This window comes from Serratia sp. CY81684 (genome assembly GCF_052166595.1).
Lineage (GTDB): Bacteria > Pseudomonadota > Gammaproteobacteria > Enterobacterales > Enterobacteriaceae > Serratia > Serratia nematodiphila.
Window position 1 is genome coordinate 1 of record NZ_JBJNOO010000007.1, and the last position, 55,273, is coordinate 55,273.

59 protein-coding genes (1 of these 59 cut by a window edge) are annotated in these 55,273 nt (G+C 60.6%); 17 read left to right on the plus strand and 42 right to left on the minus strand.

Annotated features, from left to right (window positions below; translation table 11 throughout):
• From ACJ8QF_RS21695 to fkpA, 9 genes are all read right to left on the minus strand, one after another.
• Positions 1 to 164: GTP-binding protein (locus ACJ8QF_RS21695; protein WP_023158627.1), on the minus strand; the 164-nt coding region annotated here is incomplete at its 3' end.
• A gap of 70 nt (positions 165 to 234) precedes the next feature.
• Complete coding sequence (gene fusA, locus ACJ8QF_RS21700) at positions 235 to 2,349, minus strand: elongation factor G (protein WP_004930429.1); 2,115 nt, start codon at positions 2,347 to 2,349, stop codon at positions 235 to 237.
• Between the two features lie 93 nt (positions 2,350 to 2,442).
• Positions 2,443 to 2,913 (minus strand): 30S ribosomal protein S7, encoded by a 471-nt coding sequence (rpsG, locus tag ACJ8QF_RS21705; protein WP_004956203.1) that lies wholly within the window; start codon positions 2,911 to 2,913, stop codon positions 2,443 to 2,445.
• 96 nt (positions 2,914 to 3,009) lie between these two features.
• The gene (gene rpsL / locus ACJ8QF_RS21710; RefSeq protein WP_004930426.1) at positions 3,010 to 3,384 is read right to left on the minus strand and encodes a 30S ribosomal protein S12; all 375 of its coding nucleotides are present in this window, start codon (positions 3,382 to 3,384) and stop codon (positions 3,010 to 3,012) included.
• A 143-nt stretch (positions 3,385 to 3,527) separates the two neighbouring features.
• Positions 3,528 to 3,815 carry a sulfurtransferase complex subunit TusB gene (gene tusB / locus ACJ8QF_RS21715; RefSeq protein ID WP_004930424.1) on the minus strand — a complete coding sequence of 96 codons (288 nt, stop codon included), beginning with the start codon at positions 3,813 to 3,815 and terminating at the stop codon, positions 3,528 to 3,530.
• 9 nt (positions 3,816 to 3,824) lie between these two features.
• Positions 3,825 to 4,184 (minus strand): sulfurtransferase complex subunit TusC, encoded by a 360-nt coding sequence (tusC, locus tag ACJ8QF_RS21720; protein WP_004930422.1) that lies wholly within the window; start codon positions 4,182 to 4,184, stop codon positions 3,825 to 3,827.
• Positions 4,185 to 4,191: 7 nt separating this feature from the next.
• Entirely contained in the window at positions 4,192 to 4,581 is a 390-nt protein-coding gene (gene tusD / locus ACJ8QF_RS21725; RefSeq protein ID WP_015379269.1) for a sulfurtransferase complex subunit TusD, read from the minus strand.
• On the minus strand, positions 4,581 to 5,303 hold the full coding sequence (locus ACJ8QF_RS21730; RefSeq protein WP_004930418.1) for a helix-turn-helix transcriptional regulator: 723 nt from the start codon (positions 5,301 to 5,303) through the stop codon (positions 4,581 to 4,583). The genes tusD and ACJ8QF_RS21730 overlap by 1 nt, the downstream gene beginning before the upstream one ends.
• Before the next feature lie 372 nt (positions 5,304 to 5,675).
• Positions 5,676 to 6,515 (minus strand): FKBP-type peptidyl-prolyl cis-trans isomerase, encoded by an 840-nt coding sequence (fkpA, locus tag ACJ8QF_RS21735; protein WP_015379270.1) that lies wholly within the window; start codon positions 6,513 to 6,515, stop codon positions 5,676 to 5,678.
• A gap of 356 nt (positions 6,516 to 6,871) precedes the next feature.
• Here fkpA and ACJ8QF_RS21740 point away from each other — a divergent pair, with 356 nt between their 5' ends.
• Positions 6,872 to 7,099: a SlyX family protein gene (locus tag ACJ8QF_RS21740; protein ID WP_004930414.1), complete on the plus strand. Its 228-nt coding sequence runs from the start codon at positions 6,872 to 6,874 to the stop codon at positions 7,097 to 7,099.
• Between the two features lie 15 nt (positions 7,100 to 7,114).
• Here the strand turns inward: ACJ8QF_RS21740 and ACJ8QF_RS21745 are convergent, their stop codons facing one another.
• The 7 genes from ACJ8QF_RS21745 to kefG form a co-directional block, all read right to left on the minus strand.
• Positions 7,115 to 8,287, minus strand: coding sequence for a MalY/PatB family protein (locus tag ACJ8QF_RS21745; RefSeq protein ID WP_442537852.1), 1,173 nt, complete (start codon positions 8,285 to 8,287; stop codon positions 7,115 to 7,117).
• A 1-nt stretch (position 8,288) separates the two neighbouring features.
• Positions 8,289 to 9,728 carry a Na+/H+ antiporter NhaC gene (gene nhaC / locus ACJ8QF_RS21750; RefSeq protein WP_154871798.1) on the minus strand — a complete coding sequence of 480 codons (1,440 nt, stop codon included), beginning with the start codon at positions 9,726 to 9,728 and terminating at the stop codon, positions 8,289 to 8,291.
• A gap of 122 nt (positions 9,729 to 9,850) precedes the next feature.
• Entirely contained in the window at positions 9,851 to 10,879 is a 1,029-nt protein-coding gene (locus ACJ8QF_RS21755; protein WP_154871799.1) for a LacI family DNA-binding transcriptional regulator, read from the minus strand.
• A 92-nt stretch (positions 10,880 to 10,971) separates the two neighbouring features.
• Positions 10,972 to 11,559, minus strand: coding sequence for a peptidylprolyl isomerase (gene slyD / locus ACJ8QF_RS21760; RefSeq protein WP_004930407.1), 588 nt, complete (start codon positions 11,557 to 11,559; stop codon positions 10,972 to 10,974).
• 112 nt (positions 11,560 to 11,671) lie between these two features.
• Positions 11,672 to 11,875 carry a YheV family putative zinc ribbon protein gene (locus ACJ8QF_RS21765; RefSeq protein ID WP_015379274.1) on the minus strand — a complete coding sequence of 68 codons (204 nt, stop codon included), beginning with the start codon at positions 11,873 to 11,875 and terminating at the stop codon, positions 11,672 to 11,674.
• Positions 11,876 to 11,889: 14 nt separating this feature from the next.
• Positions 11,890 to 13,698 carry a glutathione-regulated potassium-efflux system protein KefB gene (kefB, locus tag ACJ8QF_RS21770; RefSeq protein WP_015379275.1) on the minus strand — a complete coding sequence of 603 codons (1,809 nt, stop codon included), beginning with the start codon at positions 13,696 to 13,698 and terminating at the stop codon, positions 11,890 to 11,892.
• A 2-nt stretch (positions 13,699 to 13,700) separates the two neighbouring features.
• Entirely contained in the window at positions 13,701 to 14,252 is a 552-nt protein-coding gene (gene kefG, locus ACJ8QF_RS21775; RefSeq protein WP_004930395.1) for a glutathione-regulated potassium-efflux system ancillary protein KefG, read from the minus strand.
• 129 nt (positions 14,253 to 14,381) lie between these two features.
• On the opposite strand from kefG, the gene ACJ8QF_RS21780 reads away from it, so the two are divergent.
• Complete coding sequence (locus ACJ8QF_RS21780; protein WP_351007114.1) at positions 14,382 to 16,295, plus strand: ABC transporter ATP-binding protein; 1,914 nt, start codon at positions 14,382 to 14,384, stop codon at positions 16,293 to 16,295.
• 3 nt (positions 16,296 to 16,298) lie between these two features.
• Here ACJ8QF_RS21780 and tauD read toward each other — a convergent pair whose 3' ends face one another.
• The 6 genes from tauD to ACJ8QF_RS21810 form a co-directional block, all read right to left on the minus strand.
• Entirely contained in the window at positions 16,299 to 17,147 is an 849-nt protein-coding gene (gene tauD, locus ACJ8QF_RS21785) for a taurine dioxygenase (RefSeq protein ID WP_004930389.1), read from the minus strand.
• Positions 17,144 to 17,980 carry a taurine ABC transporter permease TauC gene (tauC, locus tag ACJ8QF_RS21790; RefSeq protein WP_033631937.1) on the minus strand — a complete coding sequence of 279 codons (837 nt, stop codon included), beginning with the start codon at positions 17,978 to 17,980 and terminating at the stop codon, positions 17,144 to 17,146. Before tauC ends, tauD begins: the two co-directional genes overlap by 4 nt.
• On the minus strand, positions 17,977 to 18,744 hold the full coding sequence (gene tauB / locus ACJ8QF_RS21795; RefSeq protein WP_004930385.1) for a taurine ABC transporter ATP-binding subunit: 768 nt from the start codon (positions 18,742 to 18,744) through the stop codon (positions 17,977 to 17,979). The genes tauC and tauB overlap by 4 nt, the downstream gene beginning before the upstream one ends.
• A 9-nt stretch (positions 18,745 to 18,753) precedes the next feature.
• Positions 18,754 to 19,749: a taurine ABC transporter substrate-binding protein gene (gene tauA / locus ACJ8QF_RS21800; RefSeq protein ID WP_004930383.1), complete on the minus strand. Its 996-nt coding sequence runs from the start codon at positions 19,747 to 19,749 to the stop codon at positions 18,754 to 18,756.
• Between the two features lie 114 nt (positions 19,750 to 19,863).
• Positions 19,864 to 20,646 (minus strand): PhzF family phenazine biosynthesis protein, encoded by a 783-nt coding sequence (locus tag ACJ8QF_RS21805; protein ID WP_442537853.1) that lies wholly within the window; start codon positions 20,644 to 20,646, stop codon positions 19,864 to 19,866.
• Between the two features lie 11 nt (positions 20,647 to 20,657).
• Positions 20,658 to 21,260 (minus strand): LysE family translocator, encoded by a 603-nt coding sequence (locus ACJ8QF_RS21810; protein WP_049186459.1) that lies wholly within the window; start codon positions 21,258 to 21,260, stop codon positions 20,658 to 20,660.
• A 118-nt stretch (positions 21,261 to 21,378) separates the two neighbouring features.
• Between ACJ8QF_RS21810 and ACJ8QF_RS21815 the strand changes: the two genes are divergently transcribed.
• From ACJ8QF_RS21815 to ACJ8QF_RS21825, 3 genes are all read left to right on the plus strand, one after another.
• A complete protein-coding gene (locus ACJ8QF_RS21815) occupies positions 21,379 to 22,359 on the plus strand; it encodes a hydrolase (RefSeq protein ID WP_004930377.1) in 981 nt (326 codons plus the stop codon).
• Entirely contained in the window at positions 22,356 to 22,589 is a 234-nt protein-coding gene (locus ACJ8QF_RS21820; protein ID WP_442537854.1) for a YheU family protein, read from the plus strand. Before ACJ8QF_RS21815 ends, ACJ8QF_RS21820 begins: the two co-directional genes overlap by 4 nt.
• A gap of 151 nt (positions 22,590 to 22,740) precedes the next feature.
• Positions 22,741 to 23,610, plus strand: coding sequence for a phosphoribulokinase (locus tag ACJ8QF_RS21825; protein ID WP_004930374.1), 870 nt, complete (start codon positions 22,741 to 22,743; stop codon positions 23,608 to 23,610).
• Between the two features lie 37 nt (positions 23,611 to 23,647).
• Here the strand turns inward: ACJ8QF_RS21825 and ACJ8QF_RS21830 are convergent, their stop codons facing one another.
• Positions 23,648 to 24,055, minus strand: coding sequence for an OsmC family protein (locus ACJ8QF_RS21830; protein WP_004930372.1), 408 nt, complete (start codon positions 24,053 to 24,055; stop codon positions 23,648 to 23,650).
• A 382-nt stretch (positions 24,056 to 24,437) separates the two neighbouring features.
• Here ACJ8QF_RS21830 and crp point away from each other — a divergent pair, with 382 nt between their 5' ends.
• Complete coding sequence (gene crp, locus ACJ8QF_RS21835; RefSeq protein ID WP_004090925.1) at positions 24,438 to 25,070, plus strand: cAMP-activated global transcriptional regulator CRP; 633 nt, start codon at positions 24,438 to 24,440, stop codon at positions 25,068 to 25,070.
• Between the two features lie 50 nt (positions 25,071 to 25,120).
• Complete coding sequence (locus ACJ8QF_RS21840; protein ID WP_044029976.1) at positions 25,121 to 27,199, plus strand: YccS/YhfK family putative transporter; 2,079 nt, start codon at positions 25,121 to 25,123, stop codon at positions 27,197 to 27,199.
• 40 nt (positions 27,200 to 27,239) lie between these two features.
• Here ACJ8QF_RS21840 and argD read toward each other — a convergent pair whose 3' ends face one another.
• The 3 genes from argD to ACJ8QF_RS21855 form a co-directional block, all read right to left on the minus strand.
• A complete protein-coding gene (argD, locus tag ACJ8QF_RS21845) occupies positions 27,240 to 28,457 on the minus strand; it encodes a bifunctional acetylornithine/succinyldiaminopimelate transaminase (RefSeq protein WP_154871804.1) in 1,218 nt (405 codons plus the stop codon).
• Between the two features lie 130 nt (positions 28,458 to 28,587).
• On the minus strand, positions 28,588 to 29,163 hold the full coding sequence (locus tag ACJ8QF_RS21850; protein WP_033631932.1) for an aminodeoxychorismate synthase component II: 576 nt from the start codon (positions 29,161 to 29,163) through the stop codon (positions 28,588 to 28,590).
• 72 nt (positions 29,164 to 29,235) lie between these two features.
• A complete protein-coding gene (locus ACJ8QF_RS21855; RefSeq protein WP_275095234.1) occupies positions 29,236 to 30,762 on the minus strand; it encodes a helicase HerA-like domain-containing protein in 1,527 nt (508 codons plus the stop codon).
• A 210-nt stretch (positions 30,763 to 30,972) separates the two neighbouring features.
• Here ACJ8QF_RS21855 and ACJ8QF_RS21860 point away from each other — a divergent pair, with 210 nt between their 5' ends.
• Complete coding sequence (locus ACJ8QF_RS21860) at positions 30,973 to 31,242, plus strand: hypothetical protein (RefSeq protein ID WP_004930356.1); 270 nt, start codon at positions 30,973 to 30,975, stop codon at positions 31,240 to 31,242.
• Between the two features lie 17 nt (positions 31,243 to 31,259).
• Complete coding sequence (locus ACJ8QF_RS21865) at positions 31,260 to 31,538, plus strand: type II toxin-antitoxin system RelE/ParE family toxin (protein WP_015379287.1); 279 nt, start codon at positions 31,260 to 31,262, stop codon at positions 31,536 to 31,538.
• Here the strand turns inward: ACJ8QF_RS21865 and btsR are convergent, their stop codons facing one another.
• From btsR to ppiA, 3 genes are all read right to left on the minus strand, one after another.
• Positions 31,539 to 32,264 (minus strand): two-component system response regulator BtsR, encoded by a 726-nt coding sequence (gene btsR / locus ACJ8QF_RS21870; protein ID WP_442537855.1) that lies wholly within the window; start codon positions 32,262 to 32,264, stop codon positions 31,539 to 31,541.
• Positions 32,264 to 33,949 (minus strand): sensor histidine kinase, encoded by a 1,686-nt coding sequence (locus ACJ8QF_RS21875; protein ID WP_044029984.1) that lies wholly within the window; start codon positions 33,947 to 33,949, stop codon positions 32,264 to 32,266. The genes btsR and ACJ8QF_RS21875 overlap by 1 nt, the downstream gene beginning before the upstream one ends.
• Positions 33,950 to 34,104: 155 nt before the next feature.
• Positions 34,105 to 34,671, minus strand: coding sequence for a peptidylprolyl isomerase A (gene ppiA, locus ACJ8QF_RS21880; protein ID WP_004930347.1), 567 nt, complete (start codon positions 34,669 to 34,671; stop codon positions 34,105 to 34,107).
• A gap of 353 nt (positions 34,672 to 35,024) precedes the next feature.
• On the opposite strand from ppiA, the gene ACJ8QF_RS21885 reads away from it, so the two are divergent.
• The 4 genes from ACJ8QF_RS21885 to tsgA all read left to right on the plus strand — a co-directional run bounded on the left by ACJ8QF_RS21885 (position 35,025) and on the right by tsgA (position 39,096).
• Positions 35,025 to 35,363 (plus strand): PTS lactose/cellobiose transporter subunit IIA, encoded by a 339-nt coding sequence (locus tag ACJ8QF_RS21885; RefSeq protein WP_004930342.1) that lies wholly within the window; start codon positions 35,025 to 35,027, stop codon positions 35,361 to 35,363.
• Positions 35,360 to 36,667, plus strand: a complete 1,308-nt coding sequence (locus ACJ8QF_RS21890) for a 6-phospho-beta-glucosidase (protein WP_414946457.1) — start codon at positions 35,360 to 35,362, stop codon at positions 36,665 to 36,667. Before ACJ8QF_RS21885 ends, ACJ8QF_RS21890 begins: the two co-directional genes overlap by 4 nt.
• 72 nt (positions 36,668 to 36,739) lie before the next feature.
• Positions 36,740 to 37,720: a LacI family DNA-binding transcriptional regulator gene (locus tag ACJ8QF_RS21895; protein WP_004930339.1), complete on the plus strand. Its 981-nt coding sequence runs from the start codon at positions 36,740 to 36,742 to the stop codon at positions 37,718 to 37,720.
• Positions 37,721 to 37,911: 191 nt separating this feature from the next.
• On the plus strand, positions 37,912 to 39,096 hold the full coding sequence (tsgA, locus tag ACJ8QF_RS21900) for an MFS transporter TsgA (protein WP_004930336.1): 1,185 nt from the start codon (positions 37,912 to 37,914) through the stop codon (positions 39,094 to 39,096).
• A 54-nt stretch (positions 39,097 to 39,150) separates the two neighbouring features.
• Here the strand turns inward: tsgA and ACJ8QF_RS21905 are convergent, their stop codons facing one another.
• Positions 39,151 to 40,419, minus strand: coding sequence for a cytosine deaminase (locus ACJ8QF_RS21905; protein WP_442537875.1), 1,269 nt, complete (start codon positions 40,417 to 40,419; stop codon positions 39,151 to 39,153).
• A 303-nt stretch (positions 40,420 to 40,722) separates the two neighbouring features.
• Here ACJ8QF_RS21905 and nirB point away from each other — a divergent pair, with 303 nt between their 5' ends.
• From nirB to cysG, 3 genes are read left to right on the plus strand one after another with little or no spacing between them, the layout of a single operon-like run.
• Complete coding sequence (nirB, locus tag ACJ8QF_RS21910; protein WP_015379292.1) at positions 40,723 to 43,272, plus strand: nitrite reductase large subunit NirB; 2,550 nt, start codon at positions 40,723 to 40,725, stop codon at positions 43,270 to 43,272.
• A complete protein-coding gene (gene nirD, locus ACJ8QF_RS21915; RefSeq protein WP_049186471.1) occupies positions 43,269 to 43,595 on the plus strand; it encodes a nitrite reductase small subunit NirD in 327 nt (108 codons plus the stop codon). Before nirB ends, nirD begins: the two co-directional genes overlap by 4 nt.
• Before the next feature lie 50 nt (positions 43,596 to 43,645).
• A complete protein-coding gene (gene cysG / locus ACJ8QF_RS21920; RefSeq protein WP_442537856.1) occupies positions 43,646 to 45,049 on the plus strand; it encodes a siroheme synthase CysG in 1,404 nt (467 codons plus the stop codon).
• Positions 45,050 to 45,099: 50 nt separating this feature from the next.
• Here the strand turns inward: cysG and trpS are convergent, their stop codons facing one another.
• From trpS to pilM, 12 genes are all read right to left on the minus strand, one after another.
• A complete protein-coding gene (gene trpS, locus ACJ8QF_RS21925; protein ID WP_004930324.1) occupies positions 45,100 to 46,107 on the minus strand; it encodes a tryptophan--tRNA ligase in 1,008 nt (335 codons plus the stop codon).
• A 2-nt stretch (positions 46,108 to 46,109) separates the two neighbouring features.
• Positions 46,110 to 46,808, minus strand: coding sequence for a phosphoglycolate phosphatase (locus tag ACJ8QF_RS21930; RefSeq protein WP_275095237.1), 699 nt, complete (start codon positions 46,806 to 46,808; stop codon positions 46,110 to 46,112).
• On the minus strand, positions 46,801 to 47,478 hold the full coding sequence (rpe, locus tag ACJ8QF_RS21935; RefSeq protein WP_442537857.1) for a ribulose-phosphate 3-epimerase: 678 nt from the start codon (positions 47,476 to 47,478) through the stop codon (positions 46,801 to 46,803). The genes ACJ8QF_RS21930 and rpe overlap by 8 nt, the downstream gene beginning before the upstream one ends.
• A 51-nt stretch (positions 47,479 to 47,529) precedes the next feature.
• The gene (gene dam / locus ACJ8QF_RS21940; protein WP_004930319.1) at positions 47,530 to 48,342 is read right to left on the minus strand and encodes an adenine-specific DNA-methyltransferase; all 813 of its coding nucleotides are present in this window, start codon (positions 48,340 to 48,342) and stop codon (positions 47,530 to 47,532) included.
• Between the two features lie 84 nt (positions 48,343 to 48,426).
• Complete coding sequence (locus ACJ8QF_RS21945; RefSeq protein ID WP_049186475.1) at positions 48,427 to 49,440, minus strand: SPOR domain-containing protein; 1,014 nt, start codon at positions 49,438 to 49,440, stop codon at positions 48,427 to 48,429.
• Between the two features lie 156 nt (positions 49,441 to 49,596).
• Positions 49,597 to 50,697 (minus strand): 3-dehydroquinate synthase, encoded by a 1,101-nt coding sequence (gene aroB, locus ACJ8QF_RS21950; protein WP_442537858.1) that lies wholly within the window; start codon positions 50,695 to 50,697, stop codon positions 49,597 to 49,599.
• Between the two features lie 106 nt (positions 50,698 to 50,803).
• Positions 50,804 to 51,325, minus strand: coding sequence for a shikimate kinase AroK (gene aroK / locus ACJ8QF_RS21955; protein ID WP_004391482.1), 522 nt, complete (start codon positions 51,323 to 51,325; stop codon positions 50,804 to 50,806).
• A 349-nt stretch (positions 51,326 to 51,674) separates the two neighbouring features.
• Entirely contained in the window at positions 51,675 to 52,919 is a 1,245-nt protein-coding gene (gene hofQ / locus ACJ8QF_RS21960) for a DNA uptake porin HofQ (protein ID WP_197753888.1), read from the minus strand.
• The gene (locus ACJ8QF_RS21965) at positions 52,916 to 53,275 is read right to left on the minus strand and encodes a HofP DNA utilization family protein (protein WP_033645613.1); all 360 of its coding nucleotides are present in this window, start codon (positions 53,273 to 53,275) and stop codon (positions 52,916 to 52,918) included. Before ACJ8QF_RS21965 ends, hofQ begins: the two co-directional genes overlap by 4 nt.
• Entirely contained in the window at positions 53,268 to 53,762 is a 495-nt protein-coding gene (locus tag ACJ8QF_RS21970) for a hypothetical protein (protein ID WP_275095241.1), read from the minus strand. The genes ACJ8QF_RS21965 and ACJ8QF_RS21970 overlap by 8 nt, the downstream gene beginning before the upstream one ends.
• Positions 53,755 to 54,294: a PilN domain-containing protein gene (locus ACJ8QF_RS21975; RefSeq protein ID WP_004930306.1), complete on the minus strand. Its 540-nt coding sequence runs from the start codon at positions 54,292 to 54,294 to the stop codon at positions 53,755 to 53,757. Before ACJ8QF_RS21975 ends, ACJ8QF_RS21970 begins: the two co-directional genes overlap by 8 nt.
• Positions 54,294 to 55,127 carry a type IV pilus biogenesis protein PilM gene (gene pilM / locus ACJ8QF_RS21980; RefSeq protein ID WP_442537859.1) on the minus strand — a complete coding sequence of 278 codons (834 nt, stop codon included), beginning with the start codon at positions 55,125 to 55,127 and terminating at the stop codon, positions 54,294 to 54,296. Before pilM ends, ACJ8QF_RS21975 begins: the two co-directional genes overlap by 1 nt.
• Positions 55,128 to 55,248: 121 nt before the next feature.
• Between pilM and mrcA the strand changes: the two genes are divergently transcribed.
• Positions 55,249 to 55,273 carry the 5' portion of a peptidoglycan glycosyltransferase/peptidoglycan DD-transpeptidase MrcA gene (mrcA, locus tag ACJ8QF_RS21985; RefSeq protein ID WP_031300057.1) on the plus strand. 2,534 nt of this gene lie beyond the right edge of the window, so only the first 25 of its 2,559 coding nucleotides appear in the window; the start codon lies at positions 55,249 to 55,251; its stop codon lies beyond the right edge, outside the window.

Here is a 55,273-nt window from a genome sequence, read left to right on the forward strand (position 1 = left end):
TCTGGCGCGTTATCGATCTGGTCGAAAGCACGTGCAGAACCGCCGTAGGTTTTAGCCAGTACGGTAGTGATCGCTGCAGTCAGGGTAGTTTTACCGTGGTCAACGTGGCCGATAGTACCAACGTTAACGTGCGGTTTTGTACGTTCAAATTTTTCTTTAGACACGGCTATATTCCTTACTATAGCGCTCTCCCCTTCTGGAGAGAGCACGGGACTTTGGTTTTAACCCTGCGGCTTATTTGCCACGGGCTTCGATTACGGCCTGAGCGACGTTGTTCGGTGCATCATCATACTTCAGGAATTCCATGGTGTATGATGCGCGACCTTTAGTCAGAGAACGCAGCTGAGTTGCGTAGCCGAACATTTCGGACAACGGTACTTCAGCGTGGATCTTAACGCCAGTCACTTCAGATTCCTGACCGCGCAGCATGCCGCGACGACGGCTCAAGTCACCGATAACGTCACCGGTGTTCTCTTCTGGAGTCTCAACTTCAACCTTCATGATAGGCTCAAGCAGAACTGGTTTCGCTTTCTTAAAGCCTTCTTTAAAGGCGATAGACGCGGCCAGTTTAAACGCCAGTTCAGAGGAGTCAACGTCGTGGTAAGAACCGAAGTGCAGACGAATACCCATGTCTACTACCGGGTAACCAGCCAACGGACCAGACTTCAGCTGCTCCTGGATGCCTTTATCAACGGCAGGGATGTATTCGCCAGGAATTACACCACCTTTGATGTCGTTGATGAACTCGTAACCTTTCGGGTTAGAGCCCGGCTCCAGTGGGTACATGTCGATCACAACGTGACCGTACTGACCGCGACCACCAGACTGCTTGGCGTGCTTACCTTCAACATCGGTAATCTTCGCGCGAATCGCTTCGCGGTAAGCTACCTGAGGTTTGCCCACGTTAGCTTCAACGTTGAATTCACGCTTCATGCGGTCAACGATGATGTCGAGGTGCAGTTCACCCATACCGGCGATGATGGTCTGGTTAGACTCTTCGTCAGTCCATACGCGGAATGACGGGTCTTCTTTAGCCAGACGGCCCAGAGCCAGACCCATTTTTTCTTGGTCAGCTTTGGTTTTTGGTTCAACGGCGATAGAGATTACCGGCTCAGGGAATTCCATACGCTCCAGGATGATTGGAGAGTCTGGATCACACAGGGTGTCCCCGGTGGTCACGTCTTTCAGACCGATCGCAGCGGCGATGTCGCCTGCGCGAACTTCTTTGATCTCTTCACGCTTGTTGGCGTGCATCTGAACGATACGGCCGAAACGCTCGCGCGCAGCCTTAACGGAGTTCAGCACGGTGTCGCCGGAGTTAACAACGCCGGAGTACACGCGGAAGAAGGTCAGGTTACCCACGAACGGGTCGGTAGCGATTTTGAACGCCAGCGCAGAGAACGGCTCGTCATCACTTGCGTGACGCTCAGCCGGAGTATCTTTGCCATCGTCCAGGATACCGTTGATCGCAGGAACGTCAGTTGGTGCCGGCAGGTATTCGATTACCGCATCCAGCATTGCCTGTACGCCTTTGTTCTTGAACGCAGAACCACAGGTAACCAGGATGATTTCGTTGTTCAGCACGCGCTGACGCAGAGCGGATTTGATTTCTTCCTCGGTCAGCTCTTCGCCGCCCAGGTATTTTTCCATCAGCTCTTCGGAAGCTTCCGCAGCGGACTCGATCAGGTTCTGGCGCCATTCTTCAGCCAGATCCATCATGTCAGCCGGCACGTCTTCGTATTCGAAGGTTACGCCTGCGTCTTCTTCGTTCCAGTTGATCGCCTTCATCTTCACCAGGTCGATAACGCCGGTGAATTTGTCTTCTGCGCCGATAGCCAGCTGCAGAGGAACAGGGTTGGCGCCCAGACGAGTTTTGATCTGGCCTACAACTTTCAGGAAGTTAGCGCCCATACGGTCCATTTTGTTAACGAACGCGATACGTGGCACTTTGTATTTGTTAGCCTGACGCCATACGGTTTCAGACTGTGGCTGAACACCACCAACAGCACAGTAAACCATTACCGCGCCATCCAGCACACGCATGGAACGTTCTACTTCGATGGTGAAGTCAACGTGCCCTGGGGTGTCGATGATGTTTACGCGATGCGGTTCGAACTGCTTGGCCATACCAGACCAGAAGGCAGTAGTCGCTGCAGAAGTGATGGTAATACCACGCTCCTGCTCCTGTTCCATCCAGTCCATGGTGGCAGCGCCGTCATGAACTTCACCGATTTTGTGGTTTACACCGGTGTAGAACAGAATACGTTCGGTAGTGGTGGTTTTACCGGCGTCGATGTGAGCACTGATACCGATGTTACGGTAGCGTGCAATGGGTGTTGTACGAGCCATTTGATTCCTCTATTCCTAGGGCGTTCAAGTTCAGTTAACCCAAGCGGGCCGATTTGACGCGCCCGCTTGGTTAGCATGACTACAGCCGGATGATTACCAGCGGTAGTGGGCGAACGCCTTGTTGGCTTCGGCCATACGGTGAACGTCTTCACGCTTCTTAACAGCAGAACCTTTGTTCTCTGCTGCGTCAGACAGCTCGTTCGCCAGGCGCAGAGCCATGGATTTATCACCGCGTTTACGTGCAGCATCAACGATCCAACGCATTGCCAGAGCATTACGACGAACCGGGCGGACTTCAACTGGTACCTGATAAGTAGAACCGCCAACGCGACGCGACTTAACTTCTACAGTCGGGCGAACGTTGTCGAGAGCGACTTCGAAAGCTTCCAGGTGATCTTTACCAGAACGCTGAGCCAGGGTCTCCAGCGCGGTATAGACGATTGCTTCTGCAGTAGATTTTTTACCGTCTACCATCAGGATATTTACAAATTTGGCCAGCAGCTCAGATCCGAACTTAGGATCTGGCAGGATTTTACGTTGGCCGATTACGCGACGACGTGGCATGGAAATACTCCGTTGTTAATTCAGGATTGTCCAAAACTCTACGAGTTTATTTTGACATTAAAGTTAAAACGTTTGGCCTTACTTAACGGAGAACCATTAAGCCTTTGGCTTCTTCACGCCGTACTTGGAACGAGCTTGCTTACGGTCTTTAACACCGGAGCAGTCAAGTGCACCACGGACGGTGTGGTAACGCACACCCGGCAAGTCTTTTACACGACCGCCACGGATCAGGATTACGGAGTGTTCCTGCAGGTTGTGGCCTTCGCCACCGATGTAGGAAGTCACTTCGAAACCGTTGGTCAAACGCACACGGCAAACTTTACGCAGTGCGGAGTTTGGTTTTTTCGGGGTAGTGGTATATACGCGGGTGCATACGCCACGTTTCTGCGGGCAGGCTTCCAGCGCTGGAACGTTGCTTTTAGCAGCCTTCACAGAGCGTGGTTTGCGAACCAGCTGGTTAATTGTTGCCATTAAAAAAGCTCCTGGTTTTTGCTTCGTACTAGCTTCGTAAACATGTGATAAATCCCCTCGTATGCACTACTGGCAAAGTACGAGGACGCAGAATTTTATGGCTGACCAGTATGGGTGTCAAGAAATATACAACATCACTCTCATCACCAGGCCATTTGGCTGCGGTGTTGTTCGGTTAATTCAACGAAGTGATTATAGCCGACGACAGTGATTTTGTGCGAAAAATGACCAACCAATCCCCGAGCTTCCAGGTCGTCCTGCAGCGCATAAAGGGATATGGGGGCGGCGAGCAGCAATTCAAGATGAGCGCTGCCGGCAAGGCCTGCCAGCACGCCGTCCTGCAGCAGCAACAGCGCGTCGCCCTGCGCCGTCAGGCGCAGCAGCGCAGGCAGGTCACATTGGTTTGGCGAATGGCTCAGGGTATACAGCATCAGAGGATCCTAAAACGTCATCACGGCGTCGTAGCCGTCCAGTTCGCGGCGCAGTTCGTCCGGCGCCAGCACCTCGGCGTCCAGCACCCAATCGGTCACCTGGCTCAGTCCGCGTTCCTGCAGTGAAGCCTGGCACAGATAGCACCGCTCCACGTCATACAGCGGCAGCACGCCAAAGGTGGCAATGTAATTGCGCGCCAAAATCTTTTCCGGCTGTTGGCCCGGCAACAGCTGCAATACGCCATCGCCGACAAAAAACACCCCCACATCTTCACTGAGCGCCGACGTGGCGAGCAGCGCATCCAGCCCTTCCCTGCCGCCGGCGCCGCCGTGCGGCCCATGGGTGAAAACAAAAGCGACTCGTTTCATCCTATCCTCAGAACTGCACCAGACGGTCGCAACTTAGCGACGCTTCGGCCAGGGAACCCAACCCGCTCAGGGTAAAACCGGGCTGCAGGTTGGCGCTTGCCAGCCCCTGCTGCGCCGCCTCCTGCTCGTCGGTGACGCCGCGGCGCAACGCGGCGGCCACGCAGACGTTGAGCGCCACGCCGTGTTGCTGAGCCAGCTGCGCCCAACCGCGCACCAGGTCGAACTCATCGCTGGCGGGCGCGGTCAGCTGGTTGGCGTTCAACACCCCTTCGCGGTAGAAAAAGACGCTGGAAAGCCGGTGCCCTTTCGCCAGCAGGGCCTGAGCGAACTGATAGGCGCTGCTGGCCTGCTGCGTGCCGTAAGCCGGACCGGTGACCAACAGACAATAATCGAGCATCAACGGTCGCTTCCCAACAGATCGCCGCTCTTGAACTGGCGAATATACAAATACACGGTGTGTTTGGAGATATTCAGGCGATCCGCCACCTGATTGATCGCATCCTTGATGTCGAAGATGCCTTTCTCATAGAGGTTTAGCACTACCTGGCGGTTCTTGGCGTTATTGGATACCGAGCGATCGGCATTCACCTCTTCGATGGTGAACTCCAGCGTCTGCGCCACCAGATCGTCGACTGAAGAGGCGAAATTCACCGACGACGGCACGTCCTGCGTGGCCGGCGGCATAAAGGTCTGCATAATCTGCGAGAACGGCACATCGAGGTTCATGTTGATGCACAGCAGGCCGATTACCCGCTGTTCGCGATTGCGAATGGCGATGGTCACCGACTTCATCAGCACGCCGCTCTTGGCGCGGGTGAAGTAGGCTTTCGACACGCTGCTGTCGTCGCCGGCCATGTCGTGCAGCATGCGCAGCGCCAGGTCGGTGATCGGCGAACCGATTTTACGCCCGGTATGTTCCCCGTTGGCGATGCGCACCGCCGAACTGTTCAGGTCTTCCAGCGCGTGCAATACGATCTCGCAGTGGCCGCCGATCAACATCGCCAGCCCATCGACCACCGCTTCATAGGATTTCAGGATTTCATGATCCGTTTGAGTAAACGGACGTTCATTCAGCAAATCAAGTTCGCTGGCTTCGCTGGATAAAAGCGAATTCGACATCGAAGATACCACCCTCATAGATCGCCTGTGCCAGGGGGCGCAGCTAAAACCGCTCGGACCGGATCGCTACCGTCGTCGGCACGCCGCAGCGCGGCTGGCTGAGAGCAGCATAAACGGCACGATGACATCCGCGGGCGAGGCGGCCGGGAACAATTTTAGGTACACGCCCTAAGGGGCAGACGCATGACTGATAAGTCAGAATTATTAGTCTAGCAAAGCGGCCGGAGTAAAGTCCTTGCGTTTGCGCGTGGTATTGACGTTAAGCCCGATGCCCGGCAGGCGTCAAGCGTTCAATGGAGAGAGACGCGGCGGCGGTCGAAATGAAAACCGCCGCGGAGGGCATCCGCGGCGGTGGCAAACAGAGCGACGAGATTATTTCGCTTTAGCGTCTGCTTTCGCGTCAGCCGATTTTTCGGCTTTAGCGTCGGCTTTCGGCGCCGCTTTCACGTCCAGCAGCTCAACGTCGAACACCAGCGTGGAGTTAGCCGGGATGCCCGGAACGCCGGTTTTGCCGTAGGCCAATGCCGGCGGGATCACCAGCTTGATTTTGCCGCCTTTCTTGATGTGCTTCAGGCCTTCGGTCCAGCCCGGGATCACGCCATCCAGACGGAACGACAGCGGCTCGCCGCGGGTGTAGGAGTTATCGAACTCAGTACCGTCGGTCAGGGTGCCTTTGTAGTTTACTACCACGGTGTCGCTGTCTTTCGGCGCTTCACCCGCGCCCGGTTTCTCTACCTGGTACAGCAGGCCGGATTCGGTTTTCTTCACGCCTTTTTCTTTCGCGAAGCTGTCGCGGTACTTAGCGCCTTTGGTTTCGTTGTCCTTGGCGTCCTGTTCCATCTTCGCCTGAGCGGAAGCCTTCACGCGCGCTTCGAAGCCCTGCAGGGTCTTCTCGATGTCGGCGTCGTTCAGCTTGCTCTTGTTGGCGAACGCGTCCTGAACGCCGGCGATCAGCTGATCTTTGTCCAGCTTGATGCCCAGCTTCTCTTGCTCTTTCAGAGAGTTGTCCATGTAACGGCCGAGAGAGGCGCCCAGTGCGTAAGCGGCTTGCTCGTCGTCGTTTTTGAACTTGCCGGTGCTCGGTGCTGCCGCCGCGTCCGCTGGTTTAGCGGCTTCTGCCGGTTTGGCGGCATCGGCTGCCATGACCTGGGTCGCATTCAGAGCAAAAGCCATGGTGGTTGCCAGAAGCGTGACTTTAAACAAAGATTTCATCCATTTCTCCAGTGTCTGAAGCAATGCCCCAAACAATCATTAGGTAAGATAACCGGGCTACTATAGCTGCCTGAAACAAAACAAAACAGTCGCACAGGTAACCAATCGAGTCAAAGTGTGACTCCCGCTTTGCCAAGAAGTTTCCCCCTGTGTGCTACTCGCATGATAAATCAGATTTTTCTTGCAGAATATTCGGCGAGGTTAGCAAAAAACGGCGTATCGGGCGTGCAACTTTTCAGCACTTTACACTGCCGATCGCAACGTTGCGCGCCGCCTGGAGAAATAGCGCGAGCAAACCCGGCGTCAGCTGTTACCATAGCGCCGAATCAGGATTTTATCGCGTCAGAGGTAGCCTCATGCACAACGCCGACATTCAACGCCTGCTACAGCGGCTTGAAGAACTGGAGAGCCGCCAGGCCTTCCAAGAGCTCACCATCGAAGAGCTCAACCAGACCGTCATCCAGCATCAAATGGAAATGCTGAAGATGCGCGAACACCTGCGCATGTTGACCGACAAGCTGCGCTCGACCCAAACCTCAATGATCGCCTCGCAATCGGAAGAAACCCCTCCGCCGCACTATTGAGGGCCCGCTGCGCGGTTATTTCAGGCGTGCCAGCCCGTCGACGGCACGCTCGAGATAGCGGCGCGGGCACCCCAGGTTGATGCGGATAAAACCGCTCCCCTGCGGGCCGAAACCGCTGCCCATCGACGGCGCCAGCTTCGCCACCGCCACCAGCGCCTGCTGTAAGTCAGCATCGTTCAAACCCAGTGCACGGCAATCCAGCCAGGCGAGATAAGTCGCTTCAGCCTGGGTCATCGTGCACCAGGGCGCGGCGGCCGCCAGCGCCTGCTCAAACCAGCGCCGATTCTCCGCCAGGTAGTCGAGCAGCTCATCAAGCCAGGCAGCGCCCCGTTGATAGGCCGCGGTCGCCGCCGTCATCGACAGCGCGTTGAATACATCCAGCCCGTGGGCGTTCAGCCGATCGACAAACGCCTGCCGCAGCCGGGCATTGGGGATCAGAAAATTCGAAATGCGCAGCGAAGAGAGTCCGAAGGTTTTGCTGGCGGACGTCGCCGCAATCACTCGCTCGCGATATTCCTCGTCCAGATGCAACACCGATGTAAACGTCTCGCCGGGCAGCAGCAGATCGGCCCAAATTTCATCGGAGATCACCGTGACATCGTGGGCGTGGCAGATCGCCATGAGCCGCTCCAGTTCCTCGCGGCACCAGCAACGGCCGGTCGGATTGTGCGGATTGCACAGCAACAACAGCGGCGGTTTGCGCTGCGCCAGGCAGGCGGCCAGCTGGTCGAAATCGATCCGGTATCCCTGCGGGGTTTCCAGCAGCGGATTTTCAATCACCTCTCTGCCGTTCATGGTGACTATCTTGGCGAACGAGCCATAGTACGGCCCCTGCACCACCACGCCGTCCCCCGGCTTGCTGAGCAGTTGGATCAGCATCGCCACCCCCGGCACCACCCCTTCAATCGACGTGAACCACTCGCGCCGCAGCGGCAAGTCGTGCCGCTTGGCAAACCAGTCGATCGCCGCCTGGTAGTAGGCGTCGTCGCGTTCGCTGTAGCCAAAGACGCCGTGGTCCACCCGCTGATGCAGCGCCTGTTGCACCTCCGGCGGGCATGGAAAGTCGAAATCGGACACCCACATCGGCAACAATTCGCTGCCGTCCAGTTGCAGATAGCGGTCGATGAAGTCCCACTTCACGGAGCCGGTATTGTGGCGATCGATGATGGCGTTGAAATGACTCGTCATGTCAGGCTTCCTTACGCTGCAAGTCGTTCTGAGGTTGGAGTTTGGCGATACCGAAGCCGGTGAAGCCATAAATCAGGGCGAACACCACTGCGACATAACATTGGATCGCCCACGGCAGCAGATCGAGCGTGCTCACTCCCAGCGTGGTCGCCATGTAAATACCGGCGGCCGTCCACGGGATCAGCGGCTCGATGACGGTGCCCGCATCTTCGACGGTGCGCGACAGGTTTTTGTTGTCCAGCCCCATGTGTCGATAGGCCCCTTTGAACAGCTCCGCCGGGATCAGCAGCGCCAGCTTGCCGTCGCTGGTCGCGCCGGTCACCAGGATGGTGGTGGCAACGGTAGCGGCGATCAGCTGGCCGGTGGTGTGCACCACTTTCAGCAGCCGGCTGATGATCACCGTCAACGCGCCGGTAAGCGTCAAGGCGCCGGCGAAGGAAAAGGCGCAGAACACCAGCAGGATCGTACTCATCATCGAGAACATGCCGCCGCGGTTCAGCAGGCGCGGCACATCGGCGACGATCCCTTCAACGTTATGGCCCTGGCTGGCGAACATCGACAGATTGAAACCGTCCATCAACGCATTCAGCCCCTGTTGCAGGCTAAAACCCTGCAGCGCGACGCCGATGGCGATCGCCAGCGCGCAGGCGGCCAGCATGACGGGGATCACCGGCCGTTTGGTCACCGCGCCCCACAGCACCAGCACCGGCGGCAGGATCAACAGCAGATTGAAATGGTACAATCCCTCAAGCGCGCTGACGATTTCGGTCACTTTTTCCGGCGTTGCCACGCTGCCCACCGCGCCGGTGTGGCCGGCGATCAGGTACACCACGGCGGCCAGGATGAAGCTCGGCAGCGTCGTGTACATCAGATGCTGGATATGGCTGTAGAGATCGGTATCCGCGACGATAGCCGCGAAGTTCGTCGAATCGGACAACGGGGAAATTTTGTCGCCGAAGTAGGCGCCGGACACCACCGCCCCGGCCGCGGCGGCCAGCGGCACGTCCAGACCGGCGGCCACGCCCATCAGCGCCACGCCCACGGTGCCGGCCGCCCCCCACGAGGTACCGGTGCACACCGAGATCACGCTGGTGATAAAGAACGCGGCGATCAGAATGTATTGCGGGCTAATCAGCTTCAGCCCCCAATACACCATGTAAGGGATTGTTCCGCTGATCATCCAGGTGCCGATCAGCCCGCCCACGCAGATCAGGATCATGATCACCGGCATTGCCTTAGCCAGCTTGGCCACGATGGCCCCGATGATGTCATCCCAGCGGTAGCCTTGCCACCAGGCCAACGCGGCGGCGATGGCGGCGGAAACCAGCAGCAGCGGTTCAATGCGCAGGCCAAACTGGCCATAGCCGATGATGAGCAGCAACAGCATGGCCACAATCGGCAGCGTCGCCAGCCCAAGGTTGAGCGTTTTCTTATTATCCATATACGGCTCCTGTTGAAGAGGGGGTACTGCAACAGCGTAATGGCTTCGGTAATCGGAGGATGTGAGCGCAGGCCACTGGCCATGTAATCGGTTTCATGAGATGGCGTTATGTGAGCCGCCTCTCATTCGCCGCGCTTGCTTTGCTCAGTCCTCTCACCATCGGCGACGGAGTCTCGCAGGATAAGTTCGGCCGAAAAGCGGTTGTTACGTGGCACGATGTCGCTGCCGCTGTGGATTTGTAGCGCCAGACGCGCGGCACGTCGGGCCATTTTCTCGATGGGGTAATGCACGGTGGTCAACGCGGGGTGGAGATATTTCGCCAGGGCAATGTCGTCAAAACCGACGATCGACAGCGCTTCAGGCAACTGGACTTGCCGTTGGTGGCAGGTGCGCATCATGCCGGCGGCCATCACGTCGTTGAACGTCACTGCGGCGGTGAAGCGTTGGTCGCTGGCCAGAACGCGCTCGGCCGCCAGTTCGCCCCCTCTTTCATTGAAGGGCACGCTGATGATCCAGCTGCCGGGCACCTCAATGCCGCCGGCGGCCATGGCCTGGCGGTAACCCGCTAACCGCTGCGCGCGGTCGTCGATCGGCAGATCCGTTGTCACGCAGGCGATTCTCCGATGCCCCTGACGAATGAGCAGCTTGGTCGCCGTCTGCGCCGCATTGGCGTTGTCGAGCCAGATGCAACGGTTGGCGATGGCGGGCAGGTAACGGTTGATCAGCACCAGCGCGGGCGTGTGGGCGGCGTAGCGCAGCAGCTCCTCCTGCCCCATGCGCGTGACGTGCGCCACGATGGCTTCGCATCCCTGATTGATGAGAAAGTCGAGGCCGCTTTTTTCCAGTTCGGCCTGATGCCCGCCGCTGCACAACATCAAACGCACGCCGGCCTGTCGCGTGATGTCTTCCACGCCCCGCGCCAGGCGTGAAAAAAACGGATCGTCGAGGTTGCCGGTCAGCAACCCCAGCATATTGCCGCTTCTTTTCGCCAGCGCCAGCGCGGCGGCGTTGCGGTGGTAGTTAAACTCGCGCATCGCCTTCTCGACGCGTTCGCGGGTCACCGGTTCAACGTAGGCGGTATTATTGATCACCCGGCTGACGGTGGCCGTGGAAACGCCGGCGCGGCGCGCAACGTCTTTCATGGTGGCCATGGCATGTCCTGTTGTGCCGTTCGGCGCCCGGTGCGCCGCGCATAAAAAAGGGCAGCCGATGGCCGCCCTCTTGTCTCGTGATCGCGTTCTGCTTAGTGGCAGCCGCAACCGCCGTTACCGCAACCGCCTTTACCGTGGTCGTGACCATGGTCGTGATCGTGGCTGTGGCCGTGACCGCCGCAGCAGCCTTCACCGTGTTCGTGGTGATGGTCGTGCTCGCCGTGTACGTGACCGTGCGCCAGTTCTTCTGCGGTCGCTTCGCGGATCGCGACAACTTCCACGTTGAAGTTCAGGTTTTGGCCGGCCAGCATGTGGTTGCCGTCAACCACCACGTGGTCGCCGTCAACTTCGGTGATTTCAACCGGTACCGGGCCCTGATCGGTGTCAGCCAGGAAACGCATGCCGACCTGCAGTTCGTCAACGCCCATGAAGACGTCTTTCGGTACGCGCTGCACCAGGTTTTCGTCGTAGTTGCCGTACGCGTCGTTCGCGCCGACGTGAACGTCAAAACGATCGCCAACGTCGTGGCCTTCGAGCGCTTTTTCCAGACCTGCGATCAGAGAACCATGCCCGTGCAGATAGTCCAGCGGTGCGCTCACCGGAGACTCATCAACCAAAACACCGTCTTCTGTACGTACTTGGTAAGCCAGGCTGACCACCAAGTCTTTTGCTACTTTCATGATATCTCCTACCGTTGGCTACTAGGACGCGCACCGTTATCGGGATGCGCGCCTTTTCCGGACAGATTGTAACGGAAATCTGCCTCGCTGTACCCTCCGGGATAAAAAAACGCTACTTCGGCTGAAAAATGCCGATCACCTGCTCTTGCGGGCGAACGTGTTTTTCCACCTGTTGTTCGGTCTGGCGCTGGTGATGACCGCACTTGACGCACTCCACCACTTCCACCTGATCCTCCCGCCACACCGCCAGCGTATCCATGGCGCTACAGCTTGGGCACACCGCCCCGGCGATAAATCTCTTACGTGTTGCAGACATCGTTATGCTCCCGCTTATTCGTATTCATCCCAGCCGTCAAACTGGCGACTTTCTTTTTGCATTTCGCGATGGAACAGCTCTTCCAGCTCGCGCCGCGCCTCTTTCACGCGGGAAATTTGCGCCACGTCGCCCTGATGCGGCGGCATCAGTTCACGCAGCATGCGCATATCCAGGCGGCGGAAATGCTGCTGGGCGCGGAAGGCCTGATGGGGGTGCATGCCCAACTCCATCAACGCCTTGCGCCCCAGTTCCAGCGCGCTGGAGAAGGTTTCGCGGCTGAACTGTTTCACGCCCGCCTGCAGCAACTCATGCGCCTCCACGCGGCCGCGTGCCCGCGCCAGAATACTCAGATTCGGGAAGTGCTGCTGGCACAGCCGCACGATCTCCATGGTGTCTTCCGGCTCATTGCAGGTAATCACGATCGACTTGGCCTTTTCGGCGCCCGCCGCGCGCAACAGCTCCAACTCGGTGGCGTCGCCGTAATAAACCTGATATCCGTAACGCCGCAGCACCCCGACGGCGCTGACGTCGCGTTCCAGTACGGTAATGCGCATTTTGTTGGCCATCAACAGGCGGCCGATCACCTGGCCGAAACGCCCGAAGCCAACGATGATCACCTGAGGATCGTCGTCCTCTACGTACGGCGTCTCCTCGTCTTCGCCTTTGGCGTTATAGCGGCGCGCCAAAATGCGGTCGATGGCCTGCATGAGTAACGGTGTGGTCATCATCGACAGCGTCACTACCACCAACAGCAAAGAGAGTTGATCCGGCTGCAGCACCTTTTGCGCGCCCGCCGCAGAAAACAGCACGAAGGCAAACTCACCGCCCTGGCTGAGCACGCCGGCAAACTGCAGGCGCACCGAACTACGCAGGCCGAACAGGCGCGACACGCCGTAGAGCACGCCGGATTTCACCGCCACCAACGCCAGTACGCCGATCAACACCTCGGCCAGATGGGTGTAGAGCACGCCGATATTCAACACCATGCCCACCGAGATAAAGAACAGTCCCAGCAGCAGCCCTTTAAACGGCTCGATGGAGATCTCCAGTTCGTGGCGGTATTCGCTCTCCGCCAGCAGCACGCCGGCAATGAAGGTGCCGAGCGCCATCGACAGGCCAAGCGTCTCCATAAACAGCGCCGAGCCGAGCACCAGCAACAGCGCCGCGGCAGTGAAGATCTCGCGCACGCCGGAAGCGGCGATATAGCGGAACAGCGGCCGCAGCAGGAAGCGGCCGCCGATCAGCATGCCGCCGAACGCCGCCACCTTGAGCGCGATCTTCGCCCAGTCGTCGCTGGTGCCGCCGGCGCCGGCCAGAATGGGGATCAACGCCAGCGCCGGGATCACCGCCATATCCTGGAACAGCAGCACCGAGAAACCCAGCTGCCCGCCTTCGTTGCGATTCATGCCCTTTTCGCGCATCAGCTGCAGCGCCATGGCGGTGGAAGACATCGCCAGGCCGATACCGCCTATCACCGCCGCCTGCCAGGCGAAGTGCGTCAGGTACAGCAACGCGCCCAGCACCGCCGCGGTGATCAACACCTGGCCGGCGCCGGCGCCGAAGATCGAGCGCCGCAGCTCCCACAGCTTGCTGGGGTTCAGCTCCAGGCCGATGATGAACATCAGGAACACCACGCCCAACTCGGAGAAGTGCAGGATCTCGTCAACGTCGCGAATGAAGCCCAATCCCCACGGGCCGATGGCGATACCGGCGATCAGATAGCCCAGCACCGCGCCGATCCCCAGACGGCGGGCAATCGGCACCGTCACCACCGCGGCGAACAGGAACAGCAAAATGGCGGTCAGTAAGGTCGATCCTTCCATGATCATCGTCCTCCGTGCGGCAGCGGGTGGCTCAGCCAGTCCCCGTAGGCGTCCGCATGGCTGCGCAGCACCTCCGGCTTTTGCCGCCGCGCCCAATACACCACGAACGGCGTCAACCAATGCATATGGCACATCCCGGCGGTCAGCTCGAACGGCCGCAGGATATCTTCCATCGGATAGTGGTTATAACCGCCGGTACGGTAGGCGCCTTCCGGCTCGCCGGTGGTGATCACCGAGCGCCAGTATTTGCCCGCCAGCGCATTGCCGCCCACGCCGCTGGCGAAGCCGCGCGCCAGCACGCGATCCAGCCACTCCTTCAGCAGCGCCGGGCAGCTGTAGGTATAAAGAGGATGCTGAAACACGATGACCTGGTGCTCACGCAGCAGCTGTTGTTCGTGATGGATATCGATAAAAAAATCAGGATAGTGCGCGTAGAGATCGTGCACGGTGACATGTTCCAACTGCTGCGCCGGTCGAAGCAAAACCCGGTTCGCCACCGAGTCATGAGATTCCGGATGGGCATACAGCAGCAAGACCTTGGGCGGCTGCGACATCATTCCCCTCCAAAGCGTCGTCAGGGTAGCGGTTTTCCGTTACCATGCATCGCAAAGACAAAAACAGCGCGCGGTGCGCGTTCTGTTACCTTAATGATAATTTAACATACTCTGAACATACGGCGCTTTATGATTGTATTCTCCTCGCTACAAATCCGACGCGGCATCCGCGTCCTGCTGGACAACGCCACGGCGACGGTTAATCCAGGTCAGAAGGTCGGCCTGGTGGGCAAAAACGGCTGCGGCAAATCCACGCTGTTGTCGCTGCTGAAGGGCGAGATCGCGGCGGACGGCGGCAGCTTCACCTTCCCCGGCAACTGGGCGCTGGCCTGGGTCAACCAGGAGACGCCGGCGCTGGACGTGCCGGCGATCGAGTATGTTATCGACGGCGACCGCGAGTTTCGCCAGCTTGAAGCCGAGTTGCAGGCGGCCAACGATCGCAACGACGGCCACGCCATCGCCACCCTGCACGGCAAGCTGGACGCCATCGACGCCTGGACCATCCGTTCCCGCGCCGCCAGCCTGCTGCACGGCCTCGGCTTCTCCAACGAACAGCTGCAAAGCCCGGTGCGCGACTTTTCCGGCGGCTGGCGCATGCGCCTCAACCTGGCGCAGGCGCTGGTGTGCCGTTCCGATCTGCTGCTGCTCGACGAACCGACCAACCACCTGGATCTCGATGCGGTGATCTGGCTGGAGCGCTGGCTGAAAAGCTATTCCGGCACGCTGGTGCTGATCTCGCACGACCGCGACTTCCTCGATCCGATCGTCGACAAGATCCTGCATATCGAACAGCAGACGATGAACGAGTACACCGGCAACTACTCGTCGTTCGAACGCCAGCGCGCTACCAAGCTGGCGCAGCAGCAGTCGCTGTATCAGCACCAGCAAGAGAAAGTGGCGCACCTGCAAAGCTATATCGACCGTTTCCGCGCGCAGGCCACCAAGGCCAAACAGGCGCAGAGCCGCATCAAGATGCTGGAGCGCATGGAGCTGATAGCCCCGGCGCACGTCGACAACCCGTTCACCTTCAGCTTCCGCCCGCCGGAAAGCCTGCCGAACCCGCTGCTGCGCATGGAAAAAGTCAGCGCCGGGTATGGCGATAAAGTGATCCTGAAGTCAATCAAGCTGAACCTGGTGCCCGGCTCGCGCATTGGCCTGCTCGGCCGCAACGGCGCCGGGAAATCGACGCTGATCAAACTGCTGGCCGGCACCCTGGAGCCGCTGAGCGGCGAGATCGGCCTGGCGAAAGGCATCAAGCTGGGTTACTTCGCCCAGCATCAGCTGGAATTTTTGCGCGCCGACGAATCGCCGCTGCAGCACCTGAGCCGCATCGCCCCAAGGGTGCTGGAGCAGCAGCTGCGCGACTATCTGGGCGGTTTCGGCTTCCAGGGCGACAAGGTCAGCGAAATGACCGAGCGTTTCTCCGGCGGCGAGAAGGCGCGGCTGGTGCTGGCGCTGATCGTCTGGCAGCGCCCGAACCTGCTGCTGCTCGATGAACCGACCAACCACCTGGATCTCGACATGCGTCAGGCGCTGACCGAGGCGCTGATCGATTTCGAAGGCGCGTTGGTGGTGGTATCGCACGACCGTCACCTGCTGCGCTCCACCACCGACGATCTGTACCTGGTGCACGATGGCCAGGTCGAGCCTTTCGAGGGCGATCTCGACGATTATCAGCAGTGGCTTGTCGACCTGCAGCGCCAGGAAAGCCAGCAGGACGCGCCGGAAAAAGAGAGCGGCGGCAACAGCGCGCAGGCGCGCAAGGATCAAAAACGCCGCGAGGCGGAGTTCCGTACGCAGACCCAACCGCTGCGCAAGCAGATCGCCAAGCTGGAACAGCAGATGGAAAAACTGGGCGCCGAACTGGCGGCGGTGGAGGAACAGTTGGCGGATCCCGCGCTGTACGACATCAGCCGCAAGGCCGAGTTGACCGACTGCCTGCAAAAGCAAAGCCAGGCCAAATCCGCGCTGGAAGAGACGGAAATGACCTGGCTGGATGCGCAGGAACAGCTGGAGCAGTTAACGCAGGCGTTCGAAGCCTAAGCCTCAGGCCTTGTAAAAAGGTTTATCCCCCAGAATGGTCGCGCGGTGCATGATGCGCCGCTGCGGCAGATAATCCGCGTTGGCGTAGTGCTGCGTCACGCGGTTATCCCAGATCGCCACGTCATTTTCCTGCCAGCGCCAGCGCACCTGAAACTCCGGCTTAGTGATGTGAGCGAACAGGAAATTCAGTAAAGCATCGCTCTCCTTCGGCGCCACATCCACGATCCGCGTGGTGAACCCTTCATTGACGAACAGCGCCTGTCGGCCGCTGACCGGGTGAGTGCGCACCACCGGATGCAGCAGCGGCGGGTTTTTCTGCACCGCCAGTTGCCAGCGCTGGTGTTCTTCTTCGCTACCGCGATGCTTGTGCTCCGGGAACGACTTGGTGAAGTCATGCTCTGCGCGCAGCCCCGCGAGCAGCGTTCTGAACGGCGCCGACAGCGCTTCGTAGGCCGCGATGCCGCTGGCCCACAGCGTATCGCCGCCGGTGGCAGGCAGCGTCTTGGCCGCCAGGATCGCGCCCAACGGCGGGTTCTCGATAAAGGTCACGTCGGTGTGCCAGTTGTCGTTGTCCGGCGGATTGTCGTCGTGAGTATCGAGCACGATGATCTCTTCCACGTCGGTGGCGTGTGGATAGACCGGATGGATATGCAGATCGCCGAAGCGCCCGGCCAGATCGCGCTGCTGCAGCGGCGTGATCGGCTGGTTGCGGAAGAACAGCACCTGATGCTTGAGCAACGCATGATAAAGCTGTTCAAACTGGCCGTCGCCCAACGGCCGGGCCAATTCGACGTTTTCCACCAGCGCCCCGATGTAAGGCCCCAGCGGGGTGATATTCAGACGTTCGTTCATTGCTGTACTCCATGCCACGGGGTCAATCGGCGCTGCAGGGCACGCAGCCCCAGCTCCAACCCAAATGCAATCACCGCAATCACGCCGATGCCGGCCAGCACCACGTCGGTCGCCAGAAACTCACCGGCGGATTGCACCATAAATCCCAGGCCGCGCGTGGCGGCGATCAGTTCGGCGGCTACCAGCGTCGACCAGCCGACGCCCAGCCCGATGCGAATGCCGGTCAGGATCTCCGGCAGCGCGCTCGGCAGCACCACGAAACGCAGCACCTGCCAACGCGTGGCGCCCAACGCGCGGGCGGCGCGCACCCGTACCTGCGCCACGCTGCGCACGCCGGCCACAGCGGAGAGCGTCACCGGCGCGAAAATCGCCAGATAAATCAGCAAGATCTTCGAGGTTTCGCCGATGCCGAACCAAATCACCATCAGCGGCAAATACGCCAACGGCGGCACCGGACGATAGATCTCAATCAGCGGATCGAGGATGCCGCGCACCGTGTCGTTCAGCCCCATGGCGATGCCCACCGGAATGCCGACGATCACCGCCGCCAGCAGCGCCACCAAAATGCGCCCCAGGCTGGCCGCCAGATGCTGCCATAGCGTGGCGTCCATAAAGCCTTGCGGGCTGGCGATGGTGATCAACTGGTGCAGCACCTGCTGCGGCGCCGGCAAAAATAGCGGGCTGATCAGCTGCAGCGCCGTCACGCCCCACCAGACGATCAACACCGTCAACAGCGTGGCGCCGCTCAACCAAACGTTGCGCGGCACGCTGAAACGGCGCGCCGCTTTGCCCTGCGGCTGGGCTGCGGCCTTCAGAGTGGAATGCAGGCTCATAGCAAGGCCTCGCGCTGTTGGAAAACTTTGCCCAGCACGTATTCGCGCTGAGCGATAAATTCAGGATCGGACTTGATGGCGCGGCAGGCTTCGCCGTCGGCATAGCGCTGGCCGAAGTTCAGCGACAGCCGCTCCACCACCTGCCCCGGCCCCGGCGACAGCAGTAACAGTTCACTGGCGAGGAACACCGCCTCTTCGATATCGTGGGTGATCAGCAGCACCTGTTTGCCGGTATCTCGCCAGATGGTCAACAACAACTCCTGCATCTGCTCGCGCGTGAACGCGTCCAGCGCACCGAACGGCTCATCCAGCAACAGCAGACGCGGATCGGCGGCCAGGGCGCGGGCAATGCCGACGCGTTGGCGCATGCCGCCGGAAAGCTGCCAGATGAAGTGCTGTTCATAGCCTGCCAGCCCCACGCGCTGCAGCATCTGCTCCGCCACCTGGCGGCGCTGCGCCTTGCCGATGCCGGCCAGCTGCAGGCCGAACTCAACGTTGTCCACCACGTTACGCCACGGCAGTAAGCCCTCATGCTGGAACACCACGCCCCGTTCGGCGCCCGGGCCGTGAACGGGCGTTCCATCCAGCGTGATGCTGCCAGCTGAAGGCTCGATAAACCCGGCGATCAAATTCAGCAGCGTGGTCTTGCCGCAGCCCGATGGGCCGAGCACCACCACCAGTTGCCCGGCGGCGATCTGGAACGACACGTCACGCAGCGCGGGCCGCCCCTGATACTCTGCTGAAAGATGATTGACGTTTAGCATCCTGCTTCCTTACGACTGCGGCGCAGCCTGCACCTGTTTCACAAAACGGTCGGTGACGTAAGCGCTGTAGTCGCTGTCGACCTGCGGGATCTTGCCCTGCTGCTTGAGGAATTCGGCGGTATCGCGGATTGCCTTGTCCACCGGCTGGCCGAGTTGGGCAACCTGATCGGCCACCGGCAGATAACGGTTCCCCTTCACCAGTTCCGGCACCTGCGCTTCCGGCACGCCGCTCAGGCGCGCCAGCGTGCTGAGATGGCTCGGATCTTTCAGCCACTGTTCCGGTGCCGCCAGGTAGGCCTTTTGCGCCTGCAGGGCGCTGGCGGCAAAGGCGGTTACTACGTCGGGATGTTTCTCTGCGAAGTCTTTGCGCACCACCCACACGTCCAGCGTCGGTGAACCCCATTCGCCCACCTGCGCGGAGTCGGTCAGCACCTTGCCCTGTTTGGCCAGTTCGTTGACCACCGGCGCCCAGACGTAAGCGCCGTCGATGTCGCCGCGCTGCCAGGCGGCGGCGATGGCCGGCGGCTGCAGATTGAGGATCTTCACCTGTTCAGGCTTGATGCCCCAATGTTTGAGCGAGGCCAGCAGGCTGTAATGGGTGGTGGAAATAAACGGCACCGCAATGCGTTTGCCGATCAGATCCTGCGGGCTTTTGATGTCATTTTTCACCACCAGCGCTTCGGAGCTTCCGAGCTGCGAGGCGATGAGGAACACTTCGATGGGGAGTTTTTGGCTGGCGGCCACCGCCAGTGGGCTGGAGCCGATATTGCCGATCTGCACATCGCCGGAGGCCAGCGCGCGCAGCACGCTGGAGCCGCTGTCGAACTTACGCCAGTCGACGGTCGCGCCGGACTGTTTGGCGAAGCTGTTTTCCGCCTGCGCCACCTTGGCCGGCTCCGCCGACGTCTGGTACGCCACGGTCACGTCCACCGCGTAGGCGCTGGCCGCGCTGAGCGACAACGCCAGCAGCGCCGCGTTGCGTAAAGAAAAGAGTTTGCCCGCCATGTTCCGCTCCGTTGATAAAAATCTGTTCAGTTGCTGACAGTTTTATCTGAGCGGTGACGGGCGATAAAAGAATAAAAAAGTCTTCTTTATTACCTTAGGTAATATTAAAGCGGATCACAGCGCGATCGTCCCGTGCAAGAACACGTGAGCGTAGCCGCCCAGCAGCGTGCGGTCCTCTTGCAGTTCGCAGAACAGCTCACCGCCGCGCGCCGAAATCTGCCGGGCGTGCAACCGATGGCGGCCGAGACGCGCCGTCCAGTAGGGCATCAGCGTGCAGTGCGCGGAGCCGGTGACCGGATCCTCGCCGCCGTCGAGCGTGAAATAGCGCGAAACGAAGTCCACGGTGTCACCCGGCGCGGTGACGATCACCGCACGCCCGGCCAGCGCGATCAGCGCCGGGATGTCCGGCCGCAGCGCGCGCACCTGCGCCTCGTTTTCAAGCACCACCAGCAGCGCTTTCGCCTGCCACACTTCCTGTGGCTGCACGCCCAGCAGCGCCGCGAGGCCCGCCGGTTCGGCGACTTTCTGCGGCGGCCTGGCGGGGAAATCAAGCACCAGCCGCTCCCCGTCCCGCTCATCGCGCTTGACGAACAGCTCGCCGCCGGCCGATCTGAAGCGAATATCCTTCAGCGCCGGGTTAACCGCGCTGAACATCACATGCGCCGCCGCCAGCGTGCCGTGGCCGCAAAGATCGACCTCGCGTTCCGGGGTAAACCAGCGGATGGCGGTCATATCGCCGTCATCCCAGACAAAGCTGGTTTCCGGCAGGCCGATCTCGTTAGCGATCGCCTGCAGCCGCTCCGCCGGCAGCGGCTGCGTCAGCAGGCAGACCCCGGCCGGGTTGCCGCGCAGCCCCTCACCGGTAAAGGCGACCACGTGATAATAGTTTTCCGCCATCGTTCCGCTCCTTAATGCCAGATCAGTAATACACAGGCTGCAGTCAGCAGCCCCATGGAAACGTTGAAGATAATCCAGGCCTTTTTGCTGCGCAGCAGGCGACCGATCACCGTGCCGAACGCCAGCCAGATAATGCCGGCGACGATGTTCACCACCACAATGCCCAGCGCGATCGCCGCAATGGAACCGTTGTACTTATCGCCCGCCAGGCTGAAGCTCGCCACCGCCCCCAGCGCCATCAGCCAGGCTTTCGGGTTGAGGAACTGCAGCAGCCAGCCCTGATACAGCCGCACCGGCTGCGGTGGCGCCACGTCGGTTTCCAGCTTTTCATAGGCGGCGGTGGCGACTTTCCACGCCAGCCACAGCAGGTACAGGCTGCCGAGGATTTTCAGGATCAGGTGCAACGACGGGTAGACCAGGATCAGGCTGCCGACGCCGAACGCCACCAGCAGCAAGATGCTTTGCATGCCGAGCATGATGCCGACCATCAGCCACAGCGATCGCATAAAACCGAAGTTAGCGCCGGAGGTGGTCAGCAGCAGATTATTGGGGCCAGGCGTGATGGCGGCGACCCACAGGAAGCCCAGCATCGAAAGGAATAAACTCGGTTCCATGGCACGGGTGCTCCTCACCCAAGGCGCTTTTTTGCAGTATCATTGATAATTCTTGGTATTGAAGCTAACAGTGCGCTAGGGATCTCACAATAGCCGCCCACAACATTTTACTCAGCCTATGCCTAACACCTTTCGCCCTCTGACAGGGGCCAGTAACCCGCACCTGCAAACGCTGTTGCCGCGGCTGGTGCGCCGCCGCGTGTTATTGAAACCGCATTGGCAACGGCTGGAATTGCCCGACGGCGATTTCGTCGATCTCGCCTGGAGCGAGGATCCGGCGCAGGCGCGCGCCAAGCCGCGCGCGGTGCTGTTTCATGGCCTGGAAGGCAGCTTCTACAGCCCCTACGCGCACGGCCTGCTCAACGCCTGGCGCGAGCGCGGCTGGCTCGGCGTGGTGATGCACTTTCGCGGCTGCAGCGGCGTGCCCAACCGCAAGCAGCGTATCTACCACTCCGGTGAAACCGAAGACGCGCGCTTCTTTCTGCGCTGGCTGCGCGATAGCTACGGCGAGGTGCCGACTGCGGCGGTAGGCGTTTCGCTCGGCGGCAACATGCTGGCCTGCTATTTGGCGCAACAAGGCGCCGACAGCCTGCTGCAGGCGGCGGTGGTGGTCTCGGCGCCGCTGATGCTGGAACCCTGCGCCTACCGCATGGAGCAAGGCTTCTCCCGCGTTTATCAGCGCTACCTGCTGGGGCAGCTGAAACAAAACGCCACCCGCAAGCTGTTGCACTACCCGGACACTCTGCCGCTCAAACTGTCACAGCTGAACGGGTTGCGACGCATCCGCGAATTCGACGACGCCATCACCTCGCGCATTCACGGCTTCAGCGACGCCACCGACTATTATCGCCGCTGCAGCGCCCTGCCGCTGTTGCCGTCTATCCAGACGCCGCTGCTGATCATCCATGCGAAGGACGACCCTTTCATGACCCCTGAGGTGATCCCCGACGTCGCCGGCCTGCCGCGCAATATCGAATATCAGCTGACTGAGTTCGGCGGCCACGTCGGCTTCGTCGGCGGCACGCTGAAAAAACCGCACATGTGGCTGGAGCATCGCATTCCGGCCTGGCTTTCCCCTTATCTGGACATTCCGACGTGATTATTCCCTGGCAAGAACTGGCAACCGACACCCTGAACAGCCTGATCGAATCCTTTGTGCTGCGCGAAGGCACCGATTACGGCGAACACGAACGCTCGCTGGAGCAGAAGGTGGAGGACGTGCGCCGCCAGCTGAAAAACGGCGAAGTGGTGCTGGTGTGGTCGGAACTGCATGAGAGCGTCAACATCATGCCGCGCGGCCAATTCCGCGCCGGGCAGGATGAAATTTAGTGGCGCCCGGTTCTATGACTGACGGAAAAAATCAGGTAACAATGGGACATTGCAAACCAGCGCGCGCCATTTTTTCCTGACATAGAAAGCGTCAACAAGAGCCACAATAATCCCCTGACGCCGGCGCATTCAACACGGAGTGACAACCATCATGTCTGCCAAACATCCCGTTATCGCGGTGACCGGTTCCAGCGGCGCCGGCACCACCACCACCAGCGTGGCGTTCCGTAAAATCTTCCAGCAGCTCAATATCCGCGCCGCCGAACTGGAGGGCGACAGCTTCCACCGCTATACCCGGCCGGAAATGGACGCGGCGATCCGCAAGGCGCGCGATCTGGGCAGACACATCAGCTATTTCGGCCCCGAGGCCAACGACTTCGGCCTGCTGCAGCAGAGCTTTATCGACTACGGCAAAAACGGCACCGGTCGTTCGCGCAAGTATCTGCACACCTACGACGAAGCGGTGCCCTACAATCAGGTGCCGGGCACCTTCACCCCGTGGGAGCCGCTGCCGGCGCCGACCGACGTGCTGTTCTACGAAGGGTTGCACGGCGGCGTGGTTACTGAGCACCATGACGTGGCCAAACACGTCGATCTGCTGGTCGGCGTGGTGCCGATCGTCAACCTGGAGTGGATCCAGAAGCTGATCCGCGATACCGGCGAACGCGGCCACTCCCGCGAAGCGGTGATGGATTCGGTGGTGCGCTCGATGGAAGACTACATCAACTACATTACGCCGCAGTTCTCGCGCACCCACATCAACTTCCAGCGCGTGCCGACGGTGGACACCTCCAACCCGTTCGCCGCCAAGGCCATTCCCTCACTGGATGAAAGCTTCGTGGTGATCCACTTCCGCGGCCTGGACCAGATCGACTTCCCCTACTTGCTGGCGATGCTGCAGGGATCGTTTATCTCGCACATCAATACGTTAGTGGTGCCGGGCGGCAAAATGGGGCTGGCGATGGAGCTGATCATGGCGCCGCTGGTGCAACGGTTGCTGGAAGGCAAGAAGATCGAATAAATGCGTTGAGCGCGGCGCCGGCCGCGCTCCGCCTCGATTACGCCGGTTGGCGGATCTCGAAGCTGTGGGTTACCGTGGCGGCCTTGTTGAGCATCAGCGCCACCGAGCAGTATTTCTCCGCCGACAGGTTCACCGCACGTTCGACGATCTTGTCGGTCAGATCCTGGCCGGTCACGATGAAGTGCAGGTTGATATGGGTGAACAACCGCGGGGCTTCTTCGCGGCGCTCGGAGGTCAGCTTCACCTCGCAGTCGCGCACGTCGTTGCGCCCCTTTTGCAGGATGGATACCACGTCGATCGCGCTGCAGCCGCCCACCGACATCAGCACCATCTCCATCGGGCTGGGCGCTTTATCACCGGCATTGCCGTCCATCAGCACCTGGTGGCCGGAGGCCGATTCACCCAAAAACGTTAACCCTTCCACCCACTTAACTCTTGCCTGCATTCTGGTCACTCCGGTTGATTTCTTAAAATCAGAGTACGCTTTCGCATAGAAACAGGCAACGTAACCTGATGCTAATCATGCTGAAGCGAGACAACACGAGACACCCGCCTTACTCTGTGCTACAAACAGAGCCGCAATAAATCTTTCCGGGACACTGAATTTCAGGGAAACGCCCAGAGAAAGGCTCCTTTACCGGTATGTTAACAGAATGTAGCTTGCAGCGCTTACGGCAAGTTAATATGCTAGAGCGACAGCGTATTTTTATGACACGCCTCAAAACTTGCCGGTAGCCCTCGCTCATAACTGCGGCTACAGGCGGGTTTTACAGGGAACTCTGACCCCTGTGACACAAGGCAGCGATAACAACAGAGGATAACAGCGAATGGTTCTCGGCAAACCGCAAACAGACCCTACTCTCGAATGGTTCCTGTCTCATTGCCATATCCACAAATATCCATCGAAGAGTACGCTGATTCACCAAGGTGAAAAGGCCGAAACGCTTTACTACATCGTGAAAGGCTCCGTCGCGGTGCTGATCAAGGATGAAGAAGGTAAAGAGATGATCCTGTCCTACCTCAACCAGGGGGATTTCATCGGCGAGCTCGGATTGTTCGAAGAAGGCCAGGAGCGCAGCGCCTGGGTTCGCGCGAAAACCGCCTGTGAAGTGGCCGAAATTTCCTACAAGAAATTCCGCCAGCTGATCCAGGTGAACCCGGACATCCTGATGCGTCTGTCCGCCCAAATGGCGAGCCGCCTGCAGGTCACCTCCGAAAAAGTGGGCAACCTCGCCTTCCTGGACGTGACCGGCCGCATCGCGCAAACCCTGCTGAATCTGGCGAAGCAACCTGACGCCATGACTCACCCGGACGGCATGCAGATCAAGATCACCCGTCAGGAGATCGGCCAGATCGTCGGCTGCTCGCGTGAAACCGTTGGCCGTATTCTGAAAATGCTGGAAGATCAAAACCTGATTTCCGCCCACGGCAAAACCATCGTCGTCTACGGCACCCGTTAATCCCCGAAGAAACGGCGCAGTCTGCGCCGTTTTTTTATCTGCTCTCTGCCATGTGGCGCCGCCTGATCTACCACCCGGAAATCAACTACGCACTGCGACAAACGCTGGTGTTGTGCCTGCCGGTGCTGTTCGGCTTGTTGATAGGCCAGCTGCAGCTCGGCCTGATGTTCTCTCTGGTGCCCGCCTGCTGCAATATCGCCGGTCTGGACACGCCGCATAAGCGCTTCTTTAAACGGCTGATCGTCGGCGGCTCGCTGTTCGCCTTCAGCAGCGTGCTGCTGCAACAGGCCCTGCTGTGGCACGTGCCGCTGCCGGCGCTGATGCTGGGCCTGGCGCTGCTGCTCGGCGTCACCGGCGAAATCAGCCCGCTGCACGCCCGGCTGTTGCCGGCGGCGCTGGTGGCCGCCATTTTCGCCCTCAGTACGGCCGGCACGGTCCCTCTCTGGCAGGCGCCGCTGCTGTACGCGATCGGCACCGTCTGGTACGGCTTATTCACCTGGTTCTGGTTCAAGCTGTGGAAAGAACAGCCAATGCGCGAGACGCTCAGCCAGCTCTATCTGGAGCTGGCGGACTATTTCGAAGCCAAATACTCGTTGCTGACCCAGCACACCGATCCGCAAACCGCGCTGCCGCCGCTGCTGGTACGCCAACAAAAGGTGATGGATCTGATCAGCCTTTTATACCAACAGCTCAATTTCCTGCCGCACGCCAACAACCTCGAACAAAAGCGCCTGCAGCGCGCCTTTCAGGTGGCGATGGATCTGCAGGAGCACATCACCGTCAGCCTGCATCTGCCGGAGGAAGTGCAAAAACTGGTGGAGCAGAGCCAGGCCGAAGCGATCATTCGCCGCAACGCTCAGGTGATCGCCGGCCGGCTGCGCGTGGTGGCGCACGATATTCTCTACCATCAACATTCGAAGCGCTTCTCCATGAGCCACGAACTGGCGGCGCTGGAAAAAATGGCGGCGCAGCATCCCGATAACCCGGTCGGCCAGTTTTGTTATTACCACTTCAGCCGCATCGCCCGCCTGCTGCGCACCCAGCATCCGCTGTACCGCCGCGACCTGATGCCCGGCCAGCACCGCCTGCCGTTTTGGCCGGCGCTGGCCAGCTACCTGTCGTTCAAATCCACCGCCCTGCGCAACGCCGCGCGGCTGGGGGTGACGCTGGCGGTCGGCAGCAGCCTGGGTGCGGTCTTCAACCTGCCGAAACCTTACTGGATCCTGCTCACCATCATGCTGGTGAGCCAAAACGGGTATAACGCCACCCGGGTGCGTATTCAGCACCGTGCGCTGGGCACGATTGCCGGGCTATTGCTGGCGGCCGGGCTGTTGCAGCTGCAGCTGCCGGAAGGAGAAACGCTGAGCATCATGCTGGTGATCACGCTGCTGGCCTACCTGGTTTCGCGCAAGAACTACGGGCTGTCGGTGATTGGCTTTACGGTCACGGCGGTTTACACCCTGCAGCTGCTGGCACTGAACGGCTCGCATTTTCTGGTACCGCGTCTGATCGATACGCTGATAGGCTGCGTGCTGGCGTTCGGCGGCACCATTTGGCTGTGGCCGCAGTGGCAAAGCGGGCTGCTGCGCAAGAATGCCCATCAGGCGCTGGAGAACGATCAAGCCGCGCTGCGGCTGATGCTGAAGCAACCGGAACCGGACGCCACCGCATTGGCCTATACCCGCATGCAGGTCAACCAGGCGCACAACGCGCTGTTCACCTCGCTCAATCAGGCGATGCAGGAGCCGGGGTTCGCGTCGAATTATCTGGCGGACATGCGGCTGTGGGTCACTCACAGCCAGTTCATCGTCGAACACCTGAACGCCATGACCATTTTGGCGCGCGAGCACTACATGCTGACGCCGAAACTGGCGGAAGCCTATCTGCAAACCTGTGAAATTGCGCTGCAAAGCTGCCAGCAGCGGTTGGAATACGATGGCCCGAGCAGTGACAACAGCGGCATCATGCAGCCGCCGGATCTGCATCCGGACATGCCCGTCACCGAGATGGAACGTCATTTGCGGCGCATTTTGTCGCACCTGAACGTGATGCATACCATTTCGTCGCTGGCCTGGCGCCAGCGCCCGCACCACGGCATCTGGCTCAAGCGCAAACTGCGCGATCAATAAGGGCGCGGCATGCCGCGCCCCGTTATTCGCCGCACGGGCTTCAGGCGTTGATCACATCCTGCACCGCCAGCTCGAACAGCGCCATGCCGGCCTCGATGTCCTGCAGCTCCACCACCAGCGACGGCGCGAAACGGATCACGTTCGGCCCGGCATTGAGGATCATCAGCCCACGCGCGGCGGCAGCGGTGAGGAAATCGCGCGCTCTGCCGTGATAATGTGGCGTCAGCTCGGCGCCGATCAGTAACCCCATGCCGCGAATGGCGGTGAAAATACCGTATTTATCGCCGATATCCTGCAAAGCCTGCACATACAGCGCGTGGCGCTGTTCGATGCCGCTCAGCACTTCCGGCGTATTGATCACGTCCAACGCCGCCTCCGCCACCGCGCAGGCCAGCGGGTTGCCGCCGTAGGTGGTGCCGTGGGTGCCCACCTGCATCACCGACGCAATCTCTTCGGTGGTCAGCATGGCGCTGACCGGGAAGCCGCCGCCCAGCGCCTTGGCGGTGGTGAGAATGTCCGGCGTCACGCCATAATGCATATAGGCGAACAGCTTGCCGCTGCGCCCCATGCCGCTTTGCACTTCGTCGAACACCAGCAGCGCCTGATGTTGGTCGCACAGCTCGCGCACGCCTTTGAGGAAGCCGGCGTCGACCGGCGTAATGCCGCCCTCGCCCTGAATCGGCTCCATCACCACCGCGCAGGTGTGGTCGTCCATCACCGCTTTCACCGCCGCCAGATCGTTGAACGGCACGTGCACGATGTCGGCCGGCTTTGGCCCGAACCCGTCGGAGTATTTGGCCTGCCCGCCCACCGACACGGTGAACAGCGTGCGGCCGTGGAACGCGTTATAGAAAGCGATGATTTTGGTTTTATAGGGGCTGTGGCGGGTGATGGCGTAATGACGCGCCAGTTTGAACGCCGCTTCGTTGGCCTCTGCGCCGGAGTTGGCGAAGAACACCCGATCGGCGAAGGTGGCGTCGATCAGTTTGCTCGCCAGGCGCAGCGCCGGTTCATTGGTAAAGACGTTGCTGGTATGCCACAGAGTCTCACCCTGACGTTTGAGCGCCTCGACCAGCGCCGGATGGCAGTGCCCCAGCGCCGTTACCGCGATGCCGCCGGAAAAATCGATGTACTCTTTTCCCTGCTGATCCCAGACCCGGCTGCCTTGGCCGCGCACCGGCACAAACTGGGCCGGTGCATAAACAGGCAGGATCACCTGGTCAAAGGTGCTGCGGCTCACTGCGGATTTTTCAGTCATTTTCGGCTCCACCCTGAAGGTTTTTCAGCGCTATCGTAATGTTAGATTGAAAACATAATCACGAAATATGCATAAAAAACCAATCAAGCGCAAACGCAAAACGCCTGACGAGCGAAAAAACGCATCAGGATTAACGGTTGAGGAAATTATCCAGCAGCTGATGGCCCTGCTCGCTGAGCACGCTTTCCGGATGGAACTGCACGCCTTCCAACGCCAAAGCGCGGTGGCGGATGCCCATGATCTCGTCGCGCACGCCGTCGCGTTCGCTCCAGGCGGTCACTTCAAAGCAGTCCGGCAGCGTATCGGCTTTCAGCACCAGCGAGTGATAGCGGGTCACGGTCAGCGGATCGTTCAGGCCGCGAAACACGCCGACGCCCAGATGGCGAATGGCCGACGTTTTGCCGTGCATCACCGCGCGGGCACGCACCACCTCGGCGCCGAACGCCTGCCCCAGCGCCTGGTGCCCCAGGCACACGCCAAGGATCGGCAGTTTGCCGGCGAAATGACGAATGGCGGCCAGCGAGATACCCGCTTCGTTCGGGGTGCAGGGGCCGGGGGAAATCACCAGATGCTGCGGCGCCAGCCGCTCGATATCGGCCAGCTGCAGCTCATCGTTGCGCTTCACCACCACCTCGGCGCCCAACTCGCAGAAGTACTGGTAAAGGTTATAGGTAAAGGAGTCGTAGTTATCGATCAGCAGCAGCATGTCAGGTCCGGCAGAGAAAAACGCCGCCATAGTTTACTGATTTAACCCGCCGCTGCCGACGATAATTTCCGCTTACTTTTTACGGCCGCCGGTGATCGAGCCCAGCACGCCGCGCAGGATCTGGCGGCCGAGATCGCGCGCCATGCTCTTGGCGGCGGTCTGGACGATGCCGTCGCGTTTGCCGCCGCGCGGGCCGGTGGAACCGAACAACAGCTCGTTCAAACCATCCATCAGGCCGCCGCCCGCCTGCTGTTGTTGCTGTTGCGTCTGCGGTTGTTGCCCCTGCTGCGGGGTGCCGATGGTGGCGAAACCACCCGACGACAGCTTCTCGTAGGCGGACTCGCGGTCAATCATGTCTTCATAGCGGCCATACAGCGGCGACTTGTTGATCGCGCTGTTCAGCCCTTCCGCGCCAAGCATGCCCATTTTGGATTCCGGCGCGATGACCATCGCCCGCTCCACCACGTTCGGCCGGCCCTTCTCGTCGAGGAACGACACCAGCGCTTCGCCCACGCCCAGCTCGGTGATCGCCGTTTCGGCATCGAAGGCCGGGTTGGCGCGCAGGGTTTGCGCCGCCGTCTTCACCGCCTTCTGATCGCGCGGGGTAAAGGCGCGCAGCGCATGCTGCACGCGGTTGCCCAACTGGCCCAGCACGCTGTCCGGGATGTCCAGCGGGTTCTGCGTGACGAAGTAAATGCCGACGCCTTTGGAGCGGATCAGACGCACCACCTGTTCAATCTTGGTCAGCAGCGCCGCCGGTGCATCGTTGAACAGCAGGTGCGCTTCATCGAAGAAGAACACCAGCTTCGGCTGTTCAGGGTCGCCCACTTCCGGCAGGTGCTCAAACAGCTCGGCCAGCAGCCACAGCAGGAACACCGAATACAGCTTCGGCTGATTGATCAGCTTGTCCGCCGCCAGCAGATTGATCACGCCGTGGCCGTTGGCGTCGGTTTTCATCAGATCGTTGATGTCCAGCATCGGCTCGCCGAAGAACTGGTTGGCCCCCTGCTCCTCCAGCGTCAACAACCCGCGCTGAATGGCGCCGATAGAGGCGGCAGAGATATTGCCGTACTGGGTTTGGAATTGTTTGGCGTTGTCGCCGACGAACTGCACCATGGCGCGCAGGTCTTTCATGTCCAGCAGCAGCAGCGCATTGTCATCGGCGATTTTGAACACCAGCTGCAGCACGCCGCTTTGCACCTCGTTCAGATCCAACAGGCGCCCCAGCAGCAGCGGCCCGAGATCGGAAATGGTGGCGCGGATCGGATGCCCCTTTTCGCCGTAAATATCCCACGGGATAATGGTACAGGCCTGCGGCTGCCAGTCGGTGACGCCAATCGCCGCCAGGCGCGCCTGCAGCTTTTCGGAAGGTACGCCCTCGGCGCCGATGCCGGACAGATCGCCCTTCACATCCGACAGGAACACCGGCACGCCGATGCGTGAGAACTGTTCGGCCATTTTCTGCAGCGTCACCGTCTTGCCGGTGCCGGTTGCCCCGGTGATCAAGCCGTGGCGGTTGGCCAACGCCGGCAAAATCACCAGATCCTGTTCCGGTTTTCCGTTTTTCATCGCTTTGGCGATAATCCGTGGTTCACTCATTTTCTGTTCCTTTGACGCTGACGCGGCGCGAAACGCGCCTGTTGATGCAATAAAGCTATAAGCGCCGCGTAACCCCGTCAAGGACAAACAAAAAGGGCGCCGTCGGGGCCTGATGAATTCAGATTGCGCTTAGCGTCAGAGCGTCTTTGCTTGAACAATAAAGCACCAGTGTTATAGTGAGCATTACGCTGTATATACGAGGTAAATACCATGTCTGAATCTACCGTGGTAATCCGCGTGGATGACGAGTTAAAAACCGCTTTCGCCAGCGCGGCAAAGGCCGCCGATCGCACGGCTTCGCAACTGCTGCGCGATTTCATGCGCGAGTTTGTCAGCCGCCAGGCGCAGCAGGAAGAGTACGACCAGTGGTTAAAGGAAAAGGTCGAGGTGAGCCGCAAGGCGTTGCGTGAAGGCAAGTTCGCCGACGATGAAGAGGTGGCTGCTTATTTCGCCGAACGTAGAGCTAAATCAACGCAATAAAACACAAAAGGACTTTTGTGAAACTGACATGGACGGTACCCGCCATCGCCGATCGTCTGGCGATTTATGAATGGTTGGAACTTAAAAATCCGGCCGCCGCCGCAGAAAATGATGCAAAAATCGCTGACGCGGCGGCACGCCTCGTGCATCATCCCACCAGCGGGAAAACGGGTCGGATAGCCGGCACGCGCGAGCTGGTCATCTCCCCGTCCTATCTGTTGGTCTATGAATTGGCGGCTCAACGCGTCATCATATTGGCCATCGTGCATACTCGCCGCCGGTGGCCGCCGGCATAGTCACCCCCGCAGCCCCAGTTGCTCCTTCAGCGCTTTCAAATAGCGCCGGCTGACCGGCACCGGATCGCCGGCGGACATGATCATCTCTGCCGCACCGCCCTCTTCGAAGCGGATCTCGCGCACCTGCTCCAGGTTGACCAGATACTGCCGATGGCAGCGCACCAGCGGCGTACGGCTTTCCAGCGTGCGCAGCGTCAATTCGGTGAAACACTCCATGCCGTCGCTGCGCACCACGAATACCCCGCTCAGCTTGGAACGGATCGCCAGCACTTCATCGAACCGCAGCAGATAGATGCGGCTGTGGCCGGTGCAGGGAATGTATTTCAGGTAGCCGCCGCTCTCATCCAGCGCCGTCACGTCTTGCGGCGCACTGCGCTGCCGCAGGCGTTGCAGCGTTTTGCTCAACCGCTTCGGCTCCGCCGGCTTCAGCAGATAATCGAAGGCGTGCTCCTCAAATGCCTGCACCGCGTATTCGTCGTAGGCAGTCAGAAACACGATGTGCGGCATACGGTTGGGATCCAGCATGCCGACCATTTCCAGCCCGCTGATGCGTGGCATCTGGATATCGAGAAACACCACGTCCGGCTGCAGCCGATGGATCTGGCTGATGGCTTCGATGGCGTTGGCGCACTCGCCGATAATCGAGATCCCCGCTTCAGCTTCCAGCAGGTGGCGCAGGTTGTCGCGCGCGGAAGGTTCATCGTCAACAATCAGTGCGTTTAACATCAGGCTGCCCTCTCCATAGGGACATTAAGCGTAATGCGGGTGTAGGCATCCGGTCGGCAATCCACCTGCACGCCATAGCCTTCGCCGTAGCGCACGCGAATGCGTTTATCCACCAGATTCATACCCAGCCCGCTGCAGTTCGGTTTCGGCTGGAACAGCCCGGCGTTGTCCGTCACCTGCAGCAGCAGATGCTCGCCTTCGCAGCAGGCGCCGATTTCGATGCGGCCCACGCCCAACAGATGCGAGGTGCCGTGCTTGATGGCATTCTCGACGATCGGCTGCAGCGAAAACGCCGGCAGCCGCGCCGCCAGCAGCGCCTCGGGCAGCGATACCGCAATCTCCAGCCGATCGGCGAAGCGCGCTTTCTCTATCTGCAGGTAGGCGTTCACATGTTCAATTTCGTCCGCCAGGCTGACTTCGTCATCCGAGCGTTTGAGGTTTTTGCGAAAGAACGTCGAGAGGGACTGCACCAGCTCGCAGGCGCGCTCGCCGTCGCGACGGATCACCGCCACCAGGGTATTCAGCGCATTAAACAGGAAATGCGGGTTGACCTGCGCATGCAGCAGCTTGATCTCCGACTGCGCCAGCAGCTGTTTGTGGCGCTCGTACTGCCCGGCCATGATCTGCGCCGACAGCAGGCTGGCGATGCCTTCGCCCAGCGTGCGGTTGATGGTGCTGAACAGCTGGCTTTTCGGTTCATACAGCTTGATGGTACCGATGACCCGCTGGTTTTCGCCGCGCAGCGGGATCACCAGCGTCGATCCCAGTTTGCAGGCCGGATTGATCGAGCAGCAGTAAGAGAGCTGATTGCCGTCGGCATAGACCACCTCGTTGTTGTCGATGGCGCGATGCGAATGCACCGAGGCGATCGGCGTGCCCGGCAGGTGGTGATCGTCGCCAATGCCGATGAACGCCAGCAGCTTGTCGCGATCGGTGATCGCCACCGCGCCGATGCCCAGCTCCTGATAAATCACCCGGGCGACCTTCATGCTGTTTTCCTGATCGAACCCCTGCCGCAGAATACCCTCGGTGCGCTCGGCGATTTTCAGCGCCTTGGAAGAGAAAGCGCTGGTGTATTTCTCGAACATCGCACGCCTGTCCAGCAGGATTTGCATAAACATCGCCGCGCCGACGGTATTGGCGATCATCATCGGCAGCGCGATGTGTTCCACCAGCTGCAACGCCTCGTTATAAGGGCGCGCCACCGCCAGAATGATCGCCATCTGCAGCACTTCCGCCACCAGCGCCACGCCGCCGACGAACAGCGGATTGAACAGCAGCTCGATGCGCCCCCGGCGCATGGCGATGCTGTGTACGATACCGCCGACCAGCCCTTCGGACACCGTGGAGATCGCGCAGGCCACATCGGTCATGCCGCCGAGCGTATACCGGTGCAAGCCGCCGGTCAGCCCGACCAGAAAGCCCACCGACGGCCCACCCAGCAGCCCGCCCAGAACCGCGCCTATCGCACGGGTGTTGGCGATCGAATCCTGAATATGCAGCCCGAAGTAGGTGCCCATGATGCAGAACACCGAGAAGATCACGTAGCACAGCAGCTTGTGCGGCAAGCGAATGGTCACCTGCATCAGCGGAATGAACAGCGGGGTTTTGCTCAGCAGATAGGCGATAACGAGATAGACGCACATCTGCTGCAACAGCAACAGCACCTGGTTAAATTCATACATGGCAGCAACTCATCCAGAGACAACAAAGGGCGAACGCCGGATTTCCGGTCTGGTTATTGTCTGCCGATTAGAGCATGGGGCGCGGAAGAAAACAGTGATGAAGGCAAGGCTTCGGGAGGAAGGACGGCCGACCCCGGCGGGATCGGCCAAAAAATTTACGGCAGCACCTTGGCCGACAGAATCACCACCGGCTTGGTCGGCACATTCTGGTAAGGGCCGACGTTGCCGGTCGGCACCTGAGCGATCTTGTCCACCACGTCCATGCCTTTCACCACTTTGCCGAACACCGCGTAGCCGAAGTCGCGCTGGCCGTGATCCAGGAAGGCGTTATCCGCCACGTTCAGGAAGAACTGGCTGGTGGCGCTGTCCTTGTCGGCGGTGCGCGCCATCGAGATGGTGCCGCGCAGGTTGCGCAGGCCGTTGTCGGCTTCGTTCTTGATCGGCGCCTTGGTGGATTTTTGCTGCATGTCAGCGGTGAAACCGCCGCCCTGGATCATGAAGCCCGGGATCACGCGGTGGAAAATGGTGTTGTTGTAGTACCCGCTGTTCACGTAATCGACGAAGTTCTGGGTGGAAACCGGTGCCTTCTGGCTGTCGAGCGCCAATTCGATATTCCCCGCCGAGGTCGTCAGCATGACATGGGTCTCACCGGCGGCGAGTGCGGGTGCCACTGCGGACAGGGAACACAGCGCGACGAAGGTCACTAAAGTACGTTTGAACATTAACGGGTCCTTTCTCTGAGAGACAAACAACGGAAAAGCGCTTTGATTCTAAAGAGCTGTATCGGCAAGTGCCAGCCATTTACCTATATTTACCCAATTACGGGACATATCCTAGGCGGCCCTGAATTTTGCTGCGGAAAGTATGGGCGCAGAAGGCTTTTTTGCCAACCGCATCACGCATTTTTTGCCCCGTGCCGCCCTGGGGCGGTTTTTGCGATCTGCCTCCCAGTTTGCACACGCATTGTCGTTACTCTATATAAATGAGAGCGCTCTCATTATAAAAAGAACGGATATTGAAGCATCCCACGGCGGCATCGCCGCGCAACCCCTGGAGAAATGACGTGAGTGAATTGATGACTGAAGTCAGCCCCGAGTTTGAAAGCACCATCATGGAACTGCTGGTGTTCTCCGGCAGCGCGCGCAGCAATGCGTTGATGGCGTTGCGACAAGCGCGCGCCGGCGACTTCGCCGCCGCGGCCAAACACATGGCCGAATCCAAAGAGTGGGTGAAGAAAGCGCACCTGATCCAGACCGAGCTGATCGGCCTGGACGAAGGCTGCGGCAAGCTGGCGATCAATCTGATCACCGTGCATGCGCAGGATCATCTGATGAACGCCATGGTGATCCAGGATCTGGCCGACGACATGATCGAGCTCTATCGCCGTCAGTCGCTGACGGAGGGCCGCCCATGAGCACGCTCAAAATCGCCGTGATCGGCGGCGGCAGCAGCTACACTCCCGAGCTGGTCGATGGGCTGATCCAGCGCATCGAGGAGCTGCCGGTCACCGAACTGGCGCTGGTGGACGTCGAGCCAGGCCGCCAAAAAGTGGAAACCATCGCCGCCCTGACGCGCCGCATGCTGGCGCGCCATGGGCTGGAACAGGTGAAGGTCAGCGTGCACTTCACGCTGGACGAAGCGATTCGCGGCGCCGCTTTCGTGCTGACCCAGTTCCGTGTCGGGCAACTGCCGGCGCGCGCCGCCGACGAACGGCTGGGCCTGAAATATCAGCTGCTCGGCCAGGAAACCACCGGCGTCGGCGGTTTCGCCAAGGCGCTGCGCACCATTCCGGTGATGCTGGATATCGCCCGTCGGGTGGAAAAGCTGGCGCCGGACGCCTGGATCATCAACTTCACCAACCCGGCCGGTATCGTCACCGAGGCGGTGTCTCGCTTTACCAAAGCGAAGATCATCGGCCTGTGCAACGTGCCGATCAGCATGCATCACATGATCGCCAACATGCTGCAGGCGCCTTACGCCGACGTGCAGCTGCGGTTCGCTGGCCTGAACCACATGGTCTGGGTGCATCAGGTCACGCAGCAGGGGCGCGACGTCACCGCCAAGGTGATCGACATGCTGTGCGACGGCGCGGCGCTGACCATGAACAACATCAAGGAAGAGCCCTGGCAGCCGGACTTCCTGCGCGCGCTCGGCGCGATCCCCTGCCCGTACCACCGCTATTTTTACCAGACCCGTGAGATGCTGGCAGAAGAGATGGCCGCCGCCGGCGAGCGCGGCACCCGCGCCGAGCAGGTGATGCAGGTGGAGAAAGAGCTGTTCGAGCTGTATGCCGATCCGCAGTTGAACAGTAAGCCGGAGCAGCTCAGCTTCCGCGGCGGTTCTTTCTATTCCGAAGTTGCGCTGGAGCTGATCCGTGCTATCCATAATAATCTCGGCACGCAATTAGTGGTCAACACCGCAAACCGCGGCGCAATCCATGGCCTGCCGGACGATGCTGTGATAGAAATCAACTGTATCGTCGATGCTCAGGGCGCGCATCCGCTGACTTTCGGCCCGCTGTCGGAACCGATGCAGGCGCTGACGCAGCAGGTGAAAGCCTACGAACGCCTGACCATCGAGGCCGCGGTGCACGGCGATCGCCGCAGCGGCTTGCTGGCACTGATCGCCAACCCGCTGGTGGGCAACGCCAATCTGGCGCAGCCGTTGCTGGACGAGGTGTTGACGATAAACGCGCCGTATTTGCCGCAGTTCAGGTAAGCGCCTGCGCGCGGTATGACAGGGGTTCGGCGCGCCGAACCCATTTTTTTAGCCGTAATCAGGAGTTGGACGATGGTGACACTGGAAGATGTCGCGGCGCTGGCGGGCGTATCGCGCGCCACCGTATCGCGGGTAGTGAACGGCGACAGCAACGTCAAGGCGCCGACCCGCGAGAAGGTTGAACGCGCCGTCGCCCAGCTCGGTTACACCCCCAATCCGGCGGCCCGCGCGCTCGCCTCCAGCCACAGCAATACCCTCGGGCTGGTGACCACGTCATATCGCGGCGGCTTCTTCGGCGCGCTGATGGACTTCGTGCAAACCGAGGCCGAATCCCACGGCAAGCAGCTGCTGGTGACCCAGGGCCGCAACAGCGCCGAAAACGAATGGCAGGCGGTGCAGCGGCTGTTCAGCCTGCGCTGCGACGGCGTGATCCTGCACGTGCGTTTTCTCAGCGACGATCGGCTGCGCCAGCTGGCGGCGGAGCAACGTCATTTCGTGTTGCTCGATCGTCTGGTGCCAGGGCTGGAAGACCGCTGCGTCACCTTCGATCATCCGCTCGCCAGCCGCATGGCGACCCAGCAACTGCTCGATGCCGGGCACCGGCGCATCGCCTGCATCAGCGGGCCGCGCGAGCGCCCGTCGAGCCGCCTGCGGTTGCAAGGGTTTGAAGAGGCGATGCAGGCGGCGAATATCGAGCCGGTGGCCTGTCTGGAGGGCGTTTACGATCTGGAAAGCGGTTACCGCTGCGCCGATCGCCTGCTGCAGCAAGCCGCACGACCCAGCGCCATCTACTGCTGCAACGAAGAGATGGCGATCGGCGCGCTGCTGGCGATCAACGAGCACCGCCTGCGGGTGCCGCAGGATATCTCCTTGATCTGTTACGACAGCGGCGAACGCGCGCCCTTCGTCCGCCCGGCGTTGAGCAGCGTACATTTTCCCATCAGCGAGATGGCCCAATACGCGGCGCGCAGGCTGATCGACCCCACCACCCCGGCGCACCAATTTGAGCCGACGATCGTCAACCGTGATTCCATTGTGACGGTACGCAAATAGATCACAATAATGCGTACCCTCCCTTCATAGGTTGCATCAAAAAATCGACAACCATCACAAAAAATCCCGTTGTCTGTGCTAGGATCCGCCCCCTGGTGGCCTGATCGGGACTTTTTTCTGCGTTTGCCAGGAAAAGCCAGCGGCCTTATGCCAGCGTTAAAACCTCTAACAGACATATTCAGGCCTATACAATGAATGACAGTAACCGCATACGGCTTACCTGGATCAGCTTCTTTTCGTACGCGCTGACCGGTGCTTTAGTGATCGTCACAGGGATGGTGATGGGAAACATTGCAGAGTACTTTAATCTGCCGGTTTCCAGCATGAGTAACACCTTTACTTTCCTCAACGCCGGTATTTTGATTTCGATCTTCCTCAATGCCTGGCTGATGGAAATCATCCCGCTGAAGCGTCAGCTGATCTTCGGCTTTGTCCTGATGGTGCTGGCGGTCGCAGGGCTGATGCTCGGCAAGAGCCTGACCATGTTCTCGCTGTGCATGTTTATCCTTGGCGTGGTTAGCGGTATCACCATGTCGATCGGCACCTTCCTGATCACCCATATGTATGCCGGCCGCCAGCGCGGTTCGCGCCTGTTGTTCACCGATTCCTTCTTCAGCATGGCCGGAATGATCTTCCCGATCGTCGCCGCGATGCTGCTGGCTCGCCATATCGGCTGGTACTGGGTTTATGCCTGCATCGGCCTGCTGTACGTGGCGATCTTCGTGCTGACCCTGTGCTCCGAATTCCCGGTGCTGGGCAAGAAAGGCGCCGATGCCGGTCAACCGGTCGAGAAAGAAAAATGGGGCATCGGCGTGCTGTTCCTGTCGATCGCCGCGCTGTGCTACATCCTCGGCCAGCTGGGCTTCATTCAGTGGGTGCCTGAGTACGCCACCAAGTCGTTCAACATGGACATCGGCCAGGCCGGTAAGCTGGTGAGCGACTTCTGGACCTCTTACATGGTCGGCATGTGGGTGTTCAGCTTCATCCTGCGCTTCTTCGATCTGCAGCGCATCGTTACCGTACTGGCCGCGCTGGCTACCGGCGCGATGTACCTGTTCGTCAGCACCGACAATCCGGAACACCTGGGCTACTACATCATGGCTCTGGGCTTCGTTTCCAGCGCCATCTACACCACGCTGATCACCCTCGGCTCGCTGCAGACCAAGGTCTCCTCGCCGAAGCTGGTCAACTTTATCCTGACCTGCGGCACCATCGGCACCATGCTGACCTTCGTGGTCACCGGCCCGATCGTGGCGAAAGGCGGCGCGCACGCGGCGCTGACCACCGCCAACGGCCTGTACCTGGCGGTGTTCGTGATGTGTCTGCTGCTGGGCTTCGTGACCAAGCACCGCAGCCACGGTCATGTGACGCACTAACGTCTTCGCATCAAATACATCAAGGGCGCCCGCAAGGCGCCCTTTTTTTGCGCCTTAGCGCCGAAAATCCACCGTCTCCTCCTGCTGCAAATGCAGCGTGGTTTCCGCCGGCCGCGTTTCGGCGATCACCGCCCCCTGGCGAATCGAATAACGCACCGGCGTCTGGCGGCGCACCGCGTCGAAGCCGCTTTCCGCCGGCAGGATCACCAGGTTGGCGCTGTTGCCGGCCGCCAGGCCGTAGTCGCTGAGGTTAAGGGTGCGCGCACTGTGGCTGGTGATCAGCTTCAGCCCGTCGTCGATTTGGCCATAGCCCATCAGCTGGCACACGTGCAGCCCCATATGCAGCACCTGCAGCATGTTGGCGGTGCCGAGCGGATACCAGGGATCGAACACGTCGTCGTGGCCGAAGCAGACGTTGATCTCTGCCTCCAGCATCTCCTTCACCCGCGTTACGCCACGCCGTTTCGGATAGCTGTCGAAACGCCCCTGCAGGTGAATGTTCACCAGCGGGTTGGCGACAAAGTTGATGCCGGACATTTTCAGCAGGCGGAACAGCCGCGAGGCGTAAGCGCCGTTGTAAGAGTGCATCGCCGTGGTGTGGCTGGCGGTGACTTTCGCCCCCATCTCCAGCTTCAGCGCCAGCGCCGCCACGGTTTCGACGAAGCGCGATTGCTCGTCGTCTATCTCGTCGCAGTGCACGTCCACCAGCCGATCGTATTTTTGCGCCAGCGCGAACGCCTTGTGCAGCGACTCCACGCCGTATTCGCGGGTGAATTCGAAGTGCGGAATGGCGCCCACCACGTCGGCCCCCAGCCGCAGCGCCTCTTCAAGCAGCGCTTCGCCGTTGGGATAAGAGAGGATCCCTTCCTGCGGGAAGGCGACGATCTGCAGCGTCACCCAAGGCGCCACCTCCTGTTTCACCTCCAGCATGGCGCGCAGCGCGGTCAGCGTGGGATCGGAAACGTCGACGTGGGTGCGCACATACTGCACGCCGTTGGCAATCTGCCACTTAAGGGTTTGCCAGGCGCGCTGCTTGACGTCTTCATGGGTCAACAGCGCTTTGCGTTCGGCCCAGCGCTCGATGCCTTCGAACAGCGTGCCGGACTGGTTCCAGGCCGGCTGGCCGGCGGTTTGCGTGGTATCCAGGTGAATATGCGGTTCGACGAACGCCGGCAGCGCCAGCCCGCCCTGCGCATCCAGCACGTCGCTGCGCCACTCCTGCCCTTCCGGCTGCGGCACCAGATGCGCAATGCGCCCCTGCTCAATCGCCAGTTGCCACAATCCTTCATGCCCGCTTAAACGCAGGTTGTCGATAAACTTCAATGGACGTTTCGCCACCCTTCACCTCTGCCGTTGCGCTGGTTTTCTTCATCATACTGGCAGCGGATCGCGCTGACAAAGTCACCGTTTCGCTCCTACCTCCTGCGGCTACCCCCTGCGGGGTAATTTGCATGCAAACTGACTCGCTTCAGCTAAAGGTGAATAAAATCCGCAACTTATCAAAAATCGTGAAAAATCATCTATATACCACGTTAGAGGTATATAAGGGTGTGATTGATTTGCATCAATAAATTGCCCCTCGGGAGAGATAAGGTAAGCCTAGGAAACCCGAATTTTGAGGCAATAATGAGCAGAGTCAAACTTGCCGTCGTCGGCAATGGCATGGTCGGCCACCGGTTCATCGAAGATCTGTTGGATAAAGCAGACAAAGACCAATTCGACATCACCGTATTTTGCGAAGAGCCGCGCATCGCTTACGATCGCGTGCACCTTTCCTCCTACTTCTCGCACCATACCGCCGAAGAGCTGTCGCTGGTGCGCGAAGGCTTTTACGAAAAACACGGCGTGAAGGTGCTGATCGGCGAGCGCGCTATCACCATCAATCGCGACGAGAAGGTCATCCACTCCAACACCGGCCGCACCGTTTATTACGACAAGCTGATCATGGCCACCGGCTCTTACCCGTGGATCCCGCCGATTAAAGGCTCGGATAGCCAGGACTGCTTCGTTTACCGCACCATCGAAGACCTGAACGCCATCGAAGCCTGCGCGCGCCGCAGCAAGCGCGGCGCGGTAGTCGGCGGCGGGCTGCTGGGGCTGGAAGCCGCCGGCGCGCTGAAAAGCCTGGGGGTGGAAACGCACGTGATCGAGTTCGCTCCGGTGCTGATGGCCGAACAGCTCGACCCGATGGGCGGTGACCAGCTGCGCCGCAAGATCGAGCGCATGGGCGTCAAGGTACACACCGGCAAAAACACCCAGGAGATCGTCAACGGCGGCGGCACGGCGCGCAAAACCCTGCATTTCGCCGACGGTAGCCTGCTGGAAGTGGATTTCATCGTGTTCTCCACCGGCATCCGCGCCCAGGACAAGCTGGCACGTCAATGCGGGCTGGAGATTGGCCGCCGCGGCGGCATCGCCATCAACGACAGCTGCCAGACGTCGGATCCAGACGTGTACGCCATCGGGGAGTGCGCCGCCTGGCGCGATCGCACCTTCGGCCTGGTGGCGCCGGGTTACAAAATGGCGCAGGTGGCCGCCGATCACCTGCTGGGCCGCGAAAACGGCTTCCAGGGCGCCGACATGAGCGCCAAGCTGAAGCTGCTGGGCGTAGACGTCGGCGGCATCGGCGATGCCCACGGCCGCACCGAGGGCGCCCGCAGCTACGTCTATCTGGATGAAAGCAAAGAAGTCTACAAACGCCTCATCGTCAGCGCCGACAACAAAACTCTGCTCGGCGCGGTGCTGGTGGGCGACACCAGCGACTACGGCAACCTGCTGCAGCTGGCGCTGAACGGCATCGAACTGCCGGAGAACCCGGACGGCCTAATCCTGCCGGCCCATGCGGGCAGCAAACCGGCCATCGGCGTGGATTCGCTGCCGGAAAGCGCGCAGATCTGCTCCTGCTTCGACGTCAGCAAAGGCGACATCATTCAGGCGGTCAACAAAGGTTGCCACACCGTGGCGGCGCTGAAGGCCGAAACCAAAGCCGGCACCGGTTGCGGCGGCTGCATCCCGCTGCTCACCCAGGTGCTGAACGCCGAGCTGAGCAAGCAAGGCATCGAGGTCAACCATCACCTGTGCGAACACTTCGCCTATTCGCGCCAGGAGCTGTTCCACCTGATCCGCGTCGAAGGCATCAAGTCGTTCGAGGCGCTGCTGACCAAATACGGCAAAGGCTACGGCTGCGAAGTCTGTAAGCCAACCGTCGGCTCGTTGCTGGCTTCTTGCTGGAACGAGTACATCCTCAAGCCGCAGCATACGCCGCTGCAGGATACCAACGACAACTTCCTCGGCAATATCCAGAAAGACGGCACCTACTCGGTGATCCCGCGCTCCGCCGGCGGCGAAATCACCCCGGACGGCCTGCTGGCCATCGGCCAAATCGCCAAGGAGTACAACCTCTACACCAAAATGACCGGCTCGCAGCGCATCGGCATGTTCGGCGCGCAGAAAGACGACCTGCCGGCCATCTGGAGCAAGCTGCTCGCCGCCGGCTTTGAAACCGGCCACGCATACGCCAAGGCGCTGCGCATGGCGAAAACCTGCGTCGGCAGCACCTGGTGCCGCTACGGCGTCGGCGACAGCGTCGGCTTCGGCGTCACGCTGGAACATCGTTACAAAGGCATCCGCACCCCGCACAAAATGAAGTTCGGCGTCTCGGGCTGCACCCGTGAATGCGCTGAAGCACAGGGCAAGGACGTCGGCATCATCGCCACCGAGAACGGCTGGAACCTGTACGTTTGCGGCAACGGCGGCATGAAACCGCGCCACGCCGACCTGCTGGCCGCCGACCTCGATCGCGAGACGCTGGTGCGCTACCTCGACCGCTTCATGATGTTCTATATCCGCACCGCCGATAAGCTGCAGCGCACCTCGGTGTGGCTGGAAAGCCTGGAAGGCGGCATCGATTACCTGCGCAAGGTGATCGTCGACGACAAGCTCGGCATCAACGCGCAGTTGGAAGCCGAGATCGCCCGCCTGCGCGACGCGGTGGTCTGCGAATGGAAAGAGACCGTCGAGCACCCGGAAACGCAGCTGCGCTTCGCCCACTTCATCAATAGCCCGCTGCGCGATCCGAACGTGCAGGTGGTGGCCGAACGCGACCAGCACCGCCCGGCGCGCCCGGACGAGCGCATTCCCGTCACCCTGATCGATACCGAGGAGAGTCACGCATGAGCCAGTGGATTACCGTTTGTCCCGTCACCGACATTCTGCCCGGCACCGGCGTGTGCGCCCTGATCGGCGATCGGCAGGTGGCGGTGTTCCGCCCCTATGCCGACGAACAGGTGTTCGCCATCAGCAATATCGACCCGTTCGCCCAGGCCAGCGTGCTGTCGCGCGGCCTCATCGCCGAACATCAGGGCGAATTGTGGGTCGCCAGCCCGCTGAAGAAACAGCATTTCCGCCTGTACGACGGCCACTGTCTGGAAGATGACAGTCGTTCCGTCGCCAGCTTCACCAGCCGGGTGGTCGACGGCATCGTGCAAGTCGCGGCATAACCTTTCGGGGGCGCATCCCGCCCCCACGCCGATAACCCCGAGGAATGCCGATGGATTACCTGCCGATTTTCTGCCAACTGCAACACAAAGCCTGCCTGCTGGTCGGCGGCGGCGAAATCGCCGAACGCAAAGCGCGCCTGCTGCTGGACGCCGGCGCGGCGCTGACCGTCAACGCCCTGGACTTCACCCCGCAGTTCCGCCAATGGGCGGAAGAAGGCCTGGTGACGCTGGCCGAGGGCGAATTCAGCCCGAGCCTGTTGGCGGAAAAATGGCTGGTGATCGCCGCCACTGACCGGCTGGAGGTCAACGCGCGGGTGTACCAATGCGCCAACCAGCAGCGGGTATTCTGCAACGTGGTCGACGACCCGAAACGCGCCAGCTTTATCATGCCGTCGATTATCGACCGTTCGCCGATCATGGTGGCGGTGTCCTCCGGCGGCAAAGCGCCGGTGTTGGCGCGGCTGCTGCGCGAGAAGCTGGAAGCGATGCTGCCGCAACACCTCGGCAAGCTGGCCCAGCTGGGCGGCTCGCTGCGGCAGCGGGTAAAACAATGCTTCAGCGGCCTCGGCGCACGCCGTCGCTTCTGGGAACGGTTGTTCGCTCACGATCGGCTGGCGCAATCGCTGGCCAACGGCGACGCCGCGCTGGCCGAACGCCAGCTCGAGCAATTGTTCAGCGAACAGCCGGCAGATCGCGGTGAAGTGGTGCTGGTGGGCGCCGGGCCGGGCGATGCCGGTTTGCTGACGCTGAAAGGGCTGCAACAGATCCAGCAGGCCGACGTGGTGGTTTACGACCGGCTGGTCTCCGAAGAGATCATGGCGCTGGTGCGCCGCGACGCCGAGCGCATCTTCGTCGGCAAACGCGCCGGGCACCACTGCGTGCCGCAGGAACAGATCAACCAAATTCTGCTGCAGCAGGCGCTGCAAGGCAAACGCGTGGTACGGCTGAAGGGCGGCGATCCCTTTATCTTCGGCCGCGGCGGCGAAGAGTTGGAGACGCTGGCGGACGCCAACGTGCCGTTCTCGGTGGTGCCGGGCATTACCGCCGCCTCCGGCTGTTCCGCCTACAGCGGCATCCCGCTCACCCACCGCGACCATGCGCAGAGCGTCCGCCTGGTGACCGGCCACGCCAAGGCCGACGGTGGATTGGACTGGGCGACGCTGGCCGCCGGGCAACAGACGCTGGTGTTCTATATGGGGCTGTCGCAAGCGGCGGAAATCCAGCGCCGTCTGATCGCGAACGGACTGCCGGCCGCCACGCCGGTGGCGCTGGTGGAAAACGGCACCTCTTGCCGCCAGCGGGTGATCGAAGGCGAGCTCCACCAACTGGGCGCCTTGTCCCTGCTGGCCGCCAGCCCCAGCCTGATCATCGTCGGCAGCGTGGTCAGCCTGCGCAGCAAGCTCAATTGGTTCGCCGGCGAGGAATCGCCCGCCAGCCTGGCGCAAATGGCGTAATACCGACGTAAAAAAAGCGGCCTTAGGCCGCTTTTTTATTTGCGCCGGCGTTACGCCTGCGGCGGTACGAAACCGACGGCCTGATAGACCTTCGCCAGGGTTTCCTGCGCGCGTGCACGAGCCTTGGCGGCGCCGTCGCGCATGACCTGCTGCAGATAGGCTTCGTCGTTGCGGAAGCGGTGGTAGCGCTCCTGCAGCTCAGCCAGCATGCCGGAGACGGCTTCCGCCACCGCGCCTTTCAGGTGGCCGTACATCTGGCCTTCAAACTCGGCTTCCAACTGCGCAATGCTCTTGCCGGTCACGCCGGCGAGGATATCCAGCAGGTTGGAGACGCCCGCCTTGTTGACCACGTCGTAACGCACGACAGGCGGCTCTTCCGAGTCGGTCATTGCGCGTTTGATCTTCTTGGTCACCGCTTTCGGATCTTCCAGCAGGCCGATCACGTTGTTGCGGTTGTCGTCCGACTTGGACATCTTCTTGGTCGGCTCCTGCAGCGACATCACGCGCGCGCCGGATTTAGGAATAAACGGCTCCGGCACTTTGAACACGTCGCCGTACAGCGCGTTGAAACGCTGGCCCACGTCGCGGCTCAGCTCCAGGTGCTGTTTCTGATCTTCGCCCACCGGCACCTGATTGGTTTGATACAGCAGGATATCCGCCGCCATCAGCACCGGATAGCTGAACAGCCCGGCGTTGATGTTCTCCGCGTAGCGCGCGGATTTGTCCTTGAACTGCGTCATGCGGCTCAGTTCGCCGAAATAGGTGTAGCAGTTCAGCACCCAGCTCAGCTGCGTGTGCTCAGGCACGTGCGACTGCACGAAGATGGTGCTTTTTTCCGGATCGATGCCGCAGGCCAGGTACAGCGCCAGCGTATCCAGCGTGGCCTTGCGCAGCTTCTCGGCGTCCTGGCGCACGGTGATGGCATGCAGATCGACGATGCAGTAGATGCAGTCGTAGTCGTCCTGCATCTGCACCCACTGACGCAGCGCCCCCATGTAGTTGCCGATGGTCAGTTCGCCGGACGGCTGCGCGCCGCTAAATACGATGGGCTTACTCATGTTTAAATTTCCTGATTCTCTAAAGATGACAGCCCAAGAGCGGGCAACAAATCGGCGAAGCGCTCCAACACCCGATCGGGGTGGCTCAGGGCGATCGATTCGCCGTAGTTATAACCGTAGGTAAAGCCGACGCTCGGGCAACCGGCGCCCTGCGCGGCTTGAATATCGTTGCGTGAGTCGCCGACGAACAGCAGTTCATGCGCGCGCAGGCCAAGCTTGCCGAGCACCAGGTACAACGGCGCCGGGTGCGGTTTCTTTTCCGTCACGTCGTCGCCGCCGATCACCAGCGAGAAATAGTCGCCAATGCCCAACGATGCCAACAGCGGCGCCACGAACGGCGTCGGCTTGTTGGTCACCAGCGCCATCGGGTAACCGTGCGCGGCCAGGCGGGCCAGCGTCTCTTGCACCTGTGGGAACAGACGGCTGCCGCTGTCGACGGTCTGCGCGTAGAAATGGTCGAAGCGTTCACGCAGCCGGCTGCACTGCTCCGGCGTGCCTTCCGCCTCCGCCCAACGCAGCGCGCGCTGCACCAGCACGTCGGCGCCGTTGCCGATCCAGGTGCCGACCCGCTCCTCACCCGCTTGCGGCAGGCCCGTCTCTTCCAGCGCCATATCGATGGCGGCCGCCAGACCCGGCACGCTGTCGACCAGCGTGCCGTCCAGATCGAAGGCCAATGCGCGGATCGCGCCGAAATCAGCCATGGGTAACCTTCGCCAGCTCGCTGCGCATTTCGTCAATCACCTTGCGGTAGTCCGGCTGGCCAAAGATGGCGGAACCGGCGACGAACATATCGGCGCCTGCAGCGGCGATTTCGGCGATGTTATCCACTTTCACCCCGCCGTCGACTTCCAGGCGGATATCGCGACCGCTGTCGTCGATCAGTTTGCGTACCTGGCGCAGCTTGTCCAGAGTGCCGTGGATAAACGACTGGCCGCCGAAGCCCGGGTTGACCGACATCAGCAGGATCACGTCAATTTTATCCATCACGTAATCGAGGTAGCTTAGCGGCGTCGCCGGGTTGAACACCAGGCCGGCCTTACGACCGTGCTCTTTGATCAGCTGAATGGTGCGATCGACATGTTCGGAAGCTTCGGGGTGGAAAGAGATATAAGACGCGCCGGCCTTGGCGAAATCTGGCACGATACGATCTACCGGCTTGACCATCAGATGCACGTCAATCGGCGCGGTAATGCCGTAGTTACGCAGCGCTTCGCACACCATCGGACCGATGGTCAGATTGGGCACGTAGTGGTTGTCCATGACGTCGAAGTGCACCACGTCGCCGCCTGCGGCCAGCACGTTAGCGGTATCTTCACCTAACCGGGCAAAATCTGCCGACAGAATGGACGGGGCAATCAAAAACTTTTTCATCCGCTTCTCCAAACGTAGGGTCGAGTTGTTATGCGCCGGGGTGCCCCCGGCTTAGCGATACAGCGCCAAAAGCTCGTTCACTTTGCTGCGGCCGAGAATATTGCGGCTGATCGTGCGGCGCGCTTTCACCACATACAGCGCAGCATGCTGGTACCAGTCGCGCGTCAGCTCGGTATCGTGATTGGAGATCAATACCGGTACCTGGCTCTCTACCGAGAGCTGGTGCGCCAGATGCGCCAAACTCTGCTGATCGGCGATGCTGAAGCTGTTGGTGTGGTAAGCGGTGAAATTCGCCGTCGCCGACAGCGGCGCGTAAGGCGGATCGCAATACACCACGGCACCGGCCACGGCCTTCGCCATGGTATCGCGGTAATGCTCGCAGACAAAAGTGGCATTGCGCGATTTTTCGGCAAACCAGTAGAGCTCTTCTTCCGGGAAGTACGGTTTCTTGTAGCGGCCGAACGGCACGTTAAACTCGCCGCGCAGGTTATAGCGGCACAGGCCGTTATAGCAGTGACGGTTCAGGTACAGGAACAGCAGCGCCCGGCGGTAAGGCTCGGTGCTAGTATTGAACTCTTCTCGCAGCAGGTAAAACTGATCCGAGTTATTGAATTCATCGGCGAAAAGCGTGCGGGCATCGCGCACGAAGTCATCCGTGCGCAGCTTAACGATGTTATACAGGTTGATAAGATCGCTATTGATGTCGGCGAGAATGTAGGCGTCGTAATCCGTATTCAGAAAGACGGATCCCGCACCCACGAAGGGCTCGATTAAGCAGTCTCCCGCCGGCAGATGGCGACGAATCTCATCTACCAGCGGGTATTTTCCACCAGCCCATTTTAAAAAAGCGCGGTTTTTCTTCATGCCGTCAATTAGCTACTTATACAATTCAGAGCGGCGGATTGTACTCTGTTTCAGACAGCACATCAGCGCACAAATTTAAATGATTTATTTTTTAAGATCTTGCTGCACTTGGTGTACAGGTCGGACCCATGGTTTTTTCGCCTGCACATCCGCCGGCAACGAAGCAATGGCGCGCTTCGCTTCTGCGGAAGAAGCATAGTTGCCGCTCACCAGTACGTACCACGGCTTGCCGTCACGCTTGGTGGCGTACACCAGGTAATTCTGCAGCTTCTGCTGTTTGGCGTAGGCGTTCAGCGTATCGGAACGCGAAGCGCTGCTCAGCTGCAAGGTATAGTGGCTGCCCGGCGCAGACTGCACAGAGCTGCCGCTGCTGGCGACCGCTCCCGCTTTCGCGGTGGAAGACGGCTTGGCCGGCGGCGTATACACCGTGGTCGGTGATTTATGCTGCGTTGCGGTCGGTTTGGCGGCGGCAGTTTTCGCCGGCGTTTTATGCTGCTGTTGCGCGGTTCCCTGCACAGGACGCGTCGCTTCGCGCGCTGCGGCACCGCTCATCACCGTCGCCGGTGCGGTCGGCAACGTCGACGCTGCGCCGGTCATGCCCTGGGTCGCCGCATCCACCTGCCCCTGCTGCTGCGACAACGCATCCGCCATGTTGCCCGGCAAATCGACGCGCTGCTGCGCACCGCCCTGCTGAGGCTGCGTTTGCGCTTCGGTCGGCGTGCCGGAGATCGGCGGAACGCTGACGTTCTGCGGTTGCTGCGGCTGAGTCGCGCTCACGCCGTTGTTATCGTGGGTATCCGTGGTACCGCCCGGCACGCCGTTGTTGGCGGTAGTCAGCGACGAAGAACCGGACAGGTTGATATCGCGGGCTCCGCCGTTTTGCGCGCCGTTCTCCTGAGCCGCTTCATGTTTGGTCGGCGCCTTCAGGGCGGAACCGATGCCGATAATCAGCAGCAGCAGCACCAAAATGCCGATGCCAATCATCAAATGTTGGCGTGAAACGGCGAAGCGCGGCGCGGCGGCCGGCTTGCGCGAGCGCGTAGGGCGACGATCGCTGCTATCAGGTCTGAGATCGTCTTCCGGTTTAAACTCGTCCATCTGAAACCCTCCAACTAGAGGCAAAAGCCCACCACCGTAGACCTACCGTGGCACGGGCAGATTAACCCGATGATGGCAAAGCGACACCCGTCGTGCTCTGCTCACTGTATTAATATAGATGCAAATGGCGGCTAAGCCACTGTTACTTAGTCCGATTTAATCACGCGTCTGCTCAGGCAGGCAGGCGGCGATCGACGCCAACACCAGCTCATGCCCTACGCCGCCGCGCACTTCCGCCGCACCGATCGCGGTCGGCAGCACCAGGCGCAGTTCACCCGCCAGCACTTTCTTGTCGCGCAGCATGTGCGGCAGATAGGATGCCGGCGTCATTTCCTGCGGCCCGCAGACCGGCAAGCCGGCGCGCAGCAGCAGCGTTTTGATGCGTTCGATATCTTCAACGGAGAACTGGCCGAGACGGTGCGCGGTTTCCGCCGCCATCACCATGCCCGCCGCCACCGCTTCGCCGTGCAGCCATACGCCGTAGCCCATTTCGGCTTCGATGGCGTGGCCGTAAGTATGGCCCAGATTCAGCAAGGCGCGCAGGCCGCTTTCGCGTTCGTCGGCGGCCACCACCTCGGCCTTGAGCTCACAGCAGCGGCGGATACAGTAGGCCAACGCCTGCATATCCAGCGCCATCAGCGCATCGATGTTGTTTTCCAACCAGACGAAGAACTCGCGATCGAGGATGATCCCGTATTTGATGACTTCTGCCAGGCCGGAAGAGAGTTCACGCGTCGGCAAGGTTTTCAGGCAATCCAGATCAACCACCACCGAAGCGGGTTGATAGAAAGCGCCGATCATGTTTTTGCCGAGCGGGTGGTTGACGGCGGTCTTGCCGCCCACGGAAGAGTCCACCTGCGACAACAGCGTGGTGGGAACCTGAATAAAGCGCACGCCGCGTTGGTAGCACGCGGCGGCAAAGCCGGTCAGATCGCCGACAACGCCGCCGCCGAGGGCGATCAGCGTGGTATCACGCCCGTGCGGTTTTTCCAGCAGCGCCGAAAACACCTGCTCCAACACCGCCAGAGATTTGTACTGCTCACCATCGGGAAGGATCACCTGATCCACCACGACGCCGCCCTGCTCCAACACCTGCCGGACACGCTCAAGATAAAGCGGCGCCAGGGTCTGGTTGGTGACCAACATCGCTTGCTCACCCGCCTTCAACGGCATAAAAGAAGCCGGATCGTTAAACAATCCGGCGGCGATGGTAATCGGGTAGCTGCGCTCCCCAAGCGTTACAGTAATTCTCTCCATGTCGCGCTCAGTTCTCTGTATGGTGCGGCGGTGGTTGATCCCCGCTGCGGCGGGGAACACAAATCAGTTTTCCGCATTGGCCGACGGCGAACGCGGAAAGCGGCAATCAGTTGCTTTCCAGCATGTTGATGATCTGGTTGGCAACCACTTTAGCGCTCTGATCGTCGGTGCGGATGGTGACATCGGCAATCTCTTCATACAACGGATTGCGCTCTTTCGCCAAGGCTTCCAGCACTTCACGCGGCGGAGAATCGACCTGCAGCAGCGGGCGTTTTTTATCACGCTGGGTACGAGCAAGCTGCTTCTCGATCGTGGTTTCCAGATAGACCACCACACCGCGCGCGGACAGACGGTTGCGCGTTTCGCGCGACTTCACCGAACCGCCGCCGGTCGCCAACACAATCCCTTGTTTTTCCGTCAGTTCATTAATGACTTTTTCTTCACGATCGCGGAAACCTTCTTCCCCTTCCACGTCGAATACCCAGCCCACGTCAGCTCCGGTACGTCGCTCAATTTCTTGATCGGAGTCGAAGAACTCCATATTGAGTTGCTGAGCTAACTGACGGCCAATAGTGCTTTTGCCGGCACCCATAGGCCCAACCAGAAAGATATTGCGTTTCTCTGCCATGTTTTTCGGTATTACTAAGACAATTCGTTAATGTTAACCCGCCCCGCCAATCAAATCAGCGGCGGGACCTAAACTGAAACCTCATGAGCGATAGTGCGAGATCAGACGAAAAATTATCTCAACACTCTTGGTAGTTTGGCAACCGAATAAATCGCAATCCACGCCGCGGGAGGGAAACCATATGTTTTTAACGGCGTCTTGACGCTAACAAAAAACCTCGGTGCTCAATTCGGTAACCCTTGTAAGCTAAATCGGCCGCAGCGTCAAACGCAGATCCCCCCAAGGAGATAAAAAAGTGTATCTGCTCATCAACTTTAGGAGATTTGCCGCCCGGGCGACAGGCCGCCGCTTATCCCTTAATCAGAGTCGGCGTAATGAAGATCACCAGCTCGCGTTTTTTCTGTTGTGCGCCGCTTTGTCGGAACAAGCCTCCCAATAACGGCACATCCCCCAACCCCGGCACCTTGTCCGCCGTCTTGCCGCTATGCCGTTGAAAAATACCACCGAGCACCAGGGTTTCACCGTTTTTCACCGTGATCTGCGTCTTAATCTCCTGTTTATCGATGGTCAGTGCCTCACCCGCCCCGCGGCTAATAGCGCGCCCCGGCATATTTTGGCTGATGTGCAGCGTCAGCGTGATGCGCCCGTCCGGCAACACTTTCGGTGTCACCTCCATGCCCAGCACCGCCTCTTTGAACTCGATGGCAGTCGCACCGCTGGCGCCGCTTGACACTTCGTAAGGGATCTCGGTTCCCTGCTTGATACTGGCGGTTTGCAGGTGCGCCGTCAGCAGGCGTGGACTGGCGATGATCTCCACCTGATTCTCCTGCTCCAGCGCCGTCAGCTCCAGGCTCAGCAAACGCCCGCTGATACGCGCCAGATGGAAACCGGCGTTCACCGCGCTGCGCTCCAGCGGCAGGTTGACACCGACATTGCCCGGCCGCAACGGCCGCGCCGGCCTGTCGTCGGGCGCCAACCCCCAACGCACGCCAAGCTCACGCAGGCTTTCGCGGTTGATGGTCACGATATGCGCCGCCAGTTGCACCTGCGCCAGCGGCGCGTCCATTTCCGTTACCCGCTTTTTCAACTGCGTCAGGATTGGCGCGGTGTCGCGCAGCAGCAGCGTATTGGTGCGTTTATCCGCCAACACGCTGCCACGCTCGCTCAGCAACGCGCCACGTTGGGCGTTGAGGCTTTCGGCAATTTCCGCCGCATCGCCGTTCTGTAACGTCAAGGTCAGGCTGTGCAGCGGTTGCCGCTGCGCCAACGCCTCTCGCTGCTGCCTTTTTTCCTGTGCGTCCGGCTCCGGCGAGATCAGTATCACGTTGCCTTCCCGCGTCATCGCCAGTTTGCCCATGCGCAGGGTCAACGCCAGCGCCTGCGGCCAGGGCACATTCTCCAGCCGCAGCGTCAGGTTGCCGCTCACGCCGGGCGCGGCGATCAGGTTCATCTGCCGATAATCCGCCAACGCCTGCAGGATGACCGTGACCGGCGCATCCTGAAATTCCAGGGAAACCCGCTGTTTATCCTGCGCCTGCGCGGTGCCGAGCGCCAGGCACCACAGCGCCAAGCCCAATCCAGCACATCCTTTCATGGTTTGCCATCCTTGTTGTCCATCATCAGCGAGACGTCGCCCTGGCTCGCCGGGCAATCTGGTTCGGCCGTCAGCGCCGTTAACGTCAGGCTACGCGCCTGCACCTGCGTCACCTGCCAGCGCTCGGCCAGCACCCGTTGCTGCGGCCGCAGGCGCAACCATTGTCCCGCCGGCGTCACCACCCAGCCATAGCGCAGCGTCGGTTGCCCGATGACGCCTTTCAGTCGCCAGCCCGCCGGCGACGCCTCCGTTTGGGCACAAGCAGGCATCGGCAGCGGCGCAAACGGGTCGCGCGGCTCAGCGCACAATGCCCATGGCCATAGCAACCACCACCAACGGCCGGGTCTTTTACTCATTGGGCTGATCCTCAGTGGCATCCTGCAAAACCAACCGCGCAGTCATGCCAAGGGACGGCGTCTCCACGCTCAGCTGCTCAAGGCGTAAATCGGTGGGCAGCGTCTCCAGCAGCGCCAGCAAACCGGCGTAGTCAATGCGCAAGCTCAGCGTTTGCCGCGGAGGTTTTTCCTGCCGCTGCCAGCGCAACAAGGCGCCTCCCGCCCGTTGCAGCACGCTCGCCAGATCGCCGGTGGTGGACGGAGGTAGCGGCGCCGCCGGGATAGCGTTTTCCGGCACCTCATCCAGTTGGCGTTGCACCATGGCGATCTGTTGCAACAGACGCTGTTGCCGCTCCGCCGCGCTTTCCCGCTGACGCCATTCGTCTTGCAGCATCCAGCCGCCGCCCAACAGCGCCAACGTGCCGATACCCAACCCTTGCGACAGCAGTAATAGCCAGCCCGGCAAGCTCAGCCAGAGACGCAGCCCGGATGACAAACGGTTATCCATCACGCCCCCACTGCGCCGCCAGATGAAAGGTGTACAGGCCGTCGTCGCGTTGCGCCACCTCAGCCAAACGCAACCGCGGCAACGCAGGCATCCCCGCCAGCCGCCGTTCGAACTGCGTGATGGCCGCAGGAGAGCGGCTCAATCCACGCAGCCGCAGGCCGTTCACCGCATCACTCTCCATCGCCGTGAGCCACAGCGGTGGAGGAATGCTGGAGGACAATTGCTGCAGCAGCTGAAAATAACGTCGGTTATGTTGGGCGTTGCTCGCCTGCCGTTCGGCGCGGGCGCGGTGCAGCGCCCGCTGCGCCCGCTCTTGCTGTTGCTGACGGGCGAGCAACGTCAGTGCCGCCAGCTCTTCACCCAGCATCGCCAGCCGCGCCTGCCGCTGCGCCTGTTGGTGACGCAACTGGCCGGCGACCAGGAACAGCGCCAGCAGCAGTGCCGTTAGCTGCAACAGCAGCACGCCCAACCAGAAATAGCCGCGTCGCCGCTCGCGGCGTTGTCGCCAGGGCAGAAAGTTGACCTGATACATCAGCGATCCTCCTCGCGCAGCGCCAGGCCACCGGCCAACGCGAACGCCGAAGGATGCGCAGGCAACGGCGGACGCAGCTGCGTGAAGGCGCTGAGCGGCGACCAGGCAAGGCAACCGGCGGGCAAGGCACCTGCCAGCACGCTGCCGGCATAGATCGGCCGATCGTCGCCCGCTGGCATCTGGGCTTGCAGCGCCCGCAGCGCCTGCGCGTCATCGTCGCCCGGCGCCAGACCAAAGGCGAACGCGCCGTCGGCCGGCGCCACCCACAGCCATTCTCGTTCGAGACGGTGCATCAGCCCCGCAGCGGGCGGCACGCCTGCCGCCGTCGCCATCATCCGCAGCGCGCAGGGGGTGATATCGACCGCTTGCGGATGCAGGCCAGCCTGACGCAGACAATGCAGCCACTGCTGCAGCTCCTGCCGCCGCGCAGCGGTCAGCAACAGCGCCGCCTCATCCGCCGGCGCGGTGCGATAGTCGAGCGCCAGCGTCTGGCCGTCGAGCGGAAACTGCTTCACACCGTGGGCGCCGATATAGTCGCTGCGTTCCGGCTCGCGCAGCCGCGCGTCCGGCTGCGCCATGCGTTGCTGCAACACGCGCTGCGCCGGCAGGGCAATGCGTAAGGAAATATGTCGCGGCAGTTGGACGCGCCATTGCCGCAGCGCCCGGATAAGAAATTCGGAAGGTTCCAGACAGCCATCGCGTAAAACCGCCTGCGGCAGCGCCTGCTGCCACCAGTGGCGCAACTGCCAGCCGTTGCGGCGCCGTTGGGCCGCCACCGCCCGCACGCAGTCGATTTGTATATCCAGCCCCACCTGCCATGCTTGAGGGAACATGTTTCGCAAGCCTCCATAACATCAGATGATAAAAGAACATATCCATGTCGCAGGCTTGCCTTTATACTACCGCGCGGTTGTTTATAAACTGCCCAAATGACTTAGAAATGGGAAATCTCAGGTGAAGTTCGTAAAGTATTTACTAA

Coding starts and splice junctions, on each gene's coding strand:
- kefG (WP_004930395.1), bottom strand. CDS start 14,252: ATGTCGCAGCCGCCCAAGGTCTTGCTGCTGTATGCCCATCCGGAATCT.
- ACJ8QF_RS21890 (WP_414946457.1), top strand. CDS start 35,360: ATGAGCACGCTCAAAATCGCCGTGATCGGCGGCGGCAGCAGCTACACT.
- ACJ8QF_RS21930 (WP_275095237.1), bottom strand. CDS start 46,808: ATGGCTGATTTCGGCGCGATCCGCGCATTGGCCTTCGATCTGGACGGC.
- tusB (WP_004930424.1), bottom strand. CDS start 3,815: ATGCTGTATACCCTGAGCCATTCGCCAAACCAATGTGACCTGCCTGCG.
- btsR (WP_442537855.1), bottom strand. CDS start 32,264: ATGTTAAACGCACTGATTGTTGACGATGAACCTTCCGCGCGCGACAAC.
- ACJ8QF_RS21855 (WP_275095234.1), bottom strand. CDS start 30,762: ATGAGTGAACCACGGATTATCGCCAAAGCGATGAAAAACGGAAAACCG.
- tusD (WP_015379269.1), bottom strand. CDS start 4,581: ATGCTCGATTATTGTCTGTTGGTCACCGGTCCGGCTTACGGCACGCAG.
- ACJ8QF_RS21975 (WP_004930306.1), bottom strand. CDS start 54,294: ATGTATCAGGTCAACTTTCTGCCCTGGCGACAACGCCGCGAGCGGCGA.
- ACJ8QF_RS21810 (WP_049186459.1), bottom strand. CDS start 21,260: ATGGAACCGAGTTTATTCCTTTCGATGCTGGGCTTCCTGTGGGTCGCC.
- ACJ8QF_RS21765 (WP_015379274.1), bottom strand. CDS start 11,875: ATGTCTGCAACACGTAAGAGATTTATCGCCGGGGCGGTGTGCCCAAGC.
- ACJ8QF_RS21895 (WP_004930339.1), top strand. CDS start 36,740: ATGGTGACACTGGAAGATGTCGCGGCGCTGGCGGGCGTATCGCGCGCC.
- nhaC (WP_154871798.1), bottom strand. CDS start 9,728: ATGGATAATAAGAAAACGCTCAACCTTGGGCTGGCGACGCTGCCGATT.
- ACJ8QF_RS21875 (WP_044029984.1), bottom strand. CDS start 33,949: ATGTATGAATTTAACCAGGTGCTGTTGCTGTTGCAGCAGATGTGCGTC.
- rpsL (WP_004930426.1), bottom strand. CDS start 3,384: ATGGCAACAATTAACCAGCTGGTTCGCAAACCACGCTCTGTGAAGGCT.
- ACJ8QF_RS21945 (WP_049186475.1), bottom strand. CDS start 49,440: ATGGACGAGTTTAAACCGGAAGACGATCTCAGACCTGATAGCAGCGAT.
- ACJ8QF_RS21780 (WP_351007114.1), top strand. CDS start 14,382: ATGATTGTATTCTCCTCGCTACAAATCCGACGCGGCATCCGCGTCCTG.
- hofQ (WP_197753888.1), bottom strand. CDS start 52,919: ATGAAAGGATGTGCTGGATTGGGCTTGGCGCTGTGGTGCCTGGCGCTC.
- tauB (WP_004930385.1), bottom strand. CDS start 18,744: ATGCTAAACGTCAATCATCTTTCAGCAGAGTATCAGGGGCGGCCCGCG.
- ACJ8QF_RS21860 (WP_004930356.1), top strand. CDS start 30,973: ATGTCTGAATCTACCGTGGTAATCCGCGTGGATGACGAGTTAAAAACC.
- ACJ8QF_RS21850 (WP_033631932.1), bottom strand. CDS start 29,163: ATGCTGCTGCTGATCGATAACTACGACTCCTTTACCTATAACCTTTAC.
- ACJ8QF_RS21825 (WP_004930374.1), top strand. CDS start 22,741: ATGTCTGCCAAACATCCCGTTATCGCGGTGACCGGTTCCAGCGGCGCC.
- aroK (WP_004391482.1), bottom strand. CDS start 51,325: ATGGCAGAGAAACGCAATATCTTTCTGGTTGGGCCTATGGGTGCCGGC.
- cysG (WP_442537856.1), top strand. CDS start 43,646: ATGGATTACCTGCCGATTTTCTGCCAACTGCAACACAAAGCCTGCCTG.
- tauA (WP_004930383.1), bottom strand. CDS start 19,749: ATGGCGGGCAAACTCTTTTCTTTACGCAACGCGGCGCTGCTGGCGTTG.
- ppiA (WP_004930347.1), bottom strand. CDS start 34,671: ATGTTCAAACGTACTTTAGTGACCTTCGTCGCGCTGTGTTCCCTGTCC.
- pilM (WP_442537859.1), bottom strand. CDS start 55,127: ATGTTCCCTCAAGCATGGCAGGTGGGGCTGGATATACAAATCGACTGC.
- tsgA (WP_004930336.1), top strand. CDS start 37,912: ATGAATGACAGTAACCGCATACGGCTTACCTGGATCAGCTTCTTTTCG.
- nirD (WP_049186471.1), top strand. CDS start 43,269: ATGAGCCAGTGGATTACCGTTTGTCCCGTCACCGACATTCTGCCCGGC.
- nirB (WP_015379292.1), top strand. CDS start 40,723: ATGAGCAGAGTCAAACTTGCCGTCGTCGGCAATGGCATGGTCGGCCAC.
- argD (WP_154871804.1), bottom strand. CDS start 28,457: ATGACTGAAAAATCCGCAGTGAGCCGCAGCACCTTTGACCAGGTGATC.
- slyD (WP_004930407.1), bottom strand. CDS start 11,559: ATGAAAGTAGCAAAAGACTTGGTGGTCAGCCTGGCTTACCAAGTACGT.
- ACJ8QF_RS21815 (WP_004930377.1), top strand. CDS start 21,379: ATGCCTAACACCTTTCGCCCTCTGACAGGGGCCAGTAACCCGCACCTG.
- ACJ8QF_RS21840 (WP_044029976.1), top strand. CDS start 25,121: ATGTGGCGCCGCCTGATCTACCACCCGGAAATCAACTACGCACTGCGA.
- tauD (WP_004930389.1), bottom strand. CDS start 17,147: ATGAACGAACGTCTGAATATCACCCCGCTGGGGCCTTACATCGGGGCG.
- kefB (WP_015379275.1), bottom strand. CDS start 13,698: ATGGAAGGATCGACCTTACTGACCGCCATTTTGCTGTTCCTGTTCGCC.
- ACJ8QF_RS21745 (WP_442537852.1), bottom strand. CDS start 8,287: ATGACGAGTCATTTCAACGCCATCATCGATCGCCACAATACCGGCTCC.
- tauC (WP_033631937.1), bottom strand. CDS start 17,980: ATGAGCCTGCATTCCACTCTGAAGGCCGCAGCCCAGCCGCAGGGCAAA.
- fkpA (WP_015379270.1), bottom strand. CDS start 6,515: ATGAAATCTTTGTTTAAAGTCACGCTTCTGGCAACCACCATGGCTTTT.
- rpe (WP_442537857.1), bottom strand. CDS start 47,478: ATGAAAAAGTTTTTGATTGCCCCGTCCATTCTGTCGGCAGATTTTGCC.
- ACJ8QF_RS21805 (WP_442537853.1), bottom strand. CDS start 20,646: ATGGCGGAAAACTATTATCACGTGGTCGCCTTTACCGGTGAGGGGCTG.
- ACJ8QF_RS21740 (WP_004930414.1), top strand. CDS start 6,872: ATGCACAACGCCGACATTCAACGCCTGCTACAGCGGCTTGAAGAACTG.
- crp (WP_004090925.1), top strand. CDS start 24,438: ATGGTTCTCGGCAAACCGCAAACAGACCCTACTCTCGAATGGTTCCTG.
- dam (WP_004930319.1), bottom strand. CDS start 48,342: ATGAAGAAAAACCGCGCTTTTTTAAAATGGGCTGGTGGAAAATACCCG.
- ACJ8QF_RS21830 (WP_004930372.1), bottom strand. CDS start 24,055: ATGCAGGCAAGAGTTAAGTGGGTGGAAGGGTTAACGTTTTTGGGTGAA.
- rpsG (WP_004956203.1), bottom strand. CDS start 2,913: ATGCCACGTCGTCGCGTAATCGGCCAACGTAAAATCCTGCCAGATCCT.
- aroB (WP_442537858.1), bottom strand. CDS start 50,697: ATGGAGAGAATTACTGTAACGCTTGGGGAGCGCAGCTACCCGATTACC.
- ACJ8QF_RS21755 (WP_154871799.1), bottom strand. CDS start 10,879: ATGGCCACCATGAAAGACGTTGCGCGCCGCGCCGGCGTTTCCACGGCC.
- ACJ8QF_RS21885 (WP_004930342.1), top strand. CDS start 35,025: ATGACTGAAGTCAGCCCCGAGTTTGAAAGCACCATCATGGAACTGCTG.
- tusC (WP_004930422.1), bottom strand. CDS start 4,184: ATGAAACGAGTCGCTTTTGTTTTCACCCATGGGCCGCACGGCGGCGCC.
- ACJ8QF_RS21730 (WP_004930418.1), bottom strand. CDS start 5,303: ATGTCGAATTCGCTTTTATCCAGCGAAGCCAGCGAACTTGATTTGCTG.
- ACJ8QF_RS21965 (WP_033645613.1), bottom strand. CDS start 53,275: ATGAGTAAAAGACCCGGCCGTTGGTGGTGGTTGCTATGGCCATGGGCA.
- ACJ8QF_RS21970 (WP_275095241.1), bottom strand. CDS start 53,762: ATGGATAACCGTTTGTCATCCGGGCTGCGTCTCTGGCTGAGCTTGCCG.
- fusA (WP_004930429.1), bottom strand. CDS start 2,349: ATGGCTCGTACAACACCCATTGCACGCTACCGTAACATCGGTATCAGT.
- trpS (WP_004930324.1), bottom strand. CDS start 46,107: ATGAGTAAGCCCATCGTATTTAGCGGCGCGCAGCCGTCCGGCGAACTG.